Source organism: Alishewanella longhuensis, from assembly GCF_014653435.1.
Lineage (GTDB): Bacteria > Pseudomonadota > Gammaproteobacteria > Enterobacterales > Alteromonadaceae > Alishewanella > Alishewanella longhuensis.
Window position 1 is genome coordinate 253,983 of the sequence record NZ_BNAO01000004.1, and the last position, 45,995, is coordinate 299,977.

A 45,995-nucleotide genomic window follows, 5' to 3' on the forward strand; every position below is an offset into this window, starting at 1 on the left:
GCTCGCTGCCTGGCTGTACAGGTGTTATTTGGTAGCTCGCATTATGCTCAATACTAGAGCATTGCAACAGGCTAGAAGTGCACTTGTGTATGCACAAGAATCGAACGAGGTGGTAAATGCATAGTACACTTTGACCGAGGGCGTGTTTTTCATGGATGAAAAACAGGAGCCCCCATGGATGGGTTCACGGCGTCCCTCGGCAAAGTTGTACGACGCGTTTAGCCGCCGGATGCGCCAATCTCGAACCTGCGTAACGTGAAGTAATAGCAGCGTAAAGATAGGCGCAACGCCCTTGAGTTGTGCGGCGCGTTTAGCCGCCGGATGCTCAGATCAAGACGATCACAAAGAGCCATCAGCATTAAACGAGAAAATAGCGATTAACCCTATGACCGAGACACCACACAGCAACTTCTGGAGTTTATTCCGGATATTTTTAGTGCTTGGCCTGACCTCCTTCGGTGGCCCGGTAGCGCATCTGGGGTACTTTCGTACCGAGTTTGTGGAAAAACGTAAATGGCTCTCCGAGCGCGATTATGCTGAACTTGTTGCACTGTGCCAGTTTTTACCCGGGCCAGCGAGTAGTCAGGTTGGCTTAGCGATTGGCTTATTGCGTGGCCATTATCGCGGGGCTTTAGCGGCTTGGTTGGGCTTTACTCTACCATCTGCCCTGCTATTGGTCTTATTTAGCTTAAGCCTACCGTTATTGCAAAGTACATTAACCCAAGGCGTGCTACACGGCTTAAAACTGGTGGCGGTTGCGGTGGTAGCGCATGCCGTGTGGGGTATGGCCAAAACGCTATGTAATACGCCGGCCAAAGTAAGCATTATGACGCTAAGTGCTGTGCTGATTTTGCTGCTGCCAATGGTCTGGCTGCAACCTGCGGTTATTTTGTTAGGGGCGCTGCTGGGGTATCTTTATTTAGCGCCAGAACCTGCAGCGAGCAGTAGTCATCTACCCGTTAAATTTTCCTTCACTACCGCTAACACCTTTGGCCTGATATTTTTATTGTTGCTAGTTGGTTTACCCTTGTTCAGCCAGCTCTATCCTGTTGCAGCGCTACAACTCTTTGATACCTTTTATCGTGCTGGCGCTTTGGTATTTGGTGGTGGTCATGTGGTGCTGCCCTTGCTGCAAGCCGAAGTGGTGCCGAGTGGGTTGGTGGATGCCGATACTTTTTTAGCGGGTTATGCCGCGGCGCAAGCTGTGCCAGGACCACTTTTTACCTTTGCTGCTTTTTTAGGGGCTTCTGCCAATGGGCCTATAAGTGGTGTCACTGGTGGGGTATTGGCGCTGTTGGCTATTTTTCTACCGTCGTTTTTAGTCTTGGCGGCAGTACTACCTTATTGGCAGAAATTACGCAGCTCAGCCAAGATTAGCCGGTTAATGGCTGGGGTCGGGGCCAGTGTTACCGGTATTTTATTGGCGGCGCTGTATCAGCCGATTTGGCTAAGCAGTATTTTTGGTCCGGTCGATTTGGCATTAGCACTTATCGGATTTGTCGCGCTGCAATTTTGGCGCCGGCCAGCTTGGCAATTAGTGCTGGCGGGCGCCTTGGTGGGGGCTTTATTAACCGTTATTGCTTAATCTGCTTTTAAAATCTCATCCACACTGCCTTGGGCTAATGGATGATAGCCAGGGCGGGCTTGTTGATACACCTTGCGGGCGAAGGCTAACCCTTCTGGCGTGCTGGCCAACTGGCGATATAATGGCAAGATCAGCTTACGCCGACCAATGCTGACTAAGTACTGTTCCAGCGCCGGTAATACCTGACGATAGCCAGTTTTTAGCGCCAGTAAATACCAGGCATGGGCGATTTCGCTATTGCTAGAGTGGGTTAAATTAAACGCCTGATCTAACTGCTGCAGTTGGGTCGGGGTAATGCTAAGCGGCAAGTTATTAATAAAAAATAGCCACTCATGTACTGTCCATTCTGTGGTTGGTAGCTCGTTAAGCGCACGTAACCCAGAGAGCCAGGCATTGCTATGTTGCTGCACCCGTAAAAACGCATCTGACTGTGGATTGGGGGTAGTAGCAGGTAAGCCCCGGCCATGGATCCATTCGTTTACTTCTTCGCTGCTGACTTTGCCAGGATGTTGGTCGAGTAAGTTTGCGGCTAAATAACGCTCAAACTCTGCGGTGGTAATGCTTTTAAAGGCATGATCATCAAAGTATTTTTTTACAAAGGGATCAAACACCTCACGGCCAAAGCGGTTTTCCAGAAACATTAAGAATAACTGGCCCTTAGTATAGGGTACACCGCTAAAGGCATCGTCAGGATCGCGGCCTTTTAAATCCAGAAATAAGCGGCTGTCATCGGCGTCCAGGCTTTGCAGTTCTTGTTTAAGATCTTGTACCGACAACGCTTGCTCCATAATGGCGCGGTCCACCCCAAATACCTGCTCCATAATGCGGTTTTCGACATAGGAGGTAAAACCTTCGTTTAACCACAAATCTTGCCAGGTCGCATTAGTGACTAAATTGCCCGACCAGGAATGGGCCAGCTCATGGGCAATTAAATTGACCAGGCTGCCGTCTCCGGCAATCACTGTTGGCGTAATAAAAGACAGTACCGGGTTCTCCATGCCACCAAAGGGGAAGCTTGGCGGTAAAATCAGTAAATCATAGCGGCCCCAGCGATAGTCACCATACAGCTTTTCGGTAACATCAATCATTTGTTGTGTACTGGCAAACTCCTTTGCTGCTGCCTCAAGAATATAAGACTCGGCATAGACACCAGTTTGCGCACTCATTGCCTTAAACTGCAAATCGCCAACGGCAATGGCCAGCAAATAGGGTGGTATAGCATGCGGCATGTTAAAGCGGTAATCACCGGTACGCGCTGTGCCAGGTTCAGTGGGCGCGCTCATCACCGCTAATAAGTCTTTATCGGTTTGAATACGGGCACTATAGGTAAGGCGCACGGCTGGGCTATCCTGAATTGGGATCCAACTTCTGGCATGTATAGCCTGATTTTGGCTAAACATAAAAGGTTGGTTTTTACCGGCAGTTTGTTCTTTGCTCAGCCATTGTAAACCTGAAGCCTGTGGCTGAGATTGATAGTGAATGCGTAATGTTTGAGTTTGAAAGCCCGGTTTAATGGTTAATTTGCTCCCCAAGACGGCATCGCGTTCGGCCAGGTTAAACGGCACCTTGCGCCACTGGCCATCAGCCCGGCGCGCATACACCTGCTTTATTAGCAAATCGCGGGTATCTAACAGCACGGTGTCGGCACTCTGCTGTTGCCAGTTCAAGCTTAAATCGGCAAAGCCAATCAGCGCTTTATTGTCAAAATCGACACTCAGATCCAAATATAAATGACTAACCCGCACCTCGTGCAGATTAGCATAGGTGTAGCTATCAGTGGCGGCACTTAGGCTGGGGCTTAGCAAAAAAACAGCGCTAAGCGCGCTAGCGGCAAAGGTGGTGCGCAGAAACATAAAAATCCTTATTCTTATTCAGCTAATGTAAAGGCTCGTAGCAGTTTAATAGCACTATACCCCACGTAAAAGGAATAACAATAATGTTGAGATTAACCACCAGTATCGCGCTGCTATTTTCAGGTGTTGTAGCTGCCAGCCCGTTACCCGACTTTCCCTTTATTAATGTAACTGGGCAAGCGATGCTGGAAGTTGCCCCGGATAAAGCGCAAATTCGTTTTCAATTACGCCAGACCGGCACAACGGCTGAACAGGCAACCCGTGGTGTGTACCAACAAGGCGAAAAGTTACTGACCTTTTTAAAAAGCAAAGGCATCACTGAACAAGCCTTAGATGCTGCGCAAATTAACAAAGAAGCACTCTTTAAAGATTATCAGGATAGAAGCATTACCGGCTATGAAGCCAGCCAGCCGATTACCTTAACATTGGATAATCTGGAGCATTATGTGGCTATTATGGATTATCTGTTTACCCAGCCGCAGATATTCTCTATTCATAGCAGCTTTGATCATAGTCAGCGCGAACAATTTGAAATAACCCTAAGCGAAAAAGCTGGCGCCAATGCCAAGCAGCGCGCCACTATGCTGGCCGCCGCGCAGGGCGTGAAGTTAAGTACGGTTTTTGCGATTACCGAAAGCGGCGGCTTTGGCAGTTTAGCCGGTGATTTTGGTTTTGCTGGTGGTCAGGTTAGTTTTGGTCGGATGGAGAAAATGTCTGCTGACAGTGCTATGGCCGGCGCATTGTTAGCACCAAAGCAAATTACCCTGCAAAAAAGTATTAATGTGATTTATAAACTCAATCCATAGCCAAATAGCGGGGGAGGTTAAGTGTTATTAACCTCGCTGCTTTACAAATTCTTCCTGCTACGTGATATCAAAGGATAAGCAAATTAGCAGCAAACATGTAATGTTTGCTGCATTGTGTTTAACGGTTAGTATCTAAACTATCGGCGGCTAAAACGATTTGATCGCGTCCCTGTGCTTTGCCCCGGTACAGGGCTAAATCCGCGGCTTTAACCGCCATATCTAACGCATCGTGGTGCAAGCTTACAGCACTAATGCCAAAAGTTGCGGTAAGTGGCATGTCAAGTTCAGCAATTTGTAATTGTTTGATGCCAAGGCGCAGTTCGGCCATCAGCTTGCTGGCCGGTTGCACATCGGTTTGCGGCATTAACAATAAAAATTCTTCGCCGCCCCAGCGGGCAAGTAAATCCTGCCTGCGTAGACGTTGTTTCAGGTAAGCTGCAAAGGTTTTTAGCACCGTATCACCGACATCATGGCCGTAAACATCATTAATTTTCTTAAAATGATCAATGTCAATAAGTACCAGCGTCAGTGCCATTGGGGTTCTGTTGCGCTGAGCTTGTAATGCTGCCGCAGCAGCGTAAAGAGCGCGCCGGTTCAGTAAGCCGGTCAGACTGTCTGTATTTGATTGTACTTGCAATTGCTGGTTTGCTAGCTCTAGTTCGGCAGTGCGCTGTGCCACAATCAGATCTAATGCTTGGGCGCGTTGTTCTAAATGCCGGATGCGTAGGCGATATAGTACCCATAATACTATGATGCTAAGAAAGATTAGCAGGGTCATCCCTATAGGCTGCTGCCAGAAAGGAATCGGTACTAACAGCGACAACGGTTTGCTTAGAACAGTTTGCCCGCCAGCTTTAGCCATTACTTCAAGTTGATGTTCGCCAGGGTTTAGCTGGCTAAGTGTTAAGATGGCATCGTGGCCTAAAGCGGTCCATTCTTGCTGATGTTGCCAACGGAAAAAATATTGCACTCTTAGATGCGGCTGCAGGGTCAGTAATTTAAACTGTAGCTGCAACTCTGCAAGGCGCTTGGGTAACAAGATACGGTTGCGCTCTCCGACGCTAAACAGCTGCTGGTTTAATCGCATACTTGCCAGATGCAATTGCATTGCGGTAGGTACTGCTGACATATCTGCCTGGCTAAGTTGCCAAATCCCGGTACTGGTTGCCAGCTGTATCTGATCATCCACTAAGGTGCTGATGCCTTTAAGTTGCACCCCGCTAAGATCTAAACCTGGCCGGTGCCGCAGCAGATGTAAATGCGAGCCATCGGGTTTAAAATTAAGTACGCCGTGACGTGTTAGCACCCAAATAAGCTTTTCAGTGCGAGTGATGCCAATAACTCGTTGATCGGGTAAGCCTTCAGCTTGCCCCCAAATTGTTGTTGCCGTCAGATCTTCACTCAAGCGAATTAGTCCGCGATCACTACAAAGCCATAACGAATCTTCATCTGGCAACATACACTGAAAATAACCACTGAGTAGTGCATTATCCGGTTGCCAGCGTAAGGTAATTTTGTCTGATTCACCCTGGTATAGCTTGCCCTGGCGGCTTAACAGCCAAAGGCGTTGCTGCGCATCAGTTTGGATATCGATGATGCCATCCTGTGTTGGTAATTCGGGTTGCAGCTGCACCGCTTGCCAGGATGCGATGTCTTGTGTCGCGGCTTCGGCAGCAATTCTGATTACGCCCTCTTGCCACAGGCCAAGCCATAGAGCGCCATCAGCGGCGATGGCAAGTCGTTCAATATTAAAGCGGTTAAGCTTGATGTTAAGCGCGACTGGGACAAAATAACTGTCGTTATACAGTCTGAATAAGCCTTGATCTGTGGCAGCCAGCGTATATGGACCAAATTCCACCACATCGCGCACATAGGCTACTGAAGGCTCTGCCTGAAAGGATAGTTCACGCCACTTTCCATCTTTTAACTGCAACAAGGTCTTATCCAGCGCTTGCCAGCGGCTTAAAGTTACAGAATTCGGACCAAGCCGATGCGGCTTTTTGGGACTTAGAAATTTGCTTAGATCTGGCTCAATTGCACGTAGCGGGGCAGGTGCTAGTGGTAAAAATCCATTATTGCGGCTAGACAACCAAATTTGTCCAAGCCGGTCGCGGAAAAGTCGCCTAACATCGATAGCCGAGAGCAATAATTCAGTTTGTAAGCCTAACTGGGTTAACCTTACCCTAAACATACCGTCGATGGACCCTGCTAGCCAACTGTTTGCTGATTCGACAAGTAGGGTATTGGGGTTGCCAAAAGTCAGCTGAGTGAGTTGCTCAGGTTGGGTTAAATCCAGTAAATATAAGTGCGACTGCAAACCAACCAGCAACTGTTGGCCTTGCACTGCAACAGCGCGGATTTCTTTACTGTGAAACTGTTCGTGCGGCAACCAGCCGCTAGCTGTCGCTGTGTTTGATGTTAGCTGATAAAGGCCATTTGAGGTGGCAACCCAGATAGTACCGTTATCCTGCTCTGCCAGATACCAGATCCGCTGCCCTGCTAAAGGTTGCCACAGTTCGGCTCGCATACTGCCCGGGGCTAATTGGTAAAGCCCTTCAGTGGTGCCAATCCATAAGATTTGGGATGTGCTTAGCAGCAGCGACTGAATGCGCGCACTTTCAGGCAAGGCGACTACTTGTTGCCAGTTTTCCCGCAGATCATCAAGCCGCCAAACGCCGTTACCCCAGGTACCCACCCAAAGTTGGTTTTTCTGATCGATAACCACTTGGCTGTAGCTAAGATTCCGTCTTGGGCCAGGTGGCACAAAGCGCAGATACTGCTGGCCATCGAAGCGCAATAGCCCATCAAACTCTGCGGCTAACCATAAATAGTCTTGCTGATCTTGCGCGGCGTCATACACCACCACCGGTAAATTATCTGGTAGCTCAACTTTAGCACCCTGTATCTGAATAGCATGTGCGGTTAGAGAGAAAAGCACAAGACTGCATAATATTACAGTCCAGAGCAAAGACGAGATCCGGCTCAGGTATAAATACAACGTTAGTCACCGCTCTGAAAAGATAGTTTAAATGTATCTCAAGCACGGGTATTTTGCCAGTCCGTGCCGCGGTACTATGCCTTAGTCGGCGTTTTGCTGGCGTTAAAACTGACTGAGAAGTTCCTTTTCACCACCCTCTTCGCCATTGCTCGGCACCAGCCGGACCGAGCTCTAAACCAAATTCGTCCGAACCGTCGTTGGCGGTTTCATATTCAATACCAAGGTCTAATCCGGAAATTCAGCTATCCGTAACCTCTGGTGAAGTCGTCGATTGAGGGCCACGGCACCAAAGCGGCTTGTGCTTTATTGCTGTAGCCCGCCGTCAGTATTCCTTAATGATATTTAGCAAAACATCAGCAGACTAGCTATTAAGCCGCTGAATTTGTTTTGTCTGCTGCTGCAGTAGTAAGGGCGACTTGCTATAATCGCGATTCTTGCTGCCAACGCTGTTCTTGTGAAAGGTCCTGCTTTGTTATCTCAACCTGTATCTGATCGTCCGCTACGCGGCATTGTGGCTATGTTATTGGCGGTGGCTTTTTTTTCGGCAATGGATGCTGGTATGAAAAGCCTGACGGCAGCGCATAGTCCAATGCAAATTGCCTGTTTACGCGGCGCCTTTGCCTGGCCCTTTGTGGTGCTGTGGTTATGGCGCAGCGCGCAGTTTCAACATTTATTGCAAGCGCGTTGGTCTTTGCATCTGCTGCGAGCGGCCTTGGGTATTACTATGTTGTGGGCCTTTGTGTTTAGTTTACAAACTCTGGGCCTGGCAGATGCCTATGCCATTTTCTTTGCTGCACCCTTTATCATTACCTTGCTCTCGGCCTGGTGGTTAAAAGAATATGTTGCACCGCGGCATTATCTGGTATTGGCGATAGGGTTAGCGGCAGTGTTTTATATGTTAAAACCCGATGCCGGCCAATGGTTTAGTTTAGGGGCGCTGGGCGCTTTATTAGCGGCCTTTTGTTATGCGGTATCGGCCATTACGGTGCGGGTGCTGGCGCGTTCGGATTCTGCCGGCAATATGGTGTTTTGGTTAATGACCTTTTTAACGCTGGGCGCAGGGTTGTTGGCGCTGCCGCATTGGCAACCCTTGCAGCTAGCGCTTTGGCCGCTTTATTTATTGGTGGGAGTCAGTGGTTTTCTGGGACAAATTACCATTACCGAGGCATTTCGGATTGCGCCTGCGGCAGTAGTCGCGCCTTTTGAATATACGGCGCTGTTGTGGGGGATTGGCTTTGACATTGTGTTTTGGCAGCAATATCCCGGCAGTAGCGTTTATATAGGTGCCAGCATTATTATGCTCTGTGGTTTGTATTTACTCCTACAGCAACGGCGTTAGAAACCTGCAGTTCGCTTATATTAGGCGCTAATAGCATAATGCCAGCGTAGCTGCTGGCATTATTCACTAGAGGTAATCGCTCTATATCACCTTGGTTTTAGCGCCCTAATTGTGTTGGCATTGCCGGCGCCTTGCTGTGGTTTTTCGGTGGCTTGGCTTTTAGCTGCTCCAGTGTATGGGCAATGGCCCGCTCCAGTTGCACATCCACGCCACGGTTAACGGCAATAGGATCCAGCTCGACTTCAATATCCGGTGCTACGCCCTCATTTTCTACCCGCCATTCACCCTCTGGGGTAAAGAAGCGGAAAAAGGGCACCACATGAAAGCCACCATCAATCATGGCTGGATTAGTTGAGATGCCAATTAAGCCGCCCCAGGTGCGGGTACCAATGGTTTTACCTAAACCTAAACGTTTAAAAGCCCACGGCAGGAAGTCGCCGCCAGAGCCTGCATCCTGATCAATCAGCATGGTTTTCGGGCCATAAATGCCGGCACCCGGTGTGGTAAAGACTAAACCATCCCGGTCTTTCCAGCCACTTAAGAAGGGGCGGCCTAAAATTTCGGTAATATAGTTGGCCGCCTGACCACCGCCATTTTTCCGTTCATCTAGGATCACAGCAGCTTTATCGGTTTGCCCAAAGAACATACGGTTAAAGAAATAAAAGCCACCATCAGCGGTATTAGGTAAATACACATAAGCCACCTGACCAGCGGTTTTTTCCGCCACATAGCGGCGGTTTTGCTCTACCCAATGCCATAGTCGTAACTGACTTTCATCGGTTACCGGCTCTACTATGATGTCTCTTTTATTGCGGCCGCGCTGATCTTCCGCCAGTGTTAATCGCACTTGCTTGCCAGCCGTATTATCCAGCAGCTGGTAAATATTTTGTGCTGCGGTTAACTCCACGCCGTTGATGGCCAATAAGAAATCACCAGCTTTAGCACTGGCACCGGGTGTGGCCAGTGGCGCGCGTAAAAACGGGCTCCAGCGATCGCCCTGATAGACTGTTTTCAGGCGATAGCGATTTTGCTCAATAGTAAAGTCGGCGCCCAATAAGCCAATACCCGAGCCTGTGGCTTGATAAACATCGCCACCGCCGATGCGATTATGGCCTACTTGTAGCTCGGCAATCATCTCGACTAACACCTCGTTCAGATCTTCCCGGCGCTGCACATGGGCTAACTTAGGCTGATATTTATCGTAAATCGCTTGCCAGTTAATGCCATGTAGGGCTGGGTCGTAGAAAAACTCCTGCTGCATGCGCCAGGCATCGTTAAAAATTTGTTGCCACTCTTGCATAGGATCGATAAAGCTGCGCACCTGAGTTAAATCAATAGGTTTTGGCTCGGGTTTCGCAACCGCATCGGCGATCAGCAGACGATTAGGTTGGCTGATCAATAACAGTTTTTTTCCATCATAACTTAGCTGATAATCGCTTACACCTTGGTGCACCAGGGCGGCTTTTCGTTCGGTAAAATCAAATCGATATAAGCTGGCGCTGTTTCTATTATCTACACCTGGCGGCTCATTGCTGGCGCCACTTTGCGGCAGTTCCAGATAAAATAGCGCGCCATCGCCGGCCACACTTAACCTGCTGTAATTGCGCTCAGCTACCGGCAGCCCGACTATTCTGTCGGCTAAACCGGTAAAGTCGATGCGTACTGCCTTGGTGACGGGTTTATCGGTTTTATCGGCCTTGTCCGTTTTAAGCTTATCGTTATGGTTAACGAGCTCTTCATCGCTTTTGGGGAGCAGTGGAGAATGGCCATCTTCAGAGAGCACTGCAGCATACAGCGCTGAGCGAATAGGGCGCTCGCGCGTGGACAGATCTAAGCTTACCTGCGCAGGACCGGTATTAACGGAGGCGGTAAAAAACAAATAATCCTGGGTAAATACCGGGTGGGTGGCATGGCTTAGGCCATCTGTTATTTGCTGGCTGCGCTGTAGGGTAAAATCATAAATCTTGAGCTGACTAAAATAGTTAGCGCCTACTACGGTATACGCCAGATAGCGGCTGTCAGGAGAAAAGCTCACCTGAAACGCTTGACGCCGTCCAGACTGATCCAAGGTTAATTGCCGCTTGCGTTTTATATCATAGGCATAAAGCGTCAGGTGATTATCCTGAAAAACTAGTAGATTACCATCGGGCGACCAGCCAAGTAGGTTAAAATAGCCGCTATCACCTAAGCTAATAATCTCTGGTTTACTCAAGCCATCCTGAGTGCTGATAACTAACTGGTGTTGATTGCCTTCGTCGGATAAGTACGCCACCTTGCTGCCATCTGGGCGCCAATGGGCATCAAATTCGCGTACTCCGGCGCTTTGGGTTAAATTGCGGGTAGAGCCATCTTTTAAGGGAACGGTAAAAATATCACCGCGAGCGCTTAATAATAAACGTTGTCCGGTAGCCGACAATCGGGCCGAGGTAATGGTTTTACTGGCATCCTTCCATTGAGGCCTGCGCTGCTCAGACTGCGTTTGCAGATTAATCACCAGTTGTGTGCTTTGACCACTTGTTACATCCAGCTGATATAAATAGCCACCCGCTTCATAAACCACGGTATTCTCGTGGCCTGCTGCCGAGCGAATATCCCAATCGCGACGCGTAGTCAGTTGCTCAACTTTCTGCTGGCGATAGCGAAATAAATTAACGGCTTTATCATCCCGGTCGGATAAAAAATAGACCTCGTTGTTTAGCCAAAAAGGGTTAAATTCATTGGCATTGGGATGCGGAATTTTTTCTAATTGCTGCTGTTCTAAATCCAGGATCCAAACCGGTGGAGTACTGCCACCACGGTGTAAACGCCAGCCACTACTGCCGCTATAAGCCATATTATTCGGCCGATAGGCCAGTTTTTTGCCATCTGCGGAGAGTTGCCCTTCAAAGGCAACGGCTTCCATCAGCTTTTGTTCATAACCGCCAGTAAGGGCTACTTGATACAGCTGATTGCTACGGCTGTTGGCGACTTCGCGGTTTGAAGCAAACAGCACCTGTTTACTGTCTGGGCTCCAGCCATTAACAATATCGGCACCCGGGTGCCAGGTTAGGCGGGTAGCACTGCCGCCACTTACTGGCATTACATAGACATCGGTATTGTTATCATAGGTAGCCGAGAAAGCAATCCAATTGCCGTCGGGCGAGAACTTAGGGGCAAACTCTGGTGCTGGGTGGTTGGTTAGCTGGCGCGGCGCTGAGCCATCGCGGTTACTTAGCCAAATATCACCACCATATACAAACACCAGATTTTGTGCAGACAGATCGGGTTGGCGTAATAGCCGGGTACCTTCAGCCGCATAGCTGGTGCTGATTAGGGCTAAAACTGCAGAGAATGCAAAGTAAAAGCGCAGATGCATAACAGATCCTTGGTAATTCGTTATTTTTTCTTATCTTAACGGTAAAAACCGATTAAATACCAGCAAAACCATGCCAGCTAGCGGAGTGAAAAAATCCTAGGCTAGGGCGTGCCCTAAGCTTAGCTCGGTTACTCACGACTAAAAACCAATGCCGCATTTTTTTGACTAAAAAACTGATAAAAATCACTTTGAATACGCTGTAGATTTTTTTCTGAAGTAGATAGCGTTAACTGATGTGGCGGTACAATTTCAGAAACATCACAATCTGCCGAGATAACTAATTTAATCAGTTGAAGCCACATCGGCGTTGCATCTAACTTTGGCGGTACAAAAATGTTAACTTTAACTTTGAGTTTTGTGTCGGTTAAAGGCAGGAACTGACGTGTGGAAAAACAGAAATTAACGATAGCAGCGACTACGTCAACGGCTTTGCCATAACTTGGGTATTGATGCCCAGTAATTGCCGGACCGCTATTGGCCTCCAGTACAATATAATTGTCGTGGTTTGCGGGTTGCGTAAAATCTTTGGCCATTATATCAACACCAATCACCGCTGTTGGCGCGGCCAACTTTGCCGCGCGCTCAGCTATCAATTTATAGCTCTCATCAATCTGATCGCTACATTCATAAGTATAGCCTCCAGTACTGATACTGGCCTTATCATCAAGCTTAAGCCATTCGCCTTTTGGCAAAATACTCTGAGGTGTATAGTTTTGTTTCGCGAGTGCTCTTAAACGACTGGGGGTAAGTTCAATTAACAGCCGACACTCATTCGGGTTTTTGCGCTTAAGCTTATTAGATTCGTTGATAAGGTCATTAATAGATGTAATAGCATCACCGCATATAGCCGGCGCGAGTCGTTTGAAAGCACTGATGCATTGCCCGTTGACGATCAACAGTCTTGCTTCTTCAGCATCACAAAATTGCTCTTCAATTAGCAATTCTGCTTGTTCTGTGAAAACGGCCAGCGCTTCTTCAATGGCCAGATTTAGCGCCGTGATATCGCTAATGCCTGTAGTAACGCCTTTACCTTGCTTACCTGCGACCGGTTTTATTACGCAGAGGCGCGCTGCTGAGCTTAAAAAAGCCTGTGCTTGCTCTCGTGTTTCTGCGGAAAAAACTAAACCATGAGCTGTTGCGATTTGCTCTTGTTCTAAAAGCTGTTTAAAGAATGCTTTGTTTCGTAGTACTAGATGCGCGGGTTGGCCTTTGGGATTACAGATATGTGCGCCACGAAATGCTAACAGCGGAGAGGCTCCCAATATCTGAAAACCTCTTCTGCCCTCCCACAAAGGGACATAACCGGCATTTGCAAAATGTTCGGCAATAACAAAGCTATTAAGATTTAATAGTCGGTTTTTATTGATATAAACATGAATTGGCTGCGAGTAGGTTTGTAATGATAAGTTTTTTCGTAAATCCATTTTTCAATCTTGTCCAAGTTAAATTTTCACTATTTTAACAACTAAATTGCGCGGGTTCAAAATACTGAAGCGCTTCAGGTACTACAAAAGGCAGTGTTACCGTAAATTTATTAAGTAAACATATGATCATGTAGATGCTGCCGCTCTTCTTCATTTAATATCCCAGTAAGCAGTGTTTTACGCCTTAAGCGTCGCATACTATCGCTATCTTCTAGTAAAGCTTTTCGGAATAAATCCGCATCATCCAACTGGGTTAACATGCTATACCAACGAATATAGCCCCAGTGTTTGATTAAGCCGGTTTGGTATCGTAGCTCTAGCTTTTCTAATAAAGGTGCTGCCAGCTGAGGATTGGCCAACAGTTTCTCAGCGATAGCCTGATGTAATACCAGAAGTTGCTCATCGGTTTGTTGCTGTGCACTGCTGCGCAGGCGAGGGCGGGTTCTACGCATCGTTTAAGGTAGCTCACATTGGTTATCGCTGCAGCGCTGGCGCTTCTTCGCCCAGTATAAATAGGCTTTATTGGCCAGATTATTAATAAGCGGTAAGCTGAGTAACCAAGGTAAAAAGCGCATGCCAGCTAAACGCCAATAATAGAGTGTAGCGGCTAAGCCAATAATAAAGCGCGAACCATCCCAAACATGAATTTGTGCCAGCATTGCCTGCTTCGACACGCCCTGATACCCCGCAAAATCTGCAGCACTAATATCCACTAACAGAAGCTTATGCTCAAGCTTGGGGGCTAAATAATTAATTTCATGGCGACACAATTTACAGCTGCCATCAAAAAACAATTTTATCTTATCCGCCATAGCCATACCCTATATAAAATGCCAAGTGGCAGAGCACCACTACAGCTGTAAGTTGATTGCGTAAGGCCTGATAAGGCAGCGAATAATGCTGATTAATCTCGGTTTGGTACTCATAAACCCGTAGGGCTAAAAATAGCAACGCCATAATGATCAGGATGTAGGCGGGTAATAGCGCAATGCCCAGTAGTGCCACTACCGGAAAAGTCACCGCCCAAATGGCTCTACCCATAGGCTGTTTCGCCTGATACAACACCGGCCAGATAGCGCCAGCCATAAAGCCCAGAATTAAGCAGCTATAAAATTGAAACAGTAACAGGGCTTGCGCCGGGACCATCAGTTGCCATACCAGGCTACCTAGCGGTAAAAAGATAAAGGGAATCAACCCAGCGTAACCAAGAAGCTGCAGCATACGTAACCTCAAATTTTTTGATTATTACGCCACGCTGCTTTAAAAAGATCATCTACGCTGTTAAGCAAAACGCTGTTTGTTAATCACCGTTTTGCCGATAGGCGCTACAGCTAAACCGGCTAATTTTAAATGCTGCAAACCAAAGGGAATGCCAATAATCGTTAGGAAACAAACTACCGCGTGCAATAGGTGACCAATTGCTAACCAGATGCCAAATAGCAAGAACCAAATAATATTGCCAAGGGTACCCAAAGCACCGGTACCTAAATCGGTCTGTTTGGTCACATAGCGTCGGTTAATCGTATCCTGACCAAAGGGCCAAAAGGCTAACTCGCCCATGACAAAGCAGGCGCGGCCAAACGGAATACCTATAATGCTAATAAAGCATAACAGGCCAATTAACCACCAGGCTAAGCCCATAACAAAGCCGCCGAGTACAAACCATAAAATATTAAAAATTAAGCGTAGTACACTCATTATCGTCCCCTGTTGTTCGTTATTGCACACCGCCGTATTGCCCTTAGGTAGTGGCATTGACCATTTTGCTCTGGCTCTGTTACTAGCGAAAAGTATGCCAATTTCTATGCTTTTGTTTTTTATTGCTTTTTATAGCTAATTCTGTTTTTAGGCGTTAAGCAGAACCGTATTCTGACCAATTGTTAGTGCTTTTTACTATAGCATTGGCTGCCAGGTAAGTAATTCCAGCCGTAACTTGCATCAGAAAAAAAACCTTCTATAATGACTGTACCATCTGGTCGGTATAGTTTTAGGCGCTGGAGTGCAAGCAAGTATGAAAAAACCACAAATTACCGTGCAGCAAATTATGCAGGCGGCACTGGATATTGCTGCTGACAAGGGCGCAGGCAAGGTGACTTTAGATGCCGTGGCGAAAGCCAGTGGCTTAAGTAAAGGTGGGCTGCTTTATCATTTCCCCAGTAAAGAAGCTTTAATTAGCGCCATGGTGCAGCATTTGTTAGATAACGCTGAACAAAACCGTTTGCAATTGGCGCAAGCCGATGCGTCGGTGTTAGTGTCGTTACTAAAAGCACGGCGTTTATTTAGCCAGTCAGTTTCCGGTAATACGGCTATGGCAATCTTAGCCGCAGCGGCAGAGCAACCCGCCTTACTGCAACCTATTCAACAACACAATATAAAGGTCTTGGCAGAGGTGTTAGCAGAGCAACGTCATGAGTTAGAGGCTATGTTACTTATGCTGGCTAGCGAGGGCCTTCTTTTTCAAGAACTTCTTACGATTTCTCCGTTTAGCGAAGAACAAAAGGCTAAACTGGAACAGTATATGATCAACCGCGCGCAGGAGCTAAAGCAATGAAGGGTTATCAAGTTTGGTCTTTGATGGCTGTGTTAGGCGTCACATTTACATTAATTGGGTGCTCAGAGCCTGCGGTGCAGCAAGCCGCGCCACCACTGGTTACGGTGAAGCTGTACGAAGTCAATGGCGATGAGCATGCCAGTAGCCGGCATTTTGTCGGGCGTATTGATGCGGTAAGTACTGTCGATTTGGCATTTCAGGTTGGTGGGCGTGTTACTGAGCTGCCGGTACAACAGGGCCAGATTATTCCTGCCGGAGAGCTGTTAGCAGAATTAGATCCTACCGATTATCAACTGGCGCTACAGCAAGCCGAGGTGCAGTTAGAGCAAGCCCGTCGTGATCTGGAACGAGCCAAACCACTGCGTGAGCAGGGTATTCTCACCCCTTCTGCTTTTGATCAATTACAAACTAACTATGAGATAGCGCGGGTGGCGTTGCAAAATGCGCAGCGCAATGCCAACTATACCCAGTTAATGGCCCCTTTTGATGCCTTGGTTACCCGGCGTTTAATTGAGCGCTATTCCACCGTCGGCGCGGGTACGCCTATTTTGCGGGTGCAAAATGTGTCGGAGTTGCGGGTGCATATTAATGTACCAGAGCAAATTATGCGTCAGGTACAGGATACCAACGATTACGCTGTTTTTGTACGCTTAGCCACCAACAGTCTCGATCTGTATCCACTGGCCTATCGTGAACATGCAACGGAGGTGGATCCGCTTACCCAAACCTATCAGGTTTCCTTTGCTATGCCGCGGTTACCTGAGGTCAATTTATTGCCGGGGATGACGGTGAATGTGATTACTGAAAAACGCGTGGTACAAGACAGTGTGTTAATTCCTGTTTCTGCCTTGGATAACTCGGTACCAGAGCAATTTAGTGTTTGGATCTACCGACCTGAAGGTAGTGTGGTTGAAAAAGTGCCCGTACAGGTGGGCAGTATTAGCGAGCAGCAGGTACAGATTTTGGCCGGGTTAAATCGGGGCGATTTGGTCGTGTCTGCTGGGATTTATCATTTACAGCAGGGGCAGCAAGTGCGGCCTTTTGATAAGTATTAGGAGTCCTGACTATGAAAATCGCCAGCTATGCGATTGAAAAGCAGGTTAACACCTGGCTGCTTATTTTACTCTGTTTTCTTGGCGGCCTTTGGGCTTTGGCCACTATTGGCCGCTTAGAAGATCCGGCTTTTACCTTAAAGGAAGCCATAGTAGTAACTTATTATCCGGGGGCCACCGCCACTGAGGTAGAAGAAGAAGTGACGGAGTTGTTGGAGTCGGCTATCCAGCAGTTATCGCAACTCAAACGTATTACCTCAAAGTCGATGCCGGGCAAATCAGAGATCCGGGTAGAAATTCAGGACAAGTATGATGGCAAACAGATGCCGCAAATTTGGGATGAATTAAGGCGCAAAGTCAACGATGCCAGTCATCGTTTGCCAACCGGGACTATGCCGCCGGTGGTAAATGATGATTTTGGTGATGTCTTTGGTATTTTTTATGCGGTCACAGCCGAAGGCTATAGCGATCGCGAGATTCGGGAGTTAGCAACTTTTTTACGGCGGGAAATGTTACTGGTGCCCGGTGTGGCTAAAGTGCAAACCGCAGGGGAGCCGGAAGAGCAAATTTATGTAGAAATTTCGCATGATCGCTTACTTGGCATTGGCCTGCCGTTAGAGTTGGTTATCGGTACTTTGCAGGCAGAAAATGCCGTTGCATCCGCCGGTTCGCTGCAGGTGGGTGATAAACGCGTACGCTTAATCAGTAAACCGGGGTTAGACTCAATTGCCGCTATTGAAAATTTACGTATTGGTAAAGCGGGCTCGACTGAACAGCTGAGTATTTATGATGTGGCTACCGTTAGCCGGCAAGAAGCCGAAGTGCCTTCACAACTTATTCGTTTTAATGGCCGGGCCGCTTTTACACTGGCCATTTCTGGCTTAACCGATGCCAATATTGTCGATGTCGGCAAGGCGGTTGATGCGCATCTGGCGACGCTTAATAGCCGTATCCCGCTTGGGGTGGAGTTACATCCTATTTATCAACAGCACATTGTGGTTGATACGGCGATTAACGACTTTATTATCAATTTAGTGATTTCGGTGGTCATTGTTGTAGCAGTGCTTTGCCTAACCATGGGCTGGCGCGTTGGCTTAGTGGTCGGTGGTACTTTATTGCTAACAGTATTAGGTACCGTGTTCTTTATGCGGGTATGGCATATTGAAATGGAGCGGATTTCACTGGGCGCGCTGATTATTGCCATGGGCATGTTGGTAGACAATGCCATTGTAGTCGCCGAAACCATGCTAATTAATATGCAGCGCGGTATGGCATCGCGTAAAGCAGCCGGTGAGGCGGCCAGTCGCACACAGATCCCATTACTAGGTGCTACGGTGATCGGTATTATGGCCTTTGCAGGCATAGGCTTATCGCCCGACAGTACCGGTGAGTTCTTATTTTCGCTCTTTGCGGTGATCGGCATTTCCTTATTACTAAGCTGGGTACTGGCAATTACAGTTACACCTTTGTTAGGCCATTATTTATTTAAAGTGTCGGCAAATAGTGCAGCAGAAGATCCTTATGCCGGTGGCTTTTATCAGCGATATGCCCGTTTGTTATCCCTGGCGCTGCGTCATCGCCTGGCAACACTCGGTATGCTATTGGGTCTGACGGTGGTAAGTGTTATTGGCTTTGGCCAGGTAAAACAGGTATTTTTCCCTGCGTCAAATACGCCAATCTTTTACTTGAATTACTTTTTACCACAAGGCTCCGATATTCGGGCTACAGCCCGGGATATGCAGCAAATAGAACAGCTGATCCTGGCGGATGAGACTGTGGTGTCGGTAAGTAGCTTTATCGGTGGTGGTGCCAGCCGCTTTATGCTGACTTATGCACCAGAGCAGCCCAATGCCGCCTATGGTCAACTTATCATCCGGACATCACATCGGGATCAAATTCCGCCGCTGATGCAAAAGATCCGGGATGAGTTGCCAGCGCAGTTTCCGAATGCAGAAATCTATACCCAACAGTTGATGTTTGGCCCAGGTAGTGGCGCGAAATTACAGGCTCGCATTGCCGGTGCTGATGAAGCCGTATTGCGACAGTTGGGACAGCAAGTGGCCGATATTATGCGTAATACCGACGGAGTTACCGATATTCGGCAAAATTGGCGGCAGCGTGAGCTGGTGGTAGTGCCCGATTTTAACGAAGACCGGGCACGGGTAGCGGGTATTAATCGCACTGATTTGGCGCAAACGCTGGAGTTTTCCAGTACCGGTGTACGCAGTGGCGTTTATCGTGAACATGATAAGCAAATCCCGATAGTAGTGCGCCCTCCTGCCGACGAGCGCTTTAATCTGGACCGGTTAAACGATCGAATGATTTGGAGTTCAACGGATAAAACCTATATACCGTTAACACAGGTGATTAATAGCTTTGAAACCCAACACGAAGAGGCAAAGATCCAGCGACGTAATCGGATCCGCACCCTGACTGTTGAGGCAGAGCCGGCGACGAGCATTACCGCTGATCAAGCATTAAGGCGCATTAAAACCCAGATTGAACAATTACCTATGCCAGCGGGTTATCAGCTTAGTTGGGGTGGTGAGTTTGAGAGCTCTTCTGATGCACAGGCGTCTTTAGCAGCGCAACTACCGTTAAGTTTTATCGTGATGCTGGTGATTAGTATTTTGCTATTTGGTTCTTTAAAACAACCGCTAGTGATTTGGCTAATTGTGCCAATGTCAATTTGTGGGGTAACCGCAGGCTTATTAGCCAGTGGTTTACCTTTTGGTTTTACCGCCTTGCTGGGCTTTTTAAGCTTGTCGGGCATGTTGATGAAAAATGCCATAGTGTTAGTGGAGGAAATTGATCTACAACTGGCTGAATCTCAGGATAAGCTGCAGGCCATAGTGCAGGCTAGCGTTAGCCGGATCCGGCCGGTGATACTAGCGGCATTAACCACTATTCTGGGGATGTTACCGTTAATTTGGGATGCTTTCTTTAACAGTATGGCGGTTACTATTATGGCAGGTTTAGCCTTCGCGACCATTTTAACACTGGTAGCCGTGCCAGTGTTATATTCTTTGGTGTTTAGAATCAGCGCCGCGAAGTAATAACCGTAAATATTGCTGTGCTACACCTCGCCCGCAAGTGCGGGCGAGGTGTTTTAAGGCGGAACAGGCTATTTAGCGCAATTCAAACATAAGGCAGTAAAGGGTACCGCTGTTAATCTGGCAAATTGGATCGCCTGGCCACATTGACTACATTTATCATAGCTGCCAAGCTCCATTCGTTGTAAGGCTCGGTTGATATGGGCTAATTCTTCAGCAGCATGCGCGCCCAGCGCACTTAATACGTCGTCGTTCTCACGCTCTTGCGCTTGTTCTGCAAAGTCGGCGCTGCGGCCTTGCGCAAAGTCGCGCTGAATAGCGGCTTGTTGTCGCTCTAATTCCATTTTCCGAACTAATAAGCGACGCTTTAATTCCTGAAATGGCATAGTTGCTCCCGGTTAACTGTGTGATCACCGTTAACCATAGCAGCTATTTAGCAAGCCAGATTGATCTGGCGCAACCGAGTTTAGGGTACTGTTGGTTTTTGCGCTTGCTGTTGCCACATCCGGGCATATTCCCCTTGTAACCTTAACAGCTGTTGATGATCACCTTGTTCGATTAAACTGCCATTTTTTAAGACCAGAATAGTATCGGCATCGGTGATTGTTGATAAGCGGTGGGCAATCACAAGGCTGGTGTGATGATGTGCAACGCTGCGCATAGCCGCTACGATCGCTTGCTCTGCCATCGAATCTAAGGCGGAGGTGGCTTCGTCAAAGATTAAAATCGCTGAGCCTTTTAAAATAGCGCGGGCAATGGCAATACGTTGCTTTTCACCGCCTGATACTTTTAAGCCGCGCTCGCCTACCAGGGTGGCATCACCTTGCGGCAAGCTATTAATAAACTGCCGTAAATGTGCCATATTAATAGCCTGTTCTATTTCAGCGGCGCTTGCGTCGGGCTTTGCATAGGCAATATTTTCACGGATGCTGCTATTAAACAGTACCGTGTCTTGCGGCACTATGGCGATAGCCTGGCGTAGTGACTCCAGAGTGACGCGGCTGATATCCTGTCCATCTATTGAGATCTGACCCTGTTGCGTTTGGTAAAAGCGATAGAGTAAGCGGGCTATAGTACTTTTACCCGCACCTGAAGCGCCGACTATCGCTACCTTGGTGCCGGCAGCAACCTGAAAACTCAGGTTGTTTAAAATAAGCCGCTCGCTCTGATAGCCAAAGCTAACCTGTTCAAATTTCACCTCGCCGCCTTTTAATTGCAGTGGTTTGGCGTCTGGCGCATCGCTGATAGCGGGTTTACGGGTAAGTAGCCCCAACATATTTTCTAAATCAGTTAAGGCGCGGCGAATTTCCCGGTACACAAAACCTAAAAAATTTAGCGGTAAAAACAACTGGATCATATAGGCGTTTAGCATCACTAACTCTCCTATACTGATCTCGCCGTTTACTACCTCTGCAGCAGCTAGCCACATTAGTGCCGTGATAGCTGCGGCAATTAACAGCGCTTGTCCTGAGTTAAGTAGTAGCAAGCTTAAGCGGTTTTTTAAGCGCGCTTGCTCCCAGTTCGCTAAAAAGCCATCATAAATTTTCGCTTCGTGCTGCTCATTATTAAAATATTTTACCGTTTCATAATTAAGCAGGCTGTCGACAGCACGGCTGTTAGTGCTGTTATCCGCTTGGTTGGCTTCACGAATAAATTTATTGCGCCATTCGGTAATATACACCGTAAAAAAGATATAGAGGCTCACGGCAAGCACGGTAATCAAGGCATAGAGCGGCGAAAACAGCAGGCTAAAAATCACCGCAACGGCCAGGATTTCTAGTAGCGTCGGCACGATGTTAAACATTAAAAACCGCATCAGGAAACTCAGGCCATTGCTGCCGCGTTCAATATCGCGGCTAATACCACCGGTTTGCCGATCTAAATGAAAAGCCAGCTCCAGGCTATGCAGATGGTTAAAAACTTTCAGGCCAATTTGGCGCATGGCATGTTCAGTTACCCGGCCAAATAGGGCATCACGCACCTCGCCAAAAAACACCATACCAAAACGCAGGGCACCATAAAGTAACAATAGCCAAACGGGCACCAGTAATAATTGTTGGCGGTTAGCATCAACGGCATCAATAATTTCTTTTAATGCAAAGGGCATTAACAAAGTAGCGGCTTTCGCTGCTATCAGAGCCAGCATCGCCAGCGTTACCCGGCCTTTAAATGCCATAAGGTAAGGCCAGAGCGTTTTTATACTCTGACCAAGCGGCATGGCATAGTCTCGTTTTACATTGTCGGGTTGTTTAGCTGCAGAACGAATGCCACGCATAGGGGGGCTCAGTGATCAAGATTACTCATAGGTGCAAAGGTAAGCGGTATCCTGCTGTACTTGCAACTGAAACTTGGTGTTTGCTGCGACATTAAAAGACTGCCCGCTGTTATAAGTTTGCCAGCTGTCACTGCCAGGTAACTTTACCGTTAGTGCGCCACTAATAACTGTCATCACTTCATGTTGGCTGGTGCCAAACTCATAATCACCCGGTGCCATTACGCCCACCGTGGCAGGAAGTTTCTCACCGGCAAAGGCGATAGAAGCCACCTTACCATCAAAATACTGATTTACTTTAAACATAGTGTCCTCCTTATATTATCCCGCTAGCAGTAAAGCTGAAAAAAGGCGTTTTGCCTAGCAATTTTTAGCTGTTTAGAAGTCTTCATGGCTTGTGCGGGGAAGGGCTAGGGCGTAAAACATAGTTAAAAACGTAATCAAAATGTCATAAATCGGGTTTAATCTGATTTCCCCCCATAAAACTATAGAGAAAAAACGTGAAAAAAAGCCTACTCGCCATCAGTCTGGCGTTGGTATTAGCACCGTCTGCTCATGCCGAATTATTTATATCTGAATATGTAGAAGGTTCGAGTAACAATAAAGCCTTAGAGCTCTACAACCCCGGTACGGAAACGATAAATCTTGCTGGATATCGTATAAGAGTGAGCTTTAACGGCGGAACCTCAGTGCAAACGCTTAACCTGAGTGGCGAAATACCGGCTAGCAAAACGCTGGTTATCGTTAATCCCAATGCCAGCGAAAGGTTACTGGCGCTTGCTGATATAACCTCCTCTGTTGCTGGCTGGAATGGTGATGATGCTATTATTCTTGAAAAAAATGGTGTAGTGATTGACAGTTTTGGTCAGGAAGGTTTCAGGCCGAGTGCAGCCTGGAACCTTAATGGCGTTAGAACCGTTGATCAAACGCTACGTCGTATCGGGGTAGTATACGATACCAATAATACGGATACCTTTGATCCCTCCGCACAGTGGTTGCAGTTTGGCATCGACGATTTCTCAGATCTCGGTCGTTTTAACGGTAGCGTGGTACCGGTAGACCCAGAAGAGCCTGTAGACCCAGTTGAGCAAGATTTAACCTGTGGTGCTGATTTCACCGCTATTGCTGCTATTCAGGGCACGGGGAGTATTAGCCCGTTAGTAGGACAGAATGTTGTAGTGGAAGCCGTTGTTACCCATACTTTACCAGGTTTACGTGGTTATATGATCCAAGCCGCAGATCATGAACAAGATGGTGATCCTTTATCATCGGAAGGGGTTTTTGTCTTTACTAGTAATGCTGCTTTAGGTGTCACGACTGGACAACGGGTGAGATTACGCGCCCAGGTCGCTGAAGCTTTTACCAATACACAATTACAAAATATTACGGCAACAGTAGACTGTGGCACTGCCGTTTTACCTGCACCAGTGTCTATCAGTTTGCCGGTAGTAAATGCCGAATATTTAGAACGTTATGAAGGGATGTTGATCAGGTTTGACCAAGAGCTTACTGTTAACGGTAATTATACGCTGAGTCGTTTTGGCGAGTTGGTATTGGCACAGGGGCGTCGTTTTACTCCAACTCAAGTGGAAACTCCTGGCGTGGCCGCACAAGCTCTGGCTGCACAGCAGCGTTTAAATAAAATTGTGCTGGATGATGCTTCTTCGGTACAAAACCCGGCGTTAGTGCCATATCCGGCACCCGGACTTTCCGCATTTAATACCGTGCGCGCCGGTGATACCATCACTGGTTTAACGGGGACCTTGTATTACGGTTTTAACGAATATAGGGTTAATCCAACGCAGCATGTTAACGTGGTAGCGACTAATCCGCGCACTGCAGCACCTGAGTTGGCCGGTGAGGGTAATTTGAAAATAGCCAGTTTTAACGTGCTTAACTATTTTAATGGTGATGGCATGGGTGGAGGGTTTCCAACGCCACGCGGCGCCCATAATCCACAAGAATTTGAACGGCAAAAAGCAAAAATATTAGCTGCTTTAGCCGCATTAGATGCGACCGTTATTGGATTGATGGAAATTGAAAACGATGGCTTTGCCACAACATCGGCTATCGCTGATCTGGTAATAGGCTTAAGACAGCAATCTGGCGTTGCGGATTGGCAGTACGTTGCAGTTGATGCACCTCAGGTTGGTACCGATCAAATTACTGTGGGTATGCTTTATCGGGCGGATCGAGTTAACCCAGTGGGCACTGCAAAAATTTTGGATGAGCAAAATTCTGCTACGGATAGCAATGGTGCGCCGCTTTTTGACACCCGCCGCAACAGACCTATGTTGGCACAGCGTTTTAGTTTGGTAGAGAACGAGGCAGAATTCGCCGTTATGGTGAATCATTTGAAGTCGAAAGGCTCAGCCTGTGCTGGCGATCCTGATCTAAATGATGGTCAAGGCAATTGTAATCTTACTCGTACCCGCGCAGCAGAAGCGATAGGTGTTTTTGCCGCAGAGCAGTTTGCAGATATCCCGGCGGTAGTGCTAGGTGACTTAAATGCGTATGCTAAAGAAGATCCTCTGACCACCTTAGCTAATGCCGGCTATCTGAGTGCGTTTGAGGTGCTGGGTAAGACGCCAACTTATGGTTATGTCTTTGATAGTCTATCTGGGCAGTTGGATCATATGCTGTTAAATGCTCAAGCCCAACAATATTTGGTGGATGCAGCAGAATGGCATATCAATGCTGACGAGCCGATAGCGCTGGATTACAATCTTGAATTTAAAACGCTACAACAACAAAACGACTTTTATGCACCTGATGCATATCGCTCGTCAGATCACGATCCGGTAATTGTGGCATTGGATTTACCAGCACGAACTGCACCTTTGGATATTCAATTACAACTGGTAAGAGTTAATCAAGGCAATGCGCAATCTGGCAGTAAATTGGTGCAGTTGCGTTGGAGCAGTGAACAAACCGATTTAGTGTTGTATCGGGATGGCCAGATGGTGACTAGGCTAGCTAAGCCGGGTATCTATAATAATCAATTTAAAACGCACGCTAAGTCAGTAACTTATCTGTTGTGTTACGACGCAACTAAGCAGTGCTCAGCTCCTTTACAGGTGAATTTCTAACATAGGTTTGAATCAGGTTCGCTTACACCATAGGCGCCTGGTCACGTCTTTGTCAGATAACCTTAAATAAAAAAGGCCGGTGATACTTACCGGCCTTTTCACAACTACTTTTCAGCTATTACGCTGCCTTGGCTTTCTTCTCTGCAGCGTTTAACACCTCAGCACCATTCGCTTGTTGTGTTAAGCTTTTATCGGCAGCGAGATACTCTGGCTCAAAGTCGTCAACGTTAATCACAAACAAGCGGCTTTCTTCTGCTGTGGTCAGCACTGCTGCTTCTTGCTTATTAATCACACCTAGTGATAGGCCAAGTTCTGCTACTTCATGCAAGCGGAAGAAGGGCAAGCGTTTGCCAGAGGCTTTGCTAACTTTATCAAACAGCGGCTCAGCAGCTAATACATCTAACAGAGCTTGTTCAACTCGGCCTAATTGATTACCTGGTTCTACAGTTAAATACAGGTGCTTACCTAAACGATTCCGAGCTTCGCAAGGCGTCATCATAATGCGGGCCACTTGATGATCCAAGGTATCCGCTGGTTTACGTAAAGTGCGACCGAATGGGAACACAATACGTTTTAATACCACACCTACTACCCGGTTCGGGAAGTTGTCGAACAATTCGTCTAGCGCTTGTTGTGCTTTAGCTAAGTTATCCTCACAGGCCCACTGTACTAAGGGTAAGTCTTGTGCTTGACGGCCCTCATCCTGATAACGCTTCAATACTGATGAAGTGATATACAGCATGCTTAAAATGTCACCTAAACGGGCTGAAATACGTTCGCGGCGTTTTAAATCACCACCCATGGTTCCCATTGCCACATCAGACATCAGTGCTAAGGCGGCGCTGAAACGGTTCATTTGTTTGTAGTAACGCGCTGTTGCATCATTATAAGGGGCATGACTAAAGGCGCCGCCGCTTAATGATAACCAGAAAGTGCGGAAGAAATTGCTGATTGCAAAACCGACGTGACCAAATAAGGCTTTATCAAAAGCGGTAACAGCAGCATTTTCATCGCTTAACTGCGCAGCTTGTAATTCAGCTAGTACATAAGGATGACAACGAATTGCACCCTGACCATAAATAATCATACTACGCGTTAGAATATTGGCCCCTTCAACTGTAATGGCTACCGGCGCACCTTGATAACCACGTGCCAGATAGTTATTCGGGCCCATACAGATACCTTTACCACCGTGTACGTCCATTGCATCGTTTATGGCGGTACGCATACGTTCAGTCATATGATATTTGGTGATGGCGGATACCACTGATGGTTTTTCACCTAAATCAATAGCTCCCACGGACATAGACGTTGATGCATCGGCCATGTAAGCATAGCCACCAATTCGCGCCATTGCTTCTTCTACGCCTTCCATTTTACCCACGGGTAACTTGAATTGGCGGCGGATACGGGCATAAGCGCCCGTTGCCAGTGCGGCTGCTTTAATACCACCAGTACTGTTTGAGGGTAGGGTAATAGCACGGCCTACTGACAAACATTCCACCAGCATCCGCCAGCCTTGGCCAGCCATTTTCGGGCCACCAATGATGTAAGATAACGGCACGAACACCTCAGTCCCCTGAGTTGGACCATTTTGGAAGGGGACGTTCAATGGGAAGTGGCGGCGACCAATTTTCACCCCTGGGGTATTGGCAGGAATAAGTGCACAGGTAATGCCCAAATCTTCCTTGTCGCCTAATAACTTATCAGGATCTTGTAGTTTAAAAGCCAGGCCCAATACGGTTGCGATAGGGGCCAGCGTAATATAACGCTTGTTCCAGGTTAGGCGCATGCCCAACACTTCTTCACCTTGCCATTGGCCTTTGCAAACAACGCCAAAGTCAGGGATAGCGCCAGCATCAGAACCGGCTTCCGGGCTGGTCAAGGCAAAGCAGGGAACGTCTATACCTTTGGCTAAGCGAGGCAAATAATAATTCTTTTGTTCTTCAGTACCGTAATGTTGCAACAGCTCTCCAGGACCTAACGAGTTAGGTACACCAACGATACTAGAGAGCATCATGCTTTTACTGGTTAGCTTTTGTAATACACAAGATTGAGCAAAGGCAGAAAACTCCAGACCGCCAAACTCCTTTTTGATGATCATCGCAAAGAAGCCTTTGTCTTTTAAGTACTGGTACACTTCAGGGGATAAATCAGCACGCTCATGGGTGGCATGCCAGTCATCTGTCATCGCTAACAGCTCTTCAACAGGGCCGTCTAAAAAAGCTTGTTCTTCAGCACTTAAGCGTGGCTGTGGGAAATTGTGCATTTTGTGCCAATCTGGATTACCACGAAATAGATCGCCTTCCCACCAAGTCGTACCGGCATCGATAGCTTCTTTTTCTGTGGTTGACATCTCAGGCATAATCTTGCGATATAGCTTTAACAGCGGCTTTGTTAGATGCTGTTGACGTACCGAGGCAATATTTAACGGTAAAGCGATAGCTAAAAAGACTAACCAGCCCCAAAAGCCAACGACATCGCTAAAAGTACCAACAAGTAACACCGCTGCCAGAGCTGCGGTAAAAAGGGTAAGGCTGGCACGATGATAGGCTAGAACGCCTGTTGCCACCAGCAAAGCAACAATTATTAGGAACACACTCATTGTAAACTCCCGTAAAAAGAGGTCTGACCACTAAGCCTCTAGCTTAGAACGCTTTAATCTAAGTTGCAAGTATTACTGCATTTCGCTTTTATGGCAGAATTGTCAACTTAAGTTGCATACACTGTGATAAGTCAGCTCGTTACTCTAACGCTAAGCCATACTACTGCTGTTAGTGATATTGATAGCTACGTCTGCATTGAGTTTTTAGCTTAATATCTCTATTCGCTGCTTGCGTGATAAGTTAAGTATAGTGCAGCTAGAACAGAGTTTTACCATAACGTCTTTAAGAGGATGGCAAATGTGTGAATTACTTGGTATGTCGGCTAATGTACCGACAGATATTTGTTTTAGTTTTAAAGGCTTAAAAGAACGAGGTGGTCGTACCGGCCCACATAAAGATGGATGGGGAGTGGCTTTTTATGAGAATAAAGGTGTTTGTACCTTTAAAGATGCCTTGCCAAGTTATCAATCAGAAATAGCCCGGCTGGTGTCGGATTACCCCATTAAGAGCACAGCGGTGGTTGCCCATGTGCGTCAAGCCAATAGGGGACGGGTAGCTCTGGAAAATACGCATCCTTTCACTCGTGAGTTGTGGGGACGTTATTGGACTTATGCTCACAATGGCCAATTATCAGGCGATAAAGATTTACCGGTACAACGCTTTCAACCTGTTGGTACCACCGACAGTGAGCGCGCATTTTGCTTTTTACTGAGTAAACTCTCTGAGCGTTATCCGAATAAAAGCCCCGGCCCGAAAGCAGCATTTCGTTTTATTAGTACGCTGTTACCTCAGTTGCAGCAGCTCGGTGTCTTCAATATGCTGCTAACTGATGGTGAGTATTTACTGGCATTTTGTAGCACTAAGTTGCATTGGCTAACCCGGCGAGCGCCTTTTGGTGTCGCCAGATTATCAGATGTAGATGTTGATATCGATTTTACAAAAGAAACTACACCAAATGATGTCGTTACTATTATTGCCACTGAACCGCTGACAAACAATGAACAGTGGCAAAAAATGCAAAGCGGTGAAGCACAATTATTCCGTTTCGGTGAGCCCTGTCGACTCTGATTGGCGGTTAAGCCAATTTAGCTTGTGGAGCTGTACATCGAACTGTTCTACGTTATCCTCGCCGCGCCAGAGCCTAACCAGCATATAATCCAGGCTTGGAGCCACCCAGGCGAGTACTTGCTTGTCGCTATTTTCTTCAATGCGGGCGATCCTAAGCGCACGAATGGTACCAAAAGGCAGGGCCAGCGGTTCTTCCATTACCACCTGATAATGATAGGTTTTGCTGTTGCCATCCCGGTTTAGCACATCATAGGAAAACACTGTTTTCCCTGCTTGTAAATCCAGCACCAGTTGTTGATGATAGCTCAATGGATCCAGCCAGTTATCTTGCCAGTCTATTGTTTTTAGCTGTGGTTTTTTACCGGTAAATAATTGCTGATTTTGCCAATCCAAGCGCAGCTCATAATGACGATTTGCGCCGGTGCCCGAACGTTTCATAACATAATGCAGCGGACGGAGCTGATGTTGTTCTACCGTAAATTTAGACACTTCACTGCGCTTGTCACTAAATACCAGCCAGCTAATATCGCTACTGTAGCCCATTTCATAGTGGTCGTCCTTGCTATGCAAATAGCGTTTGGCCGAACCATGGCTTTTACCGCCGCGATAAATAAGGTATTCAGCGTTAAAGGTACTAAACTGCGCTGTGCCTGCGGCAGTTGTTGGTGTAACGGGACTTTCTGGCTGTGCCAAAGCAGCGGCACTGCAAAACATTATTGAGCTTAGAACAAGTGACGCTTTAAAGCGCCACTGCTGAGTCATCCTCATCTTGGGCATAACCTTGTGCTGGAAGTAAGTTACCATCTAACCATGCCTCATTCATACGCTGTTGTAAACGGTTTTGGCAAAACCAGCGCACGACTAACGGGTAGATTAGATGTTCTTGTTCATGCACCCGTTCTGCCACTGTTGAGGCATCGTCACCTGGGAAAATAGGCACCTTAGCTTGCAAGATCACCGGGCCACCGTCTAGCTGTTCAGTAACAAAATGTACACTGCAGCCATGTTCGGTATCACCGGCAGCAATTGCGCGTTGATGCGTATCTAATCCCTGATACTTCGGCAACAAGGAGGGATGAATGTTCAATAATTTTCCAGAAAAATGCTGCACAAAGCCTGGGGTTAAGATACGCATAAAACCAGCAAGCACGATAAGTTCAGCATCAAAGCTTTCTATAGCGGTTTGTAGGGCGGCATCATAACATTGGCGATCAGCATAATCTTTGTGGCTTACGACTTGCGTGGCGATACCTGCGGCCTTGGCACGTTGTAACCCGAAAGCACTGGCTTTATTAGCAATTACCCCGGTAATTCTACCGGGGATCAGGCCTTTCGCACAGCCATCAATAATGGCTTGCAAGTTGCTGCCATTACCGGAGATCAGTACTACTATTGCTTTCATGCGGCCTCGTTATTCATTAATGATAACAAGTTGCTCGTCTGCCGCAGCAGCTTGAATTTCACCTAGGTGCCACGCTGTTTCGCCAGCTTGTCGCAATTGGTTTAAAGCGTTTTGTAATTGCGCAGCAGGAACCACCACAATCATACCAACACCACAGTTAAAGGTGCGGTACATTTCATGGCGGCTAATGTTACCTTGCTGTTGCAACCAGTTAAAGATAGCCGGCCATTGCCAACTCTTGCCGTCGATCACGGCTTTGGTATTTTCAGGTAACACCCGTGGAATATTTTCCCAAAAGCCGCCACCCGTAACATGGCACAGTGCATGTACCGGGGTAGTTTTAAAGAGTTCCAGCAGGTTTTTCACATAAATACGGGTAGGTTCAAGCAAATGGTCCGCTAAGCTTTTGCCTTCCAGCAGCGTATCTGCAGATTGACCAGACACTTCCAACACTTTGCGAATTAACGAGAAGCCATTTGAGTGCGGGCCAGAGGAGGCAAGGGCAACAAGCTGATCGCCCGGCTGAACTTTAGTACCGTCGATAATCTCAGCTTTTTCTACGACACCAACGCAGAAACCGGCGATATCATAATCTTCACCATGGTACATGCCAGGCATTTCTGCAGTTTCACCACCCACCAATGCACAACCTGATTGTACGCAGCCTTCGGCAATGCCTGCTACTACGCGCGATGCCGTGTCTACGTCCAGTTTGCCGGTAGCATAGTAATCGAGGAAGAATAAAGGCTCAGCACCTTGTACCACCAAGTCGTTGACGCACATTGCTACTAAATCGATACCTACACCGTCATGGCGCTTTAAATCCATAGCCAGACGTAATTTGGTGCCCACACCATCCGTACCTGAAACTAAAACAGGTTCTTTATAGCCAGCCGGGATTTGGCACAGGGCACCGAAACCACCTAAACCACCCATTACCTCGGGGCGGGTAGTACGTTTTACCGCGCCTTTAATGCGTTCAACTAGCGCATTACCTGCGTCAATGTCTACTCCGGCGTCTTTGTAACTTAAAGATGTGTTGTGCTCGCTCACGGCTTTCCTCGAAATGGCTAAGTGGGTTGGCTAAAGTGGGCGTCATTTTACCTGTTTAACGGCGCAGACAAAAGCCTTACTGCATAGCATTCTGCTTGGCTTGTTGTACATAGGCTTGCAAGCTGATGCTATTGTCGTTGGTTATTTTATGGTAACACACTGATGCAAATGGAAATTCTTTGTCGCCAAAGCCTACTGCCATATAAGGTGCGGTTTGATCAATATTATTACTTTGCCAGTGGCCCCCCACATTATGGATAAAAATTTCCCCCACGTAGGCTCCCATAATATTACAAAGCGTAAATAACATCTCACTTGAATGTGCTTTAGTCTGTTGAGCTGTGTGCAGTTGGGATAACAGCTGATCGACCTGAGACAGGCTGGCTAGGTCACCCTCTAAACTGATTTGATGTTGCTCTGCCGCATAGATTTTGGCATCTTGCGCTGAGGCCTGCATTAAGTCGCTAAGTTCCTGAGATTGCATCATAGATCCTGCCTATTTTTTGTGAATTGCTAATAGTAATTGCCGTAGTTGACGACTGCCTGGTCCCAGGGTTTCTTCCTGCGGTGCCAGTAACCCCATAGTGATGAGTCGCTCTGAGCTTTGTTGCAGTGGTAAATGAAACAAGCGACCTTGTTCAAGTAGTTGCTCTACCACAAAATCAGGGAGCCAACAAAAACCTAGCCCCATTAATAAAATCTCTACCGCTTCATGAAAGTTATCCACAGTCCAGCGCTGCTCTGCTTTAAGCCAGCCCATATGCTCTTGTGGCTTTACGGCCGTATCGCGGATCACAATTTGTAGCTGCTGGCTGAGCTCATTTTGATCTAAGCTGGTGACCTCTGCTAACGGATGCGCGGCGCCTACTACGGGGATAAAGCGTGTTACATATAATGGTTCACTTAAGTAACCTTTGGGTACTAAACCGGTAATGACCAGGTCCGCTTTTTTCTGAGTGATCACTTCGCTGGTACCGGTGAGCACGGTATCAATAATTTGTACCCTACTGCCCCGACTTAGCGGGTAAAACTGTTTTAAAGCTTCATATAAATACTGTTTAGGGTAGGCGAGCTCAGTGGCTATTCGAATTTCTGGTTCCCAGCCCTTATCCAGGTTATCGGCCAGTAGCTCTAAATCTTCAATTTGCTGGGTGAGAATTCTGGAGCGGCGTAACATGACCTCTCCAGCCGCAGTTAATTGTGCCTTGCGACCAATTACTTCTAATAGTTCAACCCCCAGCTGGGCTTGCAACTTCGATACAGCATGATTAAGCGAAGATTGGCTTTTGTTAAGTAGCTCCGCTGCCTGAGTGTAGCCGCCGGCATCGACCACCGCTTGCAGAATGCGCCATTGTTCCAGCGTTGATTTCGGGCGATAGGGCATAGCGACAGTATTTCCTTATTGTTTATGCTTAAGCTGTTGCCGCCAAACGCGTTAAACCTATAGCAGTTAAGCCCGGGCAATTAGCACCGCTCTAAGCGGCGCCGGATAACCTTCAATGGTCTTACTATGATCATTTGGGTCCAGAAAATCAATCAGACTTTCATTTTCCATCCAGGCTGTAGCCCGTTGCTCCTCAAAAGAGGTAGTATTTAAATCGACCAGCCGGATATCGCTGAAGCCTAAACGCTCCAGCCAGTGGCTTAATGCAGCGGTACTGGGAATAAACCAAACATTGCGCATCTTGGCGTAGCGTTCACCCGGCATCAACACCGTTTGCGCATCACCTTCCACCACCAAAGTTTCGAGCACTAATTCGCCGCCTGGACGTAGCTGGTTTTTTAGCTGCTGCAAAAAATCAACCGGTGAGCGCCGATGATAAAGGACGCCCATCGAAAATACCGTATCAAACTGTTTTAATACCGGCATCTCATCAATGCCAATAGGGATCAAATTAACAGCCAGATCGGGATTAAAATGTTTGATTGCCTGAAACTGGGCATAAAATAGTTGCGAGGGATCGATACCGACCACACATTTAGCCCCAGCGCCGCGCATCCGCCATAAATGATAACCACTGCCACAGCCAACATCGAGTACGTAACGGTTAGTCAGATCACTGATATGCGGCAGCACCCGTTGCCACTTCCAATCTGAACGCCACTCAGTATCAATATCGATACCATGCAGTTGAAAGGGACCTTTGCGCCAGGGTTTTAGCTGTTGTAATAAAAACCTGATGCGCTCGGCTTCGCCTTTGCTTATGTCAGAGGCGGTACCAAATTCAACCGCATTCGCCAGCTCGATGTGGCTGACCTCGGTTTGAGGTAAATTAGTCAACACCTTTTGCCATTGCTTAAAATCGCCATGCAGCGCGGTTTTAGACCAACTTGCCAGTTGCGCCGGCAGGGTTTCCAGCCAGGGACTTAAGCGACTTTGCGCCAGTAATGCGTAAAAAGCAGAAAAATCTAACATGGGGCTTAGTCCTTAATGGCAAACATCGAGCAAAAGTTAAAGCACTGAAACCATAGGTTGTGGGCATTAAAGCCCGCTTGCTGCAATCTTTTGGCATGGCTGGCAAGCGTATCCGGGCGCATCACGTTTTCCAGCGCCGTGCGTTTTTGGCTGATTTCTAATTCGCTATAGCCATTGGCGCGTTTAAAATCATGGTATAAATCAATGAGTAGCTCATTGGTGATAGTGTCGTCCGTCTTGAATTTTTCAGACAAAATTAAGATGCCACCCGGTTTTAATCCCTGATAAATGCGATTGATTAGTGCCTCACGATCTTCAGGAGGTAGAAATTGCAGGGTAAAGTTAATAACGACAACTGCTGCGTTTTCAATCGGGATTTGCCTGATATCCGCTAATACTGCCTCTACCGGAATATCGGAGCGAAAGGCCTGTAAGTGCCGCTGACAGCGCTCTATCATGGCGCGGCTATTGTCCACTGCGATAACTTTACCCTTTGCTGCAGTAATATGGCGGCGCATGGCTAAACTGGCCGCACCTAAGGAGCAACCCAAATCATAATAGTGACTGTTATCTTGCTGATAGCGGGCTGTCAGTTTGCCAATGGTTTGAATAATGGTTTGGTAACCCGGCACCGAGCGTTGAATCATATCCGGAAACACATCGGCCACCGCATCATCAAAGCGGAAATCCTGAATATGAGCTAAAGGCTCAGCGTAAACATGATCTTTTTGCATTAAAAACCTGCTAACTAAACACGCAATAATGGCATTAGTTTACCGTAATTTTGCACTTGGCAGAAAACTTATCGTGGCACTTGCAGGCTATCGCAGAGTTTTCGGCTCTGGGCAGTGACATTAAAGCGCATTTCGCTATAATTGCCGGCATTAAAATTAGTAAGCGTATATGCTCTGATAAAGGATAAATTAATGCGTAGTCATTATTGCGGTAAGTTAACAGCAAATGAAGTGGGTCAACAGGTCACCTTAAGTGGCTGGGTAAATCGGCGTCGGGATTTAGGCGGTCTTATTTTTATCGACTTGCGTGACCGTGAAGGTTTGGTGCAAGTGGTTTGCGATCCGGATTTACACGATCTGTTTGCGGTGGCGTACACAGTGCGTAATGAATTTTGTATTCAAATCAAAGGTGAAGTGCGCGCGCGTCCTGAATCACAGATCAACAAAGACATGGCCACCGGTGCGGTGGAAGTCTATGCCAGCGAGCTAACTATCCTTAATAAATCTGCACCTTTGCCGCTGGATTTTAACCATGAAAATAGCGAAGAGCAGCGCTTAAAATACCGTTATTTAGATTTGCGCCGCCCTTTGATGAGCGAGCGCTTAAAGTTTCGCGCGAAAGTCACCAGCTTCGTGCGTAACTTTATGGACAGCAACGGCTTTTTAGATGTTGAAACCCCTATTTTAACCAAAGCTACGCCAGAAGGTGCGCGGGATTATTTAGTACCAAGCCGCACTCATAAAGGCCAGTTCTTTGCGCTACCGCAATCTCCCCAGTTGTTTAAACAATTGCTGATGATGTCGGGTTTGGATCGCTATTATCAAATCGTAAAATGTTTCCGCGACGAAGATTTACGGGCGGATCGTCAGCCAGAATTTACCCAGATCGATATTGAAACGTCTTTTATGACGTCAGATCAGGTGATGGCCATTACCGAGCAGATGGTGCACCAGATGTTTAATGAATTGCTGAGTGTGGATTTAGGCAGCTTCCCGCGGATGCCTTACTGGGAAGCCATGCGTTTATACGGCTCAGATAAGCCGGATTTACGTAACCCGATGCAATTTGTTGACGTTGCTGATTTGCTAAAAGACGTTGAATTTAAAGTATTCTCCGGCCCGGCCAATGATCCGAAAGGCCGGGTGGTGGCGTTAAAAGTGCCAGGCGCTGCGGAGAAAGTGTCACGTAAAGATATCGACAACTACACCAGCTTTGTCGGCATTTACGGTGCTAAAGGTTTAGCCTGGTTAAAAGTGAACGATATTGCTGCAGGTGCTGAGGGTATTCAGTCGCCAGTAGCGAAATTCTTAACGCCAGAAATTATCAGTGAAATAGTAAGCCGGACAAATGCAGCTAACGGCGATCTGATTTTCTTCGGTGCTGATAGCTATAAAGTAGTCTGTGAAGCCATGGGCGCACTGCGCTTAAAGTTGGGCGAAGATTTAGCCATTACCCAAGCAGGTTGGAAACCACTGTGGGTAGTGGATTTCCCGATGTTTGAAGAAAACGATGATGGCAGTTTCTCTGCAGTACACCATCCGTTTACTTCACCTTTGGATACCCAGGCGTTTTTAGAGACGCCAAACACCGAGTTAAAACTGGGTGCGTTGCTATCTAATGCCTACGATATGGTATTAAATGGCACTGAGTTAGGAGGTGGTTCGGTGCGTATTCACACCGCCGAGGTACAGGCTAAGGTCTTTACCTTGTTAGGTATCAGTGATGAAGAAGCCGTAGAGAAATTTGGTTTCTTATTAGAAGCTCTAAAATACGGTGCACCGCCACATGCTGGTTTAGCCTTTGGTTTAGATCGGTTAGTGATGCTGATGACTGGCGCAACGTCTATTCGTGATGTGATGGCTTTCCCAAAAACCGCTACCGCGGCCTGCCCACTGACCGATGCCCCCGGTGCCGCTAATCCACAGCAACTGGCGGAGCTGGGTATTCAGGTGGTAACGAAAGCGTAAGTTATTATCGAACCTAAGTACGAATACAGCGGGAGACTAAGCCCCGCTGTTTGCTATCCTGCAGGAGTACCAAATGGCTGGACATAGCAAATGGGCGAATATGAAGCATCGCAAAGCCCGTCAAGATGCGAAAAAAAGTAAAATTTGGACCAAAATCATTCGCGAGCTGACCGTAGCTGCGCGCAGCAGCCCCGATACCAGTGCCAATCCCAGACTACGTTTAGCGGTAGACAAAGCCCTATCTGAAAATATGACCCGCGATACCATTGATCGCGCGATAAAACGCGGTGCCGGTATGCAAGAGGGCGATAATTACGAAGAACTGGTTTACGAAGGTTATGGCCCGGGTGGTGTAGCGGTAATTGTTGAAACCATGACGGACAATAATAAGCGCACTGTCGCCGACGTAAGGCATGCCTTTACCAAATACGGTGGTAATTTGGGTACTACAGGCTCGGTAAACTACTTATTTCACCGTAAAGGTGTACTGTTTTTTGCACCAGGCATTGATGAGGATGCGCTGCTTGATGTGGCTCTGGAAGCCGGTGCTGATGATGTACAAACTCAGCCTGATGGCAGTATTGAAGTGCTGACCAGCCCGGACGCTTATAACGAAGTCAAAGACCTGTTAGCGGCGGCGGGTTTTCAGCCTGAAAATGCCGAAATCAGCCTACTACCTGATACACGGGCAGAGCTGGATGCGGAGAATGCAGCGAAGTTTATTAAAATGCTCGATGCGCTGGAAGACTCTGATGATGTGCAAAATGTCTATCATAACGCCGAGATCAGTGATGCCATTATGGCTGAGCTAGATTGAAAATAATGGGTATAATGGTACCTGGAATGATGCACCACTGGCCGGAGTCAACTTGAATATTATTCTCGGAATCGATCCGGGCAGTCGTCTTACCGGTTACGGTGTTATTAAACAACAGGCAGGTAAATTTGTGTACATCGCCAGTGGCTGTATCCGGCTGGGTACTGATGAGTTGCCTGAGCGCTTATTGCGTATTTTTAATGGTATCTCTGAGATTATCGCGCAAACCCAGCCCACTATTTTTGCGATTGAACAAGTATTTATGGCCCGAAACCCAGACTCGGCATTAAAGCTGGGTCAAGCCCGTGGTGCGGCTATTGTTGCAGCCAAGCATGCCGGGCTTGAGGTGCATGAATATTCTGCCCGACAGGTAAAACAGGCGGTAGTGGGTACCGGTGCGGCCGATAAGGCGCAGGTTCAGCATATGGTTCGGCACCTACTAAAGCTGCCGGCCAACCCACAAGCCGATGCCGCCGATGCGCTGGCGGTTGCGCTATGCCATGCTCATACCCAGCAAAGCTTAATTGCTATGGCGGGACAGGCGCGCAAAACGGTGCGTGGGCGTTTACGTTAGCGTGATCTCCTAACCATCTTCATGCCTATGTTAGTCTGGATGCGGATAGCCTCAGATTATGCTGCTTAAGGTATTCTGGATAAGCTATGCGGCAGGCCTTTACCGAAACCGATTTAACCTAAAGAAAAGACCACATTATGATTGGATGTTTAAACGGTACTATTTTAGAAAAACAGCCGCCAGATCTCTTGATAGAGGTTGCTGGGGTAGGTTACGAAGTACAATTACCCCTTACCAGCTTCTATGCTTTACCCGAGGTGGGTAAAACTACCATTATTTATACCCACTTTGTGGTGCGGGAAGACGCGCAATTATTATATGGTTTTAGCAATCAAACCGAGCGCAGTCTGTTTCGGCAGCTGATTAAAGCCAACGGTGTTGGCCCTAAGTTAGCCCTGACCATTTTATCGGGGATGACCGCCCAACAATTTGTACGTTGTGTGCAGTTTGATGACATTAGTACCCTAGTAAAATTACCGGGGGTGGGTAAAAAAACCGCCGAACGGCTCGTTATCGAAATGCGTGATCGTTTAAAAGATTGGGGCGTTTCTGCAACCACAGCGGTGAGCGATAAGCTGATTCTGCAGGATGATGAAGCCTTCTTTGCGCCGCCGGCTTCCGCTGAGCAAGATGCCATCAGTGCGCTGGTAGGTCTTGGCTATTCGCGATTACAAGCAGCAAAAGCCGTTAAGCAACAATTAACACCCGGTATTAGCAGTGAGCAGTTGATTAAAGCTGCTTTAAAAAGCATGATTTAACGCGCTACCTTTAAATAATGAAAGGCCACCTATGATAGAAGCAGATCGCCTGATCCAACCAAAAGCCTTAAAAGAAGATGAAGCTATTGATCGGGCCATTCGACCAAAATCGCTGGCGGATTATACTGGTCAAGTGCATGTCCGCGAACAAATGGCCATTTTTATTGAAGCTGCCCGTGGTCGTGGCGAACCTTTAGATCACTTACTGATTTTCGGCCCACCCGGCTTGGGTAAAACCACCTTAGCGATGATAGTTGCTAATGAGATGGGGGTGAATATTAAAACGACCTCTGGCCCAGTGTTAGAAAAAGCCGGCGATCTGGCGGCGCTGTTAACTAATCTTGAAGAAAATGACGTGCTTTTTATTGACGAAATTCACCGTCTAAGCCCAGTGGTAGAAGAAATACTTTATCCGGCAATGGAAGACTATCAGTTAGATTTAATGATTGGCGAGGGGCCTGCCGCGCGTTCTATCAAACTTGATTTGCCACCTTTTACTCTAGTGGGGGCCACTACTCGAGCTGGTGCGTTAACTTCACCGCTTAGAGATCGCTTTGGCATAGTACAGCGTTTAGAATTTTATAAAGTAGAGGAGCTGAGCCAAATTATTCAACGCTCGGCCCATTTTTTAAATATGCAGTTGGATGCAGAGGGGGCTACAGAAATCGCTCGTCGCTCTCGTGGCACTCCTCGAATTGCTAATCGCTTATTACGCCGGGTACGTGACTTTGCACAGGTAAAGGCCAATGGTCAGGTGACGGTTGATGTCGCCGCGGCGGCACTGAAAATGGTTGATGTAGATGCTCAGGGCTTTGACTATATGGATCGGAAGCTACTAGATGCCATTATTGATAAATTTATGGGCGGTCCGGTAGGTTTAGATAACCTTGCGGCTGCTATTGGTGAGGAGAAAGAAACCATTGAAGATGTAATAGAGCCATTTTTAATTCAACAAGGCTTTATTCAGCGCACACCCAGAGGCCGTATTGCTACCCCCAGGGCCTATCAGCATCTAGGATTTGATTTGCCTGACTCGACAAATTAGCCAAACGAATTCTAAGTAGAGTCAGCGCTTTATCAGTATATTTTTACAGAAGGTGTCGCTATTAGCACTGCTCGAATCAGTAAGAGGCTAAGCGTTATAAAGTGCCTGATAAGATATGTTTGCTGATTTATACGCAAAAAAAAAGCCCGCTCAGGAAGCGGGCAAGCAACAAGTTGAAGGAGTGCTTCAATAAATCCAGGGAACATGCTTGGAGCAAACAACAAAACCTCTCTCACAAAGTCTCATCGTTAAGTGACCTGTACTAAACAACTAAAAATCGCTACCACTTTTTTAGCTGTCTTTGCGCTAGCTCAGAACACAAGCGTATGATAAAGATTTGGAGCTTTTACTTCAAACGAGAAAAAACACGGTTTTGACATAAAAAAAACTAATGCCTTATAGCGAAGGCGTAAGAAGTGATGTGCTAAAAACTATTACATTACCCCTTTAATTATAAAGTGTTCATGCTCTGTTCAGCTAAAAGTATCATCATAAACCCAGATTACTTTTTTACTTTATAACCCGTATCGTTGCTTAACGCTTTTTAATGCAATTTTAACTTATCTAGGGCTTCTAAAATGGAACTTAACTCTAGATAATGGGTCCATAGAATGTTTTGAAAAAAAACAAGTAGTCAGTGCGAAAAAATATAGTTGCCAAATTAGCGTGTAGGCAATTGAGTTCCTGCTCTGGCTTAATTATCATACAGGCGCGAAAGAATACGGATCCAGATGCAGCGAAACAACTTCTCTTGGCCAGTGCGGGTGTATTATGAAGATACCGATGCTGGCGGCATTGTTTACTATGCAAATTACCTGAAATACTTCGAACGAGCGCGCACCGAATGGTTGCGTGCCCTTGGAGTTGAGCAGGATATCTGGCTGCGGCAGCACGTCGCTTTTGTGGTGACAGACGTTCAAATGCAGAATAAACGTCCAGCAAAGTTCAATGAACAGTTGACCGTGTGCAGTGAAATCAGTAGTTTAAAACGTGCGAGTTTGATTTTTAAGCAAGAAATTTATAACGCGCCACAGCAATTAATATGTAGTGCCGAGATCAAAGTGGCTTGTGTGGATCCCGTGCAGTTAAAAGCCCGGTCGATACCGGCAGAAATTATAGAGGTGTTAACGCGTGTCAGGTGAAATTTCGATTCTGCATTTATTACTGGAAGCCAGCATAGTTGTTCAGGCAGTGATGTTGATCCTGGTAGGGATGTCTATTACCTCTTGGGCCATGATCTTCAAGCGCAAGAAAATTTTAAAAGAAGCGCTGGATGATGCCAAAAAATTTGAAGACAGGTTCTGGTCGGGTATCGATTTATCGAAATTATATGCTGAAGTGAGTGCGCGGCAACATGCCAACGGTATGGAGGCCTTGTTCAAAGCGGGTTTTAAAGAATTTGCCAGAATGCATAAAACCAGCCGCCAGTCGGCAGCGGTAATGGACGGCACACATAGGGCGATGCGAGTTGGCTTGTCGCGTGAAGTTGAACGTTTGGAATCTGATCTGCCTTTTTTAGCTACAGTAGGCTCTATTAGCCCTTATATCGGTTTGTTTGGTACCGTTTGGGGCATTATGAATTCTTTTATTGCGCTGGGTGCTGTGCAGCAAGCGACCTTAGCAATGGTTGCCCCAGGTATTGCAGAAGCCCTGATTGCAACAGCAATCGGTTTATTTGCTGCTATTCCGGCAGTAATTGCTTATAACAAGTTTTCTACTCAGGTAGAGCAGTTGGAAAATAGCTATGTAAATTTTGTGGAAGAATTTGCCAATATTTTACACCGCCAGGCAGTAACGAGCGGAGAGCAAGGCTAATGAGTTACACCCGTAAAAAGCGCCGCCCAGTAGCGGAAATTAACGTAGTGCCCTACATCGATGTTATGCTAGTGCTATTGGTGATTTTTATGGTGACGACCCCTATCATTACGCAGGGGGTAAAAGTTGAGCTACCTAAGTCGGCAGCGGAGCCGTTGGAACAATTGAAAGATGGTAAAACACCGCTTGTGGCAACAGTAGACGAAGACGGTTTGTATTATTTTGAAAAAGACGGCAAAAATCAGGGGCCTTTTACTGCAACGCAGTTAACGGTTGAGGTTGCAAGCTGGCTTAGTATTGAACCCGGTACTCAGGTAATAGTAAAGGGTGATGGACGAGTGGATTACAACTCGATAATTCGACTTATTAATGTATTGAAAAATGCTGGAGCACCCGCTGTAGGGTTGATGACTGATAATGAAGTCTGATGCTGTACAAAAATGGTGGCAAACACCATTGACTAAGTCAGTGGGCTTGCATCTAAGCTTAGTGTTGATTTTATTTATTAGTAGCTTGAGTTTTTGGCCCAAGCCAACGCAAATTGTTATATCTGGTGAAGCTGGTAGCAGTGCTGCCAGCGCGCCGCCGCCTCCGCCTGCTCCAGTTGAAGCAGTGGCCATTGACAAACAGGTATTGGAGCAACGGGTTGCTGAAATCAAAAAACAGCAAGACGATGCGCGCAAGGCAGAAGAGCAACGTATCCGCGACTTGGAACGCCGGGCACAACAAGCAGAACGTTCGCGTGCTGCAGAAGAAGCCAGGTTAAAGCGGGTAGCAGAAGAAAAGCGTAAAGCCGATGAAGCCGCACAGGCATCACGTCGCGCCGCAGCAGAAGCCAAGCAGCAGCAAGAAACTGAAGCGGCAAAAGCTAAGGCTGCAGAACAACAACGTATTGCTCGCGAGCAAGAGCGGAAAAAAGCAGAAGAAGCGGCTAAAGCGGCTGAGGCTAAGCGTAAGGCAGAGCAGGAAGCACTAGCAAAAGCGCAGGCAGAAAGAGAGCGTAAAGCGCGCGAAGATCGCGAGCGGGCTGAGCAAGAACGCATGATGCAAGAGCAAATGTCGGCAGAGGCTGAAGCGCGGCGTCGTGCCAGAGCGCAGCAGGCTGTAACCGAAGTGCAACGTTACACTGCAATGATAAGCGATGCGATAGATCGGAATTTAATTAAAGATGAATCGACCATGCGCGGGCGTACCTGCCGGGTCAATATCAGGCTGGCAACCAATGGTTTTGTAACCAGTGTCAATGTGATAAGCGGCGAGCGGGTTGTTTGTGATGCGGCTGTGCGGGCAGTTAACCGTGCCGGTACTTTGCCAATGTCACCCGATCCGGATGTGTATAACCAACTCAAAGATATAACGTTAACGGTGGCACCAGAATTTAGATGATGACTAAAATATTACGTACAGTGTTTTGCAGCTTTTTGCTGTTGCTAGGTGTGCAAGCGCATGCCTCCTTAGAAATTATTATTACCGGTGGCGTTGATTCAGCGCGGCCCGTTGCAGTGTTACCTTTTACCTTTAAAGGTACTACATTGCCTAAAGAAAATATCGCCGAGGTGGTAGCTGCTGATTTGATGCGTAGCGGTAAGTTTAATCCTATTCCTTTTATTAAAATGCCGCAGCGGCCAGCTAAGTCGTCAGAGATTAATTTTAGCGCCTGGGCGAAAGAGGGTGTTGAAGCTATTGTTATGGGCGAAGTCACTGAAGTGGGTATTGACCGCTACGAAGTGGTGTTCGAGCTTATTGATGTGCTCAAAGGTAATACTGGTGCCAGTAGCCGGATGCTAAATCAGGGGCAATTGTCTACTACGGCACATTATATGTTGGACAGCCGCAGTACCACTATTAACGGTAGCCAGTTCCGCCAGTATGCGCATCGCATCAGCGACATTGTATATGAAAAACTAACCGGTGAACGTGGGGCTTTTTTAACAAAGATCGCCTATGTATTAGTACGTCCGAATGCTGAATTTCCATATCAGCTCGTTGTAGCGGATTATGACGGCTATAATGAGCAGGTATTGTTACGCTCAAAAGAACCATTAATGTCGCCAAACTGGTCGCCAGACGGCACTAAGTTAGCTTATGTAACTTTTGAAAAGCGCCAGGCGCAGATTTACATTCAGGACATTTATACTGGCCGCCGAACTATTTTAACGTCGTTCCCTGGCATTAATAGTGCGCCAACATGGTCACCAGACGGTCGAAAAATAGCAATGGTGTTATCTAAAGATGGCAACGCTGAGATTTACGTGATGGATGTTGCCACTAAAGCTTTAACCCGAGTGACTAACCATCGCGCTATTGACACCGAACCAAGTTGGTCACCGGATGGTAAAGAAATCGTATTTAGTTCTGAGCGCGGTGGTAACCCGCAACTTTACACTGTAAATTTAGCCACAGGCGATACACGGCGTTTAACTTTTGAAGGCGAGATGAACCTGGCTGGTACCTTTACGCCTGATGGTCAGTCGGTGGTGATGGTTAATCGCACTGGTGGGCGTTATCAGTTAGCTCGTATGGATAGACAAAGCCGTTTTATGCAAGTGCTGACTGCCACTAATCTGGATGAGTCACCGAGCATTGCGCCAAATGGTTCTATGATTATATACAGCACTATGCATGGTCGTTCGCAGGTGTTGGCACTGGTTTCTATGGATGGGCGTTTTAAAGCAAGACTACCGGCGGCTGATGGACAGGTGAAATCGCCGGCGTGGTCACCTTTTTTATAAAACAAAAACTTGGTAAAACTTGGTAAATTAATCTAAGGACAATATTATGAACTTAAACAAAGTATTAAAGGGCTTGTTAATTGCAGTTCCAGTTTTAACACTGGCTGCATGTAGCTCAAAATCATCAACGGGTGCTGGCGATGCTGATAGTTCAGCAACTACGCAAACTGTGCAGGTAGAGCGTGTTGATCCAGCGGCTACTGCTGCTGAGCAAATGCGTCAGAAAATGGAAGCGTTACGTCGTGAAAACACCGTATACTTCGATTTTGACCGTGCTACTATCCGTCCAGAATTTGCTGAAGTGTTACAAGCACATGGCGAGTTCCTGCGCGCTAACCCAAGCGTACGTGTGACTGTTGAAGGTCATACTGACGAACGTGGTACGCCAGAGTACAACATCGCCCTGGGCGAGCGTCGTGCGCTGTCTGTTGTTCAGTATTTACAAAACCTGGGCGTAAGCGCTGGTCAAATCTCTACTGTTAGCTACGGTGAAGAGAAGCCTGCAGTTCGTGAAACAAACGAAGCTGCTTATGCTAAAAACCGTCGCGCGGTATTGGTATATTAATTAAATAAAGGTACGAGTGAGGATGACAGTGAAAAAACCTCTGCTTATAGCAATGTCCTTAGTCAGTGTTGGCGTCTGGGCAAATCCGGCGCCAGTTACTGAGATAGGCAGAAGCGGCAGAACGGCTTCATCCGCTACTACGCCTGCTGCAGGTACGATGGAACAACGACTTGCAGCATTGGAGCGGGTAGTTGAAGCCCGGGCTGAAGGCCAGGTTCGAATGCAACAACAGTTGCAAATTCTGTTGGATGAAGTCAGTGAGTTGCGTGGTGTCACTGAAACTCATTCGTATCAGCTGGATGAAATTGTTCAGCGTCAACGCGATATTTACCAGGAAATAGATCGGCGGGTTAGCGCTGTACAGGGAACTGCTTCAACGGCAGCGCCCAGTGCCGCGCAACCAGCAACAAGTGGTCCGGCGGTCATGGTTTCAGGGAATATTTCTGAAACCGACGCCTACGACAAAGCGGTAAACATGGTGCTAAAAGATCGGCGTTATGATGCTGCTATTCCTGAATTTGAGACTTTTTTGCGTACTTATCCGAATTCAGTTTATGCGCCAAACGCGCATTATTGGCTAGGGCAGTTGTTATTTAATAATAGCGAGCTAGCTAAGGCAAAAACCCAGTTTGAGCGAGTGGTTAATAACTTTGCCGATTCGAACAAAGTGGCAGATGCACTGTTAAAGCTCGGTCAGATAGCAGAACGCGAAAATGACAAGGCAACAGCCGTCACGCATTATCGAAAACTGACATCTGCTCACGGCAGCACTACAGCTGCCAGATTGGCAAAGGAACGCCTTGAGGCGCTTAAATGATCAACCCGGCCCTGTGCCGGGTTTTTTCTTTACTGTTTAACCATTGCACAAATAACGCTTAGAACGGCAGCGCTTCGCTGGCATTTTAAGCAGTTAGCGTCATCCTAAGCAAAAAATCACAGTTTTTGGTTGCAGAAATTCCGTAAATCAGTAAGATATGCGTCCGCGGTTAGGGTCATTAGCTCAGCTGGTAGAGCAGCGGACTTTTAATCCGTTGGTCGATGGTTCGAATCCATCATGACCCACCA

At 47.2% G+C, this 45,995-nt stretch carries 39 protein-coding genes and 1 tRNA gene; 21 read left to right on the forward strand and 19 right to left on the reverse strand.

Annotated elements, in window-relative coordinates:
• Positions 1-292 precede the first annotated feature (292 nt).
• The gene (gene chrA, locus IE163_RS10265) at positions 293-1,585 is read left to right on the forward strand and encodes a chromate efflux transporter (protein WP_229833516.1); all 1,293 of its coding nucleotides are present in this window, start codon (positions 293-295) and stop codon (positions 1,583-1,585) included.
• Here chrA and IE163_RS10270 read toward each other — a convergent pair.
• Positions 1,582-3,438 (reverse strand): M1 family metallopeptidase, encoded by a 1,857-nt coding sequence (locus IE163_RS10270; protein WP_189432883.1) that lies wholly within the window; start codon positions 3,436-3,438, stop codon positions 1,582-1,584. The two genes, chrA and IE163_RS10270, sit on opposite strands and share 4 nt — an antisense overlap.
• 83 nt (positions 3,439-3,521) lie before the next feature.
• Here IE163_RS10270 and IE163_RS10275 point away from each other — a divergent pair, with 83 nt between their 5' ends.
• Positions 3,522-4,244, forward strand: a complete 723-nt coding sequence (locus IE163_RS10275; RefSeq protein ID WP_189432884.1) for an SIMPL domain-containing protein — start codon at positions 3,522-3,524, stop codon at positions 4,242-4,244.
• Positions 4,245-4,362: 118 nt separating this feature from the next.
• Here the strand turns inward: IE163_RS10275 and IE163_RS10280 are convergent, their stop codons facing one another.
• Entirely contained in the window at positions 4,363-7,182 is a 2,820-nt protein-coding gene (locus tag IE163_RS10280; RefSeq protein WP_189432885.1) for a ligand-binding sensor domain-containing diguanylate cyclase, read from the reverse strand.
• 529 nt (positions 7,183-7,711) lie between these two features.
• Here IE163_RS10280 and IE163_RS10285 point away from each other — a divergent pair.
• Positions 7,712-8,581 (forward strand): DMT family transporter, encoded by an 870-nt coding sequence (locus tag IE163_RS10285; RefSeq protein ID WP_229833517.1) that lies wholly within the window; start codon positions 7,712-7,714, stop codon positions 8,579-8,581.
• Positions 8,582-8,678: 97 nt separating this feature from the next.
• Here IE163_RS10285 and IE163_RS10290 read toward each other — a convergent pair whose 3' ends face one another.
• The 6 genes from IE163_RS10290 to IE163_RS10315 form a co-directional block, all read right to left on the reverse strand.
• The gene (locus IE163_RS10290; protein WP_189432886.1) at positions 8,679-11,936 is read right to left on the reverse strand and encodes a S41 family peptidase; all 3,258 of its coding nucleotides are present in this window, start codon (positions 11,934-11,936) and stop codon (positions 8,679-8,681) included.
• A gap of 128 nt (positions 11,937-12,064) precedes the next feature.
• Positions 12,065-13,360, reverse strand: coding sequence for a hypothetical protein (locus IE163_RS10295; protein WP_189432887.1), 1,296 nt, complete (start codon positions 13,358-13,360; stop codon positions 12,065-12,067).
• A gap of 110 nt (positions 13,361-13,470) precedes the next feature.
• A complete protein-coding gene (locus tag IE163_RS10300) occupies positions 13,471-13,812 on the reverse strand; it encodes a hypothetical protein (RefSeq protein ID WP_189432888.1) in 342 nt (113 codons plus the stop codon).
• Between the two features lie 3 nt (positions 13,813-13,815).
• A complete protein-coding gene (locus IE163_RS10305) occupies positions 13,816-14,172 on the reverse strand; it encodes a thiol-disulfide oxidoreductase DCC family protein (RefSeq protein WP_229833518.1) in 357 nt (118 codons plus the stop codon).
• Complete coding sequence (locus IE163_RS10310) at positions 14,162-14,581, reverse strand: DUF3429 domain-containing protein (RefSeq protein ID WP_189432890.1); 420 nt, start codon at positions 14,579-14,581, stop codon at positions 14,162-14,164. The genes IE163_RS10305 and IE163_RS10310 overlap by 11 nt, the downstream gene beginning before the upstream one ends.
• A gap of 60 nt (positions 14,582-14,641) precedes the next feature.
• Positions 14,642-15,058, reverse strand: a complete 417-nt coding sequence (locus tag IE163_RS10315) for a YccF domain-containing protein (RefSeq protein ID WP_189432891.1) — start codon at positions 15,056-15,058, stop codon at positions 14,642-14,644.
• A gap of 313 nt (positions 15,059-15,371) precedes the next feature.
• Here IE163_RS10315 and IE163_RS10320 point away from each other — a divergent pair, with 313 nt between their 5' ends.
• From IE163_RS10320 to IE163_RS10330, 3 genes are read left to right on the forward strand one after another with little or no spacing between them, the layout of a single operon-like run.
• Positions 15,372-15,911, forward strand: coding sequence for a TetR/AcrR family transcriptional regulator (locus IE163_RS10320; RefSeq protein WP_189432892.1), 540 nt, complete (start codon positions 15,372-15,374; stop codon positions 15,909-15,911).
• Entirely contained in the window at positions 15,908-16,966 is a 1,059-nt protein-coding gene (locus IE163_RS10325) for an efflux RND transporter periplasmic adaptor subunit (RefSeq protein WP_229833519.1), read from the forward strand. Before IE163_RS10320 ends, IE163_RS10325 begins: the two co-directional genes overlap by 4 nt.
• An 11-nt stretch (positions 16,967-16,977) precedes the next feature.
• The gene (locus tag IE163_RS10330; RefSeq protein WP_189432893.1) at positions 16,978-20,019 is read left to right on the forward strand and encodes an efflux RND transporter permease subunit; all 3,042 of its coding nucleotides are present in this window, start codon (positions 16,978-16,980) and stop codon (positions 20,017-20,019) included.
• Positions 20,020-20,087: 68 nt separating this feature from the next.
• Here the strand turns inward: IE163_RS10330 and IE163_RS10335 are convergent, their stop codons facing one another.
• From IE163_RS10335 to ppnP, 3 genes are all read right to left on the reverse strand, one after another.
• Positions 20,088-20,402: a TraR/DksA family transcriptional regulator gene (locus IE163_RS10335; protein ID WP_189432894.1), complete on the reverse strand. Its 315-nt coding sequence runs from the start codon at positions 20,400-20,402 to the stop codon at positions 20,088-20,090.
• Positions 20,403-20,482: 80 nt separating this feature from the next.
• Positions 20,483-22,291 (reverse strand): ABCB family ABC transporter ATP-binding protein/permease, encoded by a 1,809-nt coding sequence (locus IE163_RS10340; RefSeq protein ID WP_189432895.1) that lies wholly within the window; start codon positions 22,289-22,291, stop codon positions 20,483-20,485.
• 21 nt (positions 22,292-22,312) lie between these two features.
• The gene (ppnP, locus tag IE163_RS10345) at positions 22,313-22,594 is read right to left on the reverse strand and encodes a pyrimidine/purine nucleoside phosphorylase (protein WP_189432896.1); all 282 of its coding nucleotides are present in this window, start codon (positions 22,592-22,594) and stop codon (positions 22,313-22,315) included.
• Between the two features lie 194 nt (positions 22,595-22,788).
• On the opposite strand from ppnP, the gene IE163_RS10350 reads away from it, so the two are divergent.
• On the forward strand, positions 22,789-25,377 hold the full coding sequence (locus tag IE163_RS10350) for an ExeM/NucH family extracellular endonuclease (protein WP_189432897.1): 2,589 nt from the start codon (positions 22,789-22,791) through the stop codon (positions 25,375-25,377).
• Positions 25,378-25,495: 118 nt separating this feature from the next.
• On the opposite strand, the gene fadE is transcribed toward IE163_RS10350, so the two are convergent.
• Positions 25,496-27,982, reverse strand: a complete 2,487-nt coding sequence (gene fadE, locus IE163_RS10355) for an acyl-CoA dehydrogenase FadE (RefSeq protein ID WP_189432898.1) — start codon at positions 27,980-27,982, stop codon at positions 25,496-25,498.
• 298 nt (positions 27,983-28,280) lie between these two features.
• Between fadE and IE163_RS10360 the strand changes: the two genes are divergently transcribed.
• Positions 28,281-29,051, forward strand: a complete 771-nt coding sequence (locus tag IE163_RS10360; RefSeq protein ID WP_189432899.1) for a class II glutamine amidotransferase — start codon at positions 28,281-28,283, stop codon at positions 29,049-29,051.
• Here IE163_RS10360 and IE163_RS10365 read toward each other — a convergent pair.
• The 7 genes from IE163_RS10365 to cmoA form a co-directional block, all read right to left on the reverse strand.
• Positions 29,019-29,819 (reverse strand): DUF3108 domain-containing protein, encoded by an 801-nt coding sequence (locus tag IE163_RS10365; protein ID WP_229833520.1) that lies wholly within the window; start codon positions 29,817-29,819, stop codon positions 29,019-29,021. The genes IE163_RS10360 and IE163_RS10365 overlap by 33 nt on opposite strands.
• On the reverse strand, positions 29,791-30,453 hold the full coding sequence (purN, locus tag IE163_RS10370) for a phosphoribosylglycinamide formyltransferase (protein ID WP_189432900.1): 663 nt from the start codon (positions 30,451-30,453) through the stop codon (positions 29,791-29,793). Before purN ends, IE163_RS10365 begins: the two co-directional genes overlap by 29 nt.
• Before the next feature lie 9 nt (positions 30,454-30,462).
• Positions 30,463-31,506, reverse strand: coding sequence for a phosphoribosylformylglycinamidine cyclo-ligase (purM, locus tag IE163_RS10375; protein WP_189432901.1), 1,044 nt, complete (start codon positions 31,504-31,506; stop codon positions 30,463-30,465).
• A gap of 76 nt (positions 31,507-31,582) precedes the next feature.
• Positions 31,583-31,993 carry a hypothetical protein gene (locus tag IE163_RS10380; protein WP_229833521.1) on the reverse strand — a complete coding sequence of 137 codons (411 nt, stop codon included), beginning with the start codon at positions 31,991-31,993 and terminating at the stop codon, positions 31,583-31,585.
• 9 nt (positions 31,994-32,002) lie between these two features.
• A complete protein-coding gene (locus tag IE163_RS10385; RefSeq protein WP_189432902.1) occupies positions 32,003-32,890 on the reverse strand; it encodes a LysR family transcriptional regulator in 888 nt (295 codons plus the stop codon).
• A gap of 66 nt (positions 32,891-32,956) precedes the next feature.
• Positions 32,957-33,922, reverse strand: coding sequence for a tRNA 5-methoxyuridine(34)/uridine 5-oxyacetic acid(34) synthase CmoB (gene cmoB, locus IE163_RS10390; protein ID WP_189432903.1), 966 nt, complete (start codon positions 33,920-33,922; stop codon positions 32,957-32,959).
• A 5-nt stretch (positions 33,923-33,927) separates the two neighbouring features.
• A complete protein-coding gene (gene cmoA / locus IE163_RS10395) occupies positions 33,928-34,656 on the reverse strand; it encodes a carboxy-S-adenosyl-L-methionine synthase CmoA (protein ID WP_189432904.1) in 729 nt (242 codons plus the stop codon).
• A 192-nt stretch (positions 34,657-34,848) separates the two neighbouring features.
• Between cmoA and aspS the strand changes: the two genes are divergently transcribed.
• The 13 genes from aspS to IE163_RS10460 all read left to right on the forward strand — a co-directional run bounded on the left by aspS (position 34,849) and on the right by IE163_RS10460 (position 45,995).
• A complete protein-coding gene (aspS, locus tag IE163_RS10400) occupies positions 34,849-36,624 on the forward strand; it encodes an aspartate--tRNA ligase (protein ID WP_189432905.1) in 1,776 nt (591 codons plus the stop codon).
• Between the two features lie 73 nt (positions 36,625-36,697).
• Complete coding sequence (locus tag IE163_RS10405) at positions 36,698-37,441, forward strand: YebC/PmpR family DNA-binding transcriptional regulator (RefSeq protein ID WP_189432906.1); 744 nt, start codon at positions 36,698-36,700, stop codon at positions 37,439-37,441.
• 52 nt (positions 37,442-37,493) lie between these two features.
• On the forward strand, positions 37,494-38,015 hold the full coding sequence (ruvC, locus tag IE163_RS10410) for a crossover junction endodeoxyribonuclease RuvC (protein ID WP_189432907.1): 522 nt from the start codon (positions 37,494-37,496) through the stop codon (positions 38,013-38,015).
• A 137-nt stretch (positions 38,016-38,152) separates the two neighbouring features.
• Positions 38,153-38,773: a Holliday junction branch migration protein RuvA gene (gene ruvA / locus IE163_RS10415; protein ID WP_189432908.1), complete on the forward strand. Its 621-nt coding sequence runs from the start codon at positions 38,153-38,155 to the stop codon at positions 38,771-38,773.
• A gap of 31 nt (positions 38,774-38,804) precedes the next feature.
• A complete protein-coding gene (gene ruvB / locus IE163_RS10420) occupies positions 38,805-39,818 on the forward strand; it encodes a Holliday junction branch migration DNA helicase RuvB (RefSeq protein WP_189432909.1) in 1,014 nt (337 codons plus the stop codon).
• 731 nt (positions 39,819-40,549) lie between these two features.
• A complete protein-coding gene (gene ybgC / locus IE163_RS10425; protein WP_189432910.1) occupies positions 40,550-40,960 on the forward strand; it encodes a tol-pal system-associated acyl-CoA thioesterase in 411 nt (136 codons plus the stop codon).
• Positions 40,950-41,633 (forward strand): protein TolQ, encoded by a 684-nt coding sequence (gene tolQ / locus IE163_RS10430; protein WP_189432911.1) that lies wholly within the window; start codon positions 40,950-40,952, stop codon positions 41,631-41,633. The genes ybgC and tolQ overlap by 11 nt, the downstream gene beginning before the upstream one ends.
• Positions 41,633-42,061: a protein TolR gene (gene tolR / locus IE163_RS10435; RefSeq protein ID WP_189432912.1), complete on the forward strand. Its 429-nt coding sequence runs from the start codon at positions 41,633-41,635 to the stop codon at positions 42,059-42,061. Before tolQ ends, tolR begins: the two co-directional genes overlap by 1 nt.
• Positions 42,051-43,019 (forward strand): cell envelope integrity protein TolA, encoded by a 969-nt coding sequence (tolA, locus tag IE163_RS10440; protein WP_189432913.1) that lies wholly within the window; start codon positions 42,051-42,053, stop codon positions 43,017-43,019. The genes tolR and tolA overlap by 11 nt, the downstream gene beginning before the upstream one ends.
• Positions 43,019-44,365 (forward strand): Tol-Pal system beta propeller repeat protein TolB, encoded by a 1,347-nt coding sequence (gene tolB, locus IE163_RS10445; RefSeq protein WP_229833534.1) that lies wholly within the window; start codon positions 43,019-43,021, stop codon positions 44,363-44,365. Before tolA ends, tolB begins: the two co-directional genes overlap by 1 nt.
• A gap of 46 nt (positions 44,366-44,411) precedes the next feature.
• Positions 44,412-44,930, forward strand: a complete 519-nt coding sequence (gene pal, locus IE163_RS10450; protein WP_189432915.1) for a peptidoglycan-associated lipoprotein Pal — start codon at positions 44,412-44,414, stop codon at positions 44,928-44,930.
• Between the two features lie 22 nt (positions 44,931-44,952).
• Positions 44,953-45,747 (forward strand): tol-pal system protein YbgF, encoded by a 795-nt coding sequence (gene ybgF, locus IE163_RS10455; protein ID WP_189432916.1) that lies wholly within the window; start codon positions 44,953-44,955, stop codon positions 45,745-45,747.
• Positions 45,748-45,919: 172 nt separating this feature from the next.
• Positions 45,920-45,995 (forward strand) — tRNA-Lys (locus IE163_RS10460).

What these genes read in the sequence shown, in the direction of transcription:
- IE163_RS10270 (WP_189432883.1), bottom strand. Translation starts at nt 3,438, where the DNA reads ATGTTTCTGCGCACCACCTTTGCCGCTAGCGCGCTTAGCGCTGTTTTT.
- IE163_RS10275 (WP_189432884.1), top strand. Translation starts at nt 3,522, where the DNA reads ATGTTGAGATTAACCACCAGTATCGCGCTGCTATTTTCAGGTGTTGTA.
- IE163_RS10290 (WP_189432886.1), bottom strand. Translation starts at nt 11,936, where the DNA reads ATGCATCTGCGCTTTTACTTTGCATTCTCTGCAGTTTTAGCCCTAATC.
- IE163_RS10295 (WP_189432887.1), bottom strand. Translation starts at nt 13,360, where the DNA reads ATGGATTTACGAAAAAACTTATCATTACAAACCTACTCGCAGCCAATT.
- IE163_RS10300 (WP_189432888.1), bottom strand. Translation starts at nt 13,812, where the DNA reads ATGCGTAGAACCCGCCCTCGCCTGCGCAGCAGTGCACAGCAACAAACC.
- IE163_RS10305 (WP_229833518.1), bottom strand. Translation starts at nt 14,172, where the DNA reads ATGGCGGATAAGATAAAATTGTTTTTTGATGGCAGCTGTAAATTGTGT.
- IE163_RS10310 (WP_189432890.1), bottom strand. Translation starts at nt 14,581, where the DNA reads ATGCTGCAGCTTCTTGGTTACGCTGGGTTGATTCCCTTTATCTTTTTA.
- IE163_RS10315 (WP_189432891.1), bottom strand. Translation starts at nt 15,058, where the DNA reads ATGAGTGTACTACGCTTAATTTTTAATATTTTATGGTTTGTACTCGGC.
- IE163_RS10320 (WP_189432892.1), top strand. Translation starts at nt 15,372, where the DNA reads ATGAAAAAACCACAAATTACCGTGCAGCAAATTATGCAGGCGGCACTG.
- IE163_RS10325 (WP_229833519.1), top strand. Translation starts at nt 15,908, where the DNA reads ATGAAGGGTTATCAAGTTTGGTCTTTGATGGCTGTGTTAGGCGTCACA.
- IE163_RS10330 (WP_189432893.1), top strand. Translation starts at nt 16,978, where the DNA reads ATGAAAATCGCCAGCTATGCGATTGAAAAGCAGGTTAACACCTGGCTG.
- IE163_RS10335 (WP_189432894.1), bottom strand. Translation starts at nt 20,402, where the DNA reads ATGCCATTTCAGGAATTAAAGCGTCGCTTATTAGTTCGGAAAATGGAA.
- IE163_RS10340 (WP_189432895.1), bottom strand. Translation starts at nt 22,291, where the DNA reads ATGCGTGGCATTCGTTCTGCAGCTAAACAACCCGACAATGTAAAACGA.
- ppnP (WP_189432896.1), bottom strand. Translation starts at nt 22,594, where the DNA reads ATGTTTAAAGTAAATCAGTATTTTGATGGTAAGGTGGCTTCTATCGCC.
- fadE (WP_189432898.1), bottom strand. Translation starts at nt 27,982, where the DNA reads ATGAGTGTGTTCCTAATAATTGTTGCTTTGCTGGTGGCAACAGGCGTT.
- IE163_RS10360 (WP_189432899.1), top strand. Translation starts at nt 28,281, where the DNA reads ATGTGTGAATTACTTGGTATGTCGGCTAATGTACCGACAGATATTTGT.
- IE163_RS10365 (WP_229833520.1), bottom strand. Translation starts at nt 29,819, where the DNA reads ATGAGGATGACTCAGCAGTGGCGCTTTAAAGCGTCACTTGTTCTAAGC.
- purN (WP_189432900.1), bottom strand. Translation starts at nt 30,453, where the DNA reads ATGAAAGCAATAGTAGTACTGATCTCCGGTAATGGCAGCAACTTGCAA.
- IE163_RS10380 (WP_229833521.1), bottom strand. Translation starts at nt 31,993, where the DNA reads ATGATGCAATCTCAGGAACTTAGCGACTTAATGCAGGCCTCAGCGCAA.
- IE163_RS10385 (WP_189432902.1), bottom strand. Translation starts at nt 32,890, where the DNA reads ATGCCCTATCGCCCGAAATCAACGCTGGAACAATGGCGCATTCTGCAA.
- cmoB (WP_189432903.1), bottom strand. Translation starts at nt 33,922, where the DNA reads ATGTTAGATTTTTCTGCTTTTTACGCATTACTGGCGCAAAGTCGCTTA.
- cmoA (WP_189432904.1), bottom strand. Translation starts at nt 34,656, where the DNA reads ATGCAAAAAGATCATGTTTACGCTGAGCCTTTAGCTCATATTCAGGAT.
- aspS (WP_189432905.1), top strand. Translation starts at nt 34,849, where the DNA reads ATGCGTAGTCATTATTGCGGTAAGTTAACAGCAAATGAAGTGGGTCAA.
- IE163_RS10405 (WP_189432906.1), top strand. Translation starts at nt 36,698, where the DNA reads ATGGCTGGACATAGCAAATGGGCGAATATGAAGCATCGCAAAGCCCGT.
- ruvA (WP_189432908.1), top strand. Translation starts at nt 38,153, where the DNA reads ATGATTGGATGTTTAAACGGTACTATTTTAGAAAAACAGCCGCCAGAT.
- ruvB (WP_189432909.1), top strand. Translation starts at nt 38,805, where the DNA reads ATGATAGAAGCAGATCGCCTGATCCAACCAAAAGCCTTAAAAGAAGAT.
- ybgC (WP_189432910.1), top strand. Translation starts at nt 40,550, where the DNA reads ATGCAGCGAAACAACTTCTCTTGGCCAGTGCGGGTGTATTATGAAGAT.
- tolR (WP_189432912.1), top strand. Translation starts at nt 41,633, where the DNA reads ATGAGTTACACCCGTAAAAAGCGCCGCCCAGTAGCGGAAATTAACGTA.
- tolA (WP_189432913.1), top strand. Translation starts at nt 42,051, where the DNA reads ATGAAGTCTGATGCTGTACAAAAATGGTGGCAAACACCATTGACTAAG.
- tolB (WP_229833534.1), top strand. Translation starts at nt 43,019, where the DNA reads ATGACTAAAATATTACGTACAGTGTTTTGCAGCTTTTTGCTGTTGCTA.
- pal (WP_189432915.1), top strand. Translation starts at nt 44,412, where the DNA reads ATGAACTTAAACAAAGTATTAAAGGGCTTGTTAATTGCAGTTCCAGTT.
- ybgF (WP_189432916.1), top strand. Translation starts at nt 44,953, where the DNA reads ATGACAGTGAAAAAACCTCTGCTTATAGCAATGTCCTTAGTCAGTGTT.